Source organism: Psychrobacter sp. Ps4 (assembly GCF_022129285.1).
In the GTDB taxonomy this organism is placed as follows: domain Bacteria; phylum Pseudomonadota; class Gammaproteobacteria; order Pseudomonadales; family Moraxellaceae; genus Psychrobacter; species Psychrobacter immobilis_A.
Genome location: NZ_JADQAK010000004.1, coordinates 1 through 57,671, shown reverse-complemented (window position 1 = coordinate 57,671; position 57,671 = coordinate 1). Strand labels below are relative to the sequence as shown.

The 57,671-nt window shown below is 43.0% G+C and carries 45 protein-coding genes (1 of these 45 running past the window's edge); 22 read left to right on the top strand and 23 right to left on the bottom strand.

All coding sequences use genetic code 11. The annotated features are described in order from the left end of the window. The 6 genes from I3252_RS03710 to gspK form a co-directional block, all read left to right on the top strand. Nucleotides 1-14: the 3' end of a TatD family hydrolase gene (locus I3252_RS03710; protein WP_238034260.1), read on the top strand. Its footprint begins 775 nt before the window's first position; only the last 14 of its 789 coding nucleotides appear in the window; the start codon falls outside the window, past its left edge; it ends in the stop codon at nt 12-14. A gap of 233 nt (nt 15-247) precedes the next feature. Next, nucleotides 248-931, top strand: a complete 684-nt coding sequence (locus tag I3252_RS03705) for a TetR/AcrR family transcriptional regulator (RefSeq protein ID WP_045446854.1) — start codon at nt 248-250, stop codon at nt 929-931. A gap of 175 nt (nt 932-1,106) precedes the next feature. Beyond that, the gene (locus I3252_RS03700) at nt 1,107-1,934 is read left to right on the top strand and encodes a prepilin-type N-terminal cleavage/methylation domain-containing protein (RefSeq protein WP_238034259.1); all 828 of its coding nucleotides are present in this window, start codon (nt 1,107-1,109) and stop codon (nt 1,932-1,934) included. 3 nt (nt 1,935-1,937) lie between these two features. After that, nucleotides 1,938-2,432, top strand: a complete 495-nt coding sequence (gspI, locus tag I3252_RS03695) for a type II secretion system minor pseudopilin GspI (protein WP_193009368.1) — start codon at nt 1,938-1,940, stop codon at nt 2,430-2,432. Continuing rightward, nucleotides 2,429-3,283, top strand: a complete 855-nt coding sequence (gene gspJ / locus I3252_RS03690) for a type II secretion system minor pseudopilin GspJ (protein ID WP_238034258.1) — start codon at nt 2,429-2,431, stop codon at nt 3,281-3,283. The genes gspI and gspJ overlap by 4 nt, the downstream gene beginning before the upstream one ends. A 39-nt stretch (nt 3,284-3,322) precedes the next feature. After that, the gene (gene gspK, locus I3252_RS03685; RefSeq protein ID WP_193009366.1) at nt 3,323-4,390 is read left to right on the top strand and encodes a type II secretion system minor pseudopilin GspK; all 1,068 of its coding nucleotides are present in this window, start codon (nt 3,323-3,325) and stop codon (nt 4,388-4,390) included. A 57-nt stretch (nt 4,391-4,447) separates the two neighbouring features. On the opposite strand, the gene I3252_RS03680 is transcribed toward gspK, so the two are convergent. From I3252_RS03680 to ychF, 4 genes are all read right to left on the bottom strand, one after another. After that, nucleotides 4,448-5,128 carry a TetR family transcriptional regulator gene (locus I3252_RS03680; RefSeq protein ID WP_045446867.1) on the bottom strand — a complete coding sequence of 227 codons (681 nt, stop codon included), beginning with the start codon at nt 5,126-5,128 and terminating at the stop codon, nt 4,448-4,450. Between the two features lie 104 nt (nt 5,129-5,232). Further along, nucleotides 5,233-6,642 carry a deoxyguanosinetriphosphate triphosphohydrolase gene (locus tag I3252_RS03675; RefSeq protein WP_238034257.1) on the bottom strand — a complete coding sequence of 470 codons (1,410 nt, stop codon included), beginning with the start codon at nt 6,640-6,642 and terminating at the stop codon, nt 5,233-5,235. Between the two features lie 80 nt (nt 6,643-6,722). Then, the gene (locus tag I3252_RS03670; protein WP_238034256.1) at nt 6,723-7,223 is read right to left on the bottom strand and encodes a hypothetical protein; all 501 of its coding nucleotides are present in this window, start codon (nt 7,221-7,223) and stop codon (nt 6,723-6,725) included. Nucleotides 7,224-7,408: 185 nt separating this feature from the next. After that, entirely contained in the window at nt 7,409-8,500 is a 1,092-nt protein-coding gene (ychF, locus tag I3252_RS03665; RefSeq protein WP_238034255.1) for a redox-regulated ATPase YchF, read from the bottom strand. A gap of 378 nt (nt 8,501-8,878) precedes the next feature. Here ychF and I3252_RS03660 point away from each other — a divergent pair, with 378 nt between their 5' ends. Continuing rightward, nucleotides 8,879-11,071 carry an ATP-dependent helicase gene (locus I3252_RS03660; protein ID WP_238034254.1) on the top strand — a complete coding sequence of 731 codons (2,193 nt, stop codon included), beginning with the start codon at nt 8,879-8,881 and terminating at the stop codon, nt 11,069-11,071. Between the two features lie 44 nt (nt 11,072-11,115). Next, entirely contained in the window at nt 11,116-12,072 is a 957-nt protein-coding gene (locus I3252_RS03655; RefSeq protein ID WP_193009362.1) for a WG repeat-containing protein, read from the top strand. 221 nt (nt 12,073-12,293) lie between these two features. Here I3252_RS03655 and I3252_RS03650 read toward each other — a convergent pair whose 3' ends face one another. Next, on the bottom strand, nt 12,294-16,931 hold the full coding sequence (locus tag I3252_RS03650; RefSeq protein ID WP_238034253.1) for an AAA domain-containing protein: 4,638 nt from the start codon (nt 16,929-16,931) through the stop codon (nt 12,294-12,296). 391 nt (nt 16,932-17,322) lie between these two features. Here I3252_RS03650 and I3252_RS03645 point away from each other — a divergent pair, with 391 nt between their 5' ends. Continuing rightward, complete coding sequence (locus I3252_RS03645; protein WP_109590201.1) at nt 17,323-18,570, top strand: FAD-binding oxidoreductase; 1,248 nt, start codon at nt 17,323-17,325, stop codon at nt 18,568-18,570. 59 nt (nt 18,571-18,629) lie between these two features. Beyond that, nucleotides 18,630-18,968 (top strand): RidA family protein, encoded by a 339-nt coding sequence (locus tag I3252_RS03640; protein ID WP_045452271.1) that lies wholly within the window; start codon nt 18,630-18,632, stop codon nt 18,966-18,968. A gap of 616 nt (nt 18,969-19,584) precedes the next feature. On the opposite strand, the gene I3252_RS03635 is transcribed toward I3252_RS03640, so the two are convergent. Beyond that, nucleotides 19,585-20,397 carry an enoyl-CoA hydratase gene (locus tag I3252_RS03635; protein WP_226950200.1) on the bottom strand — a complete coding sequence of 271 codons (813 nt, stop codon included), beginning with the start codon at nt 20,395-20,397 and terminating at the stop codon, nt 19,585-19,587. A gap of 191 nt (nt 20,398-20,588) precedes the next feature. Beyond that, nucleotides 20,589-21,089, bottom strand: coding sequence for a lactoylglutathione lyase family protein (locus I3252_RS03630; protein ID WP_193009360.1), 501 nt, complete (start codon nt 21,087-21,089; stop codon nt 20,589-20,591). A 107-nt stretch (nt 21,090-21,196) separates the two neighbouring features. On the opposite strand from I3252_RS03630, the gene I3252_RS03625 reads away from it, so the two are divergent. Both I3252_RS03625 and I3252_RS03620 read left to right on the top strand, forming a co-directional pair. Beyond that, nucleotides 21,197-22,066: a LysR family transcriptional regulator gene (locus I3252_RS03625; protein ID WP_193009359.1), complete on the top strand. Its 870-nt coding sequence runs from the start codon at nt 21,197-21,199 to the stop codon at nt 22,064-22,066. 188 nt (nt 22,067-22,254) lie between these two features. Continuing rightward, nucleotides 22,255-23,151: a tetratricopeptide repeat protein gene (locus I3252_RS03620; RefSeq protein ID WP_193009358.1), complete on the top strand. Its 897-nt coding sequence runs from the start codon at nt 22,255-22,257 to the stop codon at nt 23,149-23,151. 39 nt (nt 23,152-23,190) lie between these two features. On the opposite strand, the gene I3252_RS03615 is transcribed toward I3252_RS03620, so the two are convergent. Beyond that, nucleotides 23,191-24,327 (bottom strand): glycerate kinase, encoded by a 1,137-nt coding sequence (locus I3252_RS03615; RefSeq protein WP_193009357.1) that lies wholly within the window; start codon nt 24,325-24,327, stop codon nt 23,191-23,193. Nucleotides 24,328-24,347: 20 nt separating this feature from the next. Then, nucleotides 24,348-25,706 (bottom strand): GntP family permease, encoded by a 1,359-nt coding sequence (locus tag I3252_RS03610; protein ID WP_193009356.1) that lies wholly within the window; start codon nt 25,704-25,706, stop codon nt 24,348-24,350. A gap of 226 nt (nt 25,707-25,932) precedes the next feature. Between I3252_RS03610 and cobT the strand changes: the two genes are divergently transcribed. From cobT to I3252_RS03595, 3 genes are read left to right on the top strand one after another with little or no spacing between them, the layout of a single operon-like run. Next, nucleotides 25,933-26,985, top strand: coding sequence for a nicotinate-nucleotide--dimethylbenzimidazole phosphoribosyltransferase (gene cobT, locus I3252_RS03605; RefSeq protein ID WP_193009355.1), 1,053 nt, complete (start codon nt 25,933-25,935; stop codon nt 26,983-26,985). Next, a complete protein-coding gene (gene cobS, locus I3252_RS03600) occupies nt 26,985-27,833 on the top strand; it encodes an adenosylcobinamide-GDP ribazoletransferase (RefSeq protein WP_193009354.1) in 849 nt (282 codons plus the stop codon). Before cobT ends, cobS begins: the two co-directional genes overlap by 1 nt. Before the next feature lie 31 nt (nt 27,834-27,864). Further along, a complete protein-coding gene (locus I3252_RS03595) occupies nt 27,865-28,416 on the top strand; it encodes a histidine phosphatase family protein (protein WP_238034252.1) in 552 nt (183 codons plus the stop codon). A 77-nt stretch (nt 28,417-28,493) separates the two neighbouring features. On the opposite strand, the gene I3252_RS03590 is transcribed toward I3252_RS03595, so the two are convergent. From I3252_RS03590 to ppsA, 6 genes are all read right to left on the bottom strand, one after another. Further along, a complete protein-coding gene (locus I3252_RS03590) occupies nt 28,494-28,742 on the bottom strand; it encodes a hypothetical protein (protein ID WP_055124252.1) in 249 nt (82 codons plus the stop codon). 270 nt (nt 28,743-29,012) lie between these two features. Further along, the gene (gene rplI / locus I3252_RS03585) at nt 29,013-29,522 is read right to left on the bottom strand and encodes a 50S ribosomal protein L9 (RefSeq protein WP_045446903.1); all 510 of its coding nucleotides are present in this window, start codon (nt 29,520-29,522) and stop codon (nt 29,013-29,015) included. 26 nt (nt 29,523-29,548) lie between these two features. Beyond that, on the bottom strand, nt 29,549-29,779 hold the full coding sequence (rpsR, locus tag I3252_RS03580) for a 30S ribosomal protein S18 (protein WP_010198808.1): 231 nt from the start codon (nt 29,777-29,779) through the stop codon (nt 29,549-29,551). A gap of 16 nt (nt 29,780-29,795) precedes the next feature. Continuing rightward, a complete protein-coding gene (gene rpsF, locus I3252_RS03575; RefSeq protein ID WP_045446907.1) occupies nt 29,796-30,200 on the bottom strand; it encodes a 30S ribosomal protein S6 in 405 nt (134 codons plus the stop codon). A 281-nt stretch (nt 30,201-30,481) separates the two neighbouring features. After that, complete coding sequence (locus I3252_RS03570) at nt 30,482-31,477, bottom strand: RDD family protein (protein ID WP_238034251.1); 996 nt, start codon at nt 31,475-31,477, stop codon at nt 30,482-30,484. Between the two features lie 129 nt (nt 31,478-31,606). Further along, nucleotides 31,607-33,991: a phosphoenolpyruvate synthase gene (gene ppsA / locus I3252_RS03565; protein ID WP_045452104.1), complete on the bottom strand. Its 2,385-nt coding sequence runs from the start codon at nt 33,989-33,991 to the stop codon at nt 31,607-31,609. A gap of 594 nt (nt 33,992-34,585) precedes the next feature. Here ppsA and I3252_RS03560 point away from each other — a divergent pair. The 3 genes from I3252_RS03560 to sthA all read left to right on the top strand — a co-directional run bounded on the left by I3252_RS03560 (nt 34,586) and on the right by sthA (nt 37,771). After that, nucleotides 34,586-35,482: a pyruvate, water dikinase regulatory protein gene (locus I3252_RS03560; protein ID WP_045446910.1), complete on the top strand. Its 897-nt coding sequence runs from the start codon at nt 34,586-34,588 to the stop codon at nt 35,480-35,482. A 153-nt stretch (nt 35,483-35,635) separates the two neighbouring features. Further along, nucleotides 35,636-36,040 (top strand): DUF4377 domain-containing protein, encoded by a 405-nt coding sequence (locus I3252_RS03555; RefSeq protein WP_238034250.1) that lies wholly within the window; start codon nt 35,636-35,638, stop codon nt 36,038-36,040. 81 nt (nt 36,041-36,121) lie between these two features. Further along, nucleotides 36,122-37,771, top strand: a complete 1,650-nt coding sequence (gene sthA, locus I3252_RS03550) for a Si-specific NAD(P)(+) transhydrogenase (protein ID WP_045452107.1) — start codon at nt 36,122-36,124, stop codon at nt 37,769-37,771. A 128-nt stretch (nt 37,772-37,899) separates the two neighbouring features. On the opposite strand, the gene I3252_RS03545 is transcribed toward sthA, so the two are convergent. The 5 genes from I3252_RS03545 to I3252_RS03525 form a co-directional block, all read right to left on the bottom strand. After that, nucleotides 37,900-39,102, bottom strand: coding sequence for an ABC transporter permease (locus tag I3252_RS03545; RefSeq protein WP_238034249.1), 1,203 nt, complete (start codon nt 39,100-39,102; stop codon nt 37,900-37,902). Then, nucleotides 39,102-40,439 (bottom strand): ABC transporter permease, encoded by a 1,338-nt coding sequence (locus I3252_RS03540; RefSeq protein ID WP_238034248.1) that lies wholly within the window; start codon nt 40,437-40,439, stop codon nt 39,102-39,104. Before I3252_RS03540 ends, I3252_RS03545 begins: the two co-directional genes overlap by 1 nt. Before the next feature lie 3 nt (nt 40,440-40,442). Then, on the bottom strand, nt 40,443-41,627 hold the full coding sequence (locus I3252_RS03535; protein ID WP_193009347.1) for an efflux RND transporter periplasmic adaptor subunit: 1,185 nt from the start codon (nt 41,625-41,627) through the stop codon (nt 40,443-40,445). A gap of 48 nt (nt 41,628-41,675) precedes the next feature. Next, nucleotides 41,676-42,542, bottom strand: coding sequence for a YihY/virulence factor BrkB family protein (locus tag I3252_RS03530; RefSeq protein ID WP_238034247.1), 867 nt, complete (start codon nt 42,540-42,542; stop codon nt 41,676-41,678). A 210-nt stretch (nt 42,543-42,752) separates the two neighbouring features. Beyond that, a complete protein-coding gene (locus I3252_RS03525) occupies nt 42,753-44,426 on the bottom strand; it encodes a TolC family protein (RefSeq protein WP_238034246.1) in 1,674 nt (557 codons plus the stop codon). A gap of 621 nt (nt 44,427-45,047) precedes the next feature. Between I3252_RS03525 and glpK the strand changes: the two genes are divergently transcribed. The 4 genes from glpK to I3252_RS03505 all read left to right on the top strand — a co-directional run bounded on the left by glpK (nt 45,048) and on the right by I3252_RS03505 (nt 49,628). Then, nucleotides 45,048-46,640 carry a glycerol kinase GlpK gene (gene glpK, locus I3252_RS03520; RefSeq protein WP_238034245.1) on the top strand — a complete coding sequence of 531 codons (1,593 nt, stop codon included), beginning with the start codon at nt 45,048-45,050 and terminating at the stop codon, nt 46,638-46,640. Nucleotides 46,641-46,907: 267 nt separating this feature from the next. After that, nucleotides 46,908-47,420, top strand: coding sequence for a hypothetical protein (locus tag I3252_RS03515; RefSeq protein ID WP_045446919.1), 513 nt, complete (start codon nt 46,908-46,910; stop codon nt 47,418-47,420). A gap of 248 nt (nt 47,421-47,668) precedes the next feature. Continuing rightward, nucleotides 47,669-48,697: an endonuclease/exonuclease/phosphatase family protein gene (locus I3252_RS03510; protein ID WP_238034244.1), complete on the top strand. Its 1,029-nt coding sequence runs from the start codon at nt 47,669-47,671 to the stop codon at nt 48,695-48,697. A 238-nt stretch (nt 48,698-48,935) separates the two neighbouring features. Continuing rightward, the gene (locus tag I3252_RS03505; RefSeq protein ID WP_055124242.1) at nt 48,936-49,628 is read left to right on the top strand and encodes a TetR/AcrR family transcriptional regulator; all 693 of its coding nucleotides are present in this window, start codon (nt 48,936-48,938) and stop codon (nt 49,626-49,628) included. A 141-nt stretch (nt 49,629-49,769) separates the two neighbouring features. On the opposite strand, the gene I3252_RS03500 is transcribed toward I3252_RS03505, so the two are convergent. From I3252_RS03500 to I3252_RS03490, 3 genes are all read right to left on the bottom strand, one after another. Beyond that, entirely contained in the window at nt 49,770-50,543 is a 774-nt protein-coding gene (locus I3252_RS03500) for a hypothetical protein (RefSeq protein ID WP_238034243.1), read from the bottom strand. A 166-nt stretch (nt 50,544-50,709) separates the two neighbouring features. Beyond that, entirely contained in the window at nt 50,710-56,043 is a 5,334-nt protein-coding gene (locus I3252_RS03495) for an SdrD B-like domain-containing protein (protein ID WP_238034242.1), read from the bottom strand. A gap of 153 nt (nt 56,044-56,196) precedes the next feature. Then, the gene (locus tag I3252_RS03490) at nt 56,197-57,450 is read right to left on the bottom strand and encodes a hypothetical protein (protein WP_238034241.1); all 1,254 of its coding nucleotides are present in this window, start codon (nt 57,448-57,450) and stop codon (nt 56,197-56,199) included. Nucleotides 57,451-57,671: the final 221 nt, after the last annotated feature.

Genomic DNA, 57,671 nt, shown 5'->3' with positions numbered 1-57,671 from the left:
CACAGTATCACTAAAATGGTTATGCTATGACCACTCAGTCATTTATGATACAGTCCTGTTGCTCTACGTTATTTGCACTTATGATGTGGAGCGTAAGCCTATGATTATCAATGACTATTTAGCAAACATAAGCATATCTCCTTTGGTGGTTTTCGAGCAGACTTTGTATGACGTTATACGCTTGTCGCCGATGCATTCATCCATAGGATGGTCATATGCTTAATCTTGTCAGGTTTTAGGAGAGATTATGAGTCGTCAGCATCAGTTCAAGGCACGAGAAGAGAATATCTTAGCGATGGCAGAGCAATTGCTACTTGAGTCGGGCGATGGTGATATTACTTTAGACAGTTTGGCAGACCAGCTGGATCTGGCTAAAGGTACACTGTATAAGCATTTCTCCAGTAAAGATGAACTCTATTTGCGTATTATTATCCGCTATGAAGAACAACTGTTTGAGATTAATCGTATTGATGATTGTCCATCAGCAGGCGTTGCTCGTATGATCTTTCAGCAGTTATTTAACCCACAAAAAGCTATGTTGCTCAATCAAATCGAAGAGCGTTTGGCTGCATCAGTGACGGGTCTTAATCGATTGTTTGGTGAGCTATATGATATTCGCCGTCAGCGTATGAAACGCTTGATTGACATTATCAGTGCGTATTTACAAGAGCAGCATAGTAGTTTGAGCACGCGCGACTATTTGTCCTCGATTTGGGCGATGGGTCAGGGCGGTGCTGGACTATTAAATTCAAGCTTTTACCAGCGATATTTGGGTCGCCGTGATACCCTACGTTATGCTTTCGTTCAGCAAATGCTGGAGTTGCCGAGCCATTATCCTGCAGCTGATGATGAGGTGATGGATGAAGATATGCAGGAGTTGGTCGAGCAAATCGATACTGAGTCAGAAGAGCACCGTAATACCAGTTATTAATATCTTTGTTTAACTTATGGTCTTTTAACCCAAATTTTTTAAATTCGTGTTGCTATATTCGTTATCGCAGCACGGTGTATCCATGCTAAAAATGGATACATGGTTATCAGCTTTAGCGCCCAATCATAGTTTTATTCTTCATACCACAATCTACTTATAGGTTTATAGGTGCAATATGCCGGTCACTGCCAAGACTCCGTCCAGCTCAGCGGTCACTTGCTATTCACACTTAAGTCATCAATATTTGCAATATAAAAACACGGATAGATATCTCTTACCTCTGGTTTATCAGCATAAATCCTTTCCAGTACAAAATGCTCACGTTTCCCCTTATAAATCCTCAAGCCTTGCTCAGGCACAACAGGGCTTCACCCTTGTCGAAATTGTAGTGGTGGTCGTTATTCTGTCTATCTTTGCCGGCATGATGAGCTTGTCGGTGGGCAGTAGTGAATCGCGTAAAAACCGTGCTTTTTATGAGCATTTAACGGATTCACTGAGCTATGTACGGTTGTTGTCTGCTGAGCGTATGCAGCCGATGGGTTTGAGTTTGCAAGCAGATAAACAAGGTCAAGTAGCTCCTGTGATTGTTACTTTATCAAATCCTTATATTGCCTATCAAACCAATGATACCCCGTCAAATAGCATGGACAGCACGCCTAAAAATTCGATGGAATTGTCTGCTGACCTGACAAGTATGTCGGGGGCGATGGGAAATCAACAGCCAGTACCTAGCTGGGAGATTGAGCCAGAAGTCAGTTTGCCTGAGTTACCTGCTGGGGTTAGTTTAAGGGTGCAAAGCTTGGAGGCTGGCAATCTATCAATGCCTGAACAGGGGCAAACATTGCAGCCTTGGTTTGCCGATCAAGCAGTCCCACAGATATTATGGTTTGGTACAGGGCAAGCAACGCCTGTCACCATTGAGGTGCTGCACAATTCGCGTCTGGTGGGCGAGGTCATTACTATTATGCCTGATGGTAGTATGACGATCGGACAAGGACTGTAACTGATGATAGATAAGGATGGCATTATATCTGCTGATATAAACAAAAAGCCAATGCTATCAAAGCATGAAAGCGGCTTTACTCTGATTGAGGTAATGGTAGCGTTAGCAATTTTAGCAGTTGTTGCGGTGGCTGCTAGCCGTGCCAGTAGTGCCTATCTCAGCTCAGTGGATGTCTTACGCACACGTACATTGGCACATTTTGTCGCACAGAACGCGGCCGCTGATTTGCGTATCCAAGAGACATGGCTGACGGCCAATCGCACACAAACAATCAATGCTCAAGGGCGTGATTGGCAAGTAGTGATGACGGTCAATGATGCCATTACGCCTGCTTTAAAAGAGGTGAATATCGCTGTCGCACCCATTATAGATGGACAGACGCGCACAGCCGTGACGGATATCAACGTAATATTGAGCAATGCGGAGCAAGACATTGGTAGTTTGGACTTAAGCAGTTTGGGCGCTGATATTGCAGGGCAGTCTGGAGGCAATCCGTGAAGTCGCAGCGTGGATTTACGCTACTTGAATTGATGGTTGCCATGGCAATATTTGCGATGTTGGCGGTGGCTGGCAGGCAGGTGTTTGATAGCGTCAACCGCGCCCGAGAACGTGCACAATTTCATGCTGATAACTTAGCTGTTTTGCAATATGCTTATTTGCAGCTACAGCAAGATATGGGTCAAATTATCCCTTATCAAATACCAAATACTCAAAATATCAGTGTGACAAGTAACAGTACAAATGCCAGTGATAGCACAAACAATAGCGCCCAAGCCAATGAAACAGTACCTGGGCCTTTTATGAGCTTGGATGGTGAGCATGTCAGCTTTGTTCGTTTTGCCGACCCCGATCCACGTTATCAAAGTAGCATGAGTGTCCAGCATATTGAATACATTTTTGCCGATGAGCGTTTAATTCGCCGCCAATATACCAGCATCGATGGTGGGCGCGATAGCATCAGCCTAGACAGTGTATTGCTAGAAGGCGTTACCGCAGGGCGTTGGCAAGCATATTTACCTGAACTGAGCACCAAATTCCCAGATGCAGACAGCAGTAATAACGGCAATAGCAGTACAAAGACAACCTCTGGGCAAACGGCCAATGCCGTAAACGCCAAGCCAGCAGTGGTTTTATTGCCCAAAGGCATTACTGTCAATTTTACTTATCAGGATATGCCCGTCACTTGGCAGTGGGCGCTTGCGCCCCAACCAATATCAATTAACAATACCAATAAAAGCAATAACAATGCTGCTAATAATGGCAATGGTAGCAATAACGATAGTAGTGATAAGACTAATAATGACGACCCGAATAGCAATGTAAATAACAATGCAGGAAGTAATATTTAACATGTACCATTGGGTCAATAATAAAGGCGGTTTAATTTAATGACAGCGCACTCTCAGCGCGGAGTAGCGCTGCTCACTATCTTACTATTGGTGGTCAGTATTACCGTGGTGGCGGGGGCGATGCTTGCCAGTCAAAAGATTGCTATTAGGCGTAGCGGCTTATTGTTTGATCAAAATCAGCTGTCACAAGATATCAATGCTGGTCAGCAATTAGCCATCACGATGATTCGTGCTGACGATAAGCTGAATGACACAGATAGTGAGCAAGACATTTGGGCGCAGCCATTACCGCCTTATCTTTTAGCCAATCATAGCATCAGTATCGAATTGCGTGATGAAGCCAGTCGTTTTAATATTAATAACTTATATCAGAATGGCGTGGTTGATAGCGCCGCCTTAGCCATATTTCAAAGACTGTTGACACAATTAAATCTAGAACCTGATATTGCCATTGCTGTTCTTGATTATCAAGATACGGATAGCGACGTTTACCAAGACGGTGGTGATGAGAGTGTGGTTTATGCTCAGCAATCAAGTGGCTCAGCGAGTAAGACTTTGCCCAATCAAGCATTGGTCAGTGTCGATCAATTGCAAGAGATTCGAGGGGTAAATGCTGAAGTACTAGCGGCACTACGTCCTTATATTACGGCGGTTCCTTATCATGTGCCTATTAATGTCAATACTGCCAGTCCAGTTTTGCTGGCTGCACTGATAGATGGCGCAACCAGCCAACAGATGCAGGGGTTGGTCGATATGCGGGCAAAGCAGGCGTTAGCCTCTATCGATGATGTGTGGAAATTGCCGATGTTGAGCAGCTTGAATGATGATCAGCGAAAGGCGTTAAAACCACTGCTCGCAGTCGATAGCCAAGCCTTTTTGGCGCTTATTACCGCAACGGATAGTGCAAGTCTTGGTCAACAAAGACAACGGTTTGCAACCGTACTGATTAGTAAAATTGCGACTGATGCTAGCGCGGCAGCAGGGAGTAATGCGAATAACAGCACGCCTAACAATAATAATGGCAATAATGAGAGTGGCAATAATAAACAAGCCAAAGAAATTAAAGTGGTGACACAGCGTTTATGGGCATTTAGACCCAGTTTCTAACGTTGAGCCACCTAAAAAGAGTCTCAATCAGTGCCGCGGTAGAATATCTGATGTCACCTAATCTCCTAAGTGCGTCTCTTCCGTAGATTTCCAGTTATAAGCACCATAAAACAACATCTGTGCTTGGCGAGTGCAATTATGGAGCATCAGCTGTTTATTTTCTTCAATCTCATTCAGATCGATTTCATCATCATGGTCTTCAGTATAAGTCAGCTCCAACCAATCGATAATCCAAGAAAAGAACATATTTACCCCAGCTTCAGCCAGTAGGCGACGGTCATAGGCGTTGATATGAGTAAAAGCAGGCTGTAGCGCTAAATCATCAGCCAAGCTTTGAGCATGTTTTTTGACAAGTTCGTTAATGGCTTTGCGTACAGCTTCTGAGCCACCGTAGCGCTCACTGACTAAAAATTGCCAGTAATAAGGCTGATCACTGACCATATACAAGAACAGCTGAATGCTCTTAGCAATTTGGCGATCAAAGCTACGTTTACGCCCAATTTGCAAGCTATCGCTTAGGATCGCCAGCGTACCGCCTAGCTCTTCTACCACCAATGCTCGACCAAGCGATTCCATGTCATCGAAATGCCGATAAAATGCGGTCGGCACCACGCCAACCTCACGCGTTACTTGCCGGAGGCTGATTGAGCTAAAAGACTGCCCTGTCATACATAAATCAAGGACGGCGTTAAAAAAGGCGTGCCGAGTTTGAAGTTTCTTTTGTTCGCGACTGCTCATAATATTTCAAAATTGTCCAATAAGGGTTTATCATACTCATTTCAGCGTAAAAATACGACTGAAATACGCAACTTGTGTTAATTTACTAGACCTGCACGGGTCTTTTAAACCATCGTACCCCAATGGCCTTGTAACTCTTGTGCCAATCGATACGCCTCATGATCATTCATCCCAGTGATAAAGTCCAATATATTTAAGATATTGTGATAGACATTATCTGATAATATCCGCCGATGCTCATCAAGATGTGGCTGTAACAACATGAGTAGGCGCTGCTGCTCAAAGGAGATAGGGGTAGCTTTTGCGTTTGTCCAAGCCAGTGGTATAAAGGCGTCTAATAATCGGTGCAAGCATTGATTGGCCATCAATTCCATACGTACTTTGCTTGGGTGATTGAATATTTTCTCACGTGCCAATTGCTTGGCCTGCAAGATGCCATTTTGCACATTTGCATCACAATGGGTAAATAGACTGCCTTGTAGTGTACCAGCCAGCAATGCATCACTGTTGGCAACAAAAGCATCGGTCACGGTATTGACCAAGCGCATCATCGCACGGGCTCGCAATGACGCTAAGCTCTGCCTGACAGACATGTGTACGGGCAGATTGATACTGTTAGGGCGCTCACCAATCAGCTCATAAAATATGGCGGCAACCTCACTATAGGTCAGCATATTGAGATTGATACCATCTTCTAAATCGATCAAGGCATAGCAAATATCGTCTGCCGCTTCTAGTAAATAAGCCAGCGGATGACGCGCAAAACCGTCGTGTTGCTCTGAGCGCGGCAAATTTAAGCAAGCTGCCAGCTCTTCTAATTGTGCTGACTCACTATAAAAGCAGCCAAATTTTTGTACATTTTGATGGTGGTGTTTATCATTGACATCGTTGCTGTGAGAGGCAAGCCACGGATACTTCATAAAAGCGCCTAGCGTTGCACAAGTGAGACGCATACCACCTTTATCAGGGTGGTGCTCATTACGCGCCAACAGTCGAAACCCTTGTGCATTACCTTCGTAGGCCAGCAAGTCCAAGCGCTCGTTGCTAATTAACTTTTGTAATATCGCTTGAGGGTCAGGCTGCCTAAACCAATCTCGAATGGCGTATTCTCCTGCATGACCAAAAGGCGGGTTGCCAATATCGTGAGCGAGGCAGGCGGCTTGTACAATGACACCGACATCGGCTGGCGATACGCCTGCTGGTAGACCGCTGGCCAATTTATCATGGAGCTTTTCTGCTGCCATCATTGCTAAAGAGCGTCCAATAGAGGAGACCTCAAGCGAATGAGTCAGACGTGTATGGATACCGAGCTGATTGGTTAATGGATGGACTTGGGTTTTTTGATTCAACTGCCGAAAGGAGTGCGAAAATACCAGTCTGTCGTAGTCTTTGTGAAACTGAGAGCGAGTACTCGTATTGGCGTTAAACTTTTTGGCACCACCAAGACGCTGCGAGTTGAGGAGATGAGACCATTGCGTAGTAGGAAACGGCAAAGAGGTTGGAGTAGTTAGCATATTGAAACATCCGAAACCAAGGGAGCCTCTAGCATAGCAAAATAGCGCCTTTGGTACAGATATATAGTCAGAGAACTACATTAAGATTTCTGGCAGTTGAAAAGCACTTCTTCCTCTTCGGTAGCCACATTACTGCCCAATGTTTTATTTCGCAACGTTGCTTTGTCACCATTTACTTGCCATATGATGCCATGGGTGTTATCCAATCCGATATCACTAGTATAGATGGTTTTTTCAGTACTGGCGTCGCTATCAGAGGTAGCGGTCAAATCGTATTCGATACCATCGATCAGTAGGTGCACTGTCTGTGGTGTAGTATCATCATGGTAGGACACGCCGATAGTAGCAGTAGGCTCACAAGAGAATGGTGTGCTGTTGCCGGCATGTTCTGCATGATCGTGGCCTGCGTGCGCGCTTTCTTCGTGGCTATGACTTTCATGATTGTGTCCTTCATGACCTTGTTCCATAGCTTCGTGCTCTTCATGAGCATGTTCAGCGTGATCGTCTACGGGTGTTACTTCTTCGGATACTACAGTATCACTTTCTGCATTAGGCTGACAGCCCAATAGAGAGCCTGTCATGATACTTCCTACAAGCGCAACACTGGCAAATCTAGAAAAAGAGAAATAGTCAGTCACAGTATAAGTCCTCAAATAATAAAGTAAAGATATGTTATAATATAACAATATTAAGATAAAATAAAGCCGATGATGGAGAGTTTCCAACATCGGCTTATTAACTATCAGACAGGATGTACTGCTTAAAACTACACGTTAAATCTAAAGTGCATGATATCGCCATCTTGTACGATATAGGTTTTGCCTTCTAAACGTGATTTGCCAGCGGCAGCTGCGCCTTTTTCACCGTTGTATTCGATAAAGTCGTCATACGCAATGACTTCAGCACGAATGAAACCGCGCTCAAAATCGGTATGAATCACGCCAGCAGCTTGCGGAGCCGTTGCGCCAACTGCAACCGTCCAAGCACGCACTTCTTTAACACCAGCAGTAAAGTAAGTCTGCATATCTAGCAAGTCATAACCACCGCGAATCACTTGATCAAGACCGGCCTCGAGCATATCCATCTCAGCTAGGAAGTCTTTTTTGTCGTCTTCATCAAGCTGAGCGATTTCAGATTCGATTTGGTTGCATAGAGCGATAACGATAGAATCTTCGCCAGTCGCATAGTTGCGTACTGCATCAAGGTAAGGGTTGTTTTCAAAGCCATCTTCACTGACGTTGGCAATATACATGGTTGGTTTTAGGGTGATTAAACCATAACTTCTGATGAGCTTTTTCTCATCAGCATCTAGGTTCGCTGCGCGTGCCGCTTTACCTTCTGCTAATAAAGGCTCAACTTTTTTGAAGATATCAAGCAATGCTTGCGCGTCTTTGTCGCCACCTTTAGCCTTCTTGGTTTGGTTGTGGATGGCACGCTCAACGGCTTCTAAATCTGCCAATGCCAATTCAGTATTAATGGTTTCGATATCATCAATAGGGCTGACGCGACCATCAACGTGGACGACGTTGTCATCATCAAAACAGCGTACGACGTGCGCAATCGCATCAGTCTCACGAATGTTGGCTAGGAACTGGTTGCCCATGCCTTCGCCTTTTGATGCGCCTGCGACTAGACCTGCGATATCCACAAACTCCATCGTCGTTGGCAATACGCGTTCAGGATTAACGATATCAGCCAGTTTCTTTAGGCGTGGGTCAGGTACTGGTACGATACCCGTGTTGGGATCTTTGGTGCAAAATGGAAAGTTTTCAGCGGCGATACCCGCTTTGGTCAACGCATTAAACAAAGTGGATTTACCCACGTTTGGTAGGCCGACGATGCCGCAATTAAAACCCATAACATTCTCTCAATATAATAATAAAATCAGTTGGTATAAAGATTGGTTAAATGATAAATCAAAATTGGGCATATTGTAGCAAATTTACCTGAATAGGGGTGAGGTTGTTGTATTGTATACTGAGATTTTGAGTTTGGTCATTACTGGCAATTTTGCTGTTTTATCGATTATGGTAAGCTGTGCTATAAAACGATAGTTTGGCTTGTAGGCGTATGACAGGTAAGCGCCTACGACTCGCTACACTGTACGAGCAGTCCTCATTATGAACACTAAATGTATGAATGTGCTAATTGACGACACGCCCTAGGTATAAATGATAAATGCGCCGTATCGATAAAGGCTGCTAAAATAAAATAAAATGAAAGGCAAAATCCTATAATGACTACCACGATTTTTGACACGCGCAGCTATAACTATCCCCAGAATTTCATGGAAATTAAGCCTAAGCTGGCACGACTTGAGCAGGCGATTAAAAAGCTAGAGGCAAATTTAATCGATGCTAATAATGCTGCAAATATTGAGCTGTTAAATGAAAGGCTGAATGGTGAATTAGGATTAAAAGTAGACTACGCTCGTGAATTAAATCCTGACCAATTATTAGCAGCCACAACTATCGACGGCAAGGTGCTAGTCATTGCTGGTGCAGGCTCTGGCAAGACCAAAACGCTCACGTACCGTACCAGTTATTTGTTAGAGAACGGGGTCACGCCCAAAAGCATCTTGCTACTGACCTTTACGCGTAAAGCCGCCAATGAAATCAAAAGCCGCGCCACAACTTTACTTGCGAATACCTTATTTGATAAACAGTCTGATGAAGACTTGGTAAAGGATAAGCTGCCAACGGATAAACGGCTCAACGGTATTACCAGTGGTACTTTTCACTCATTCTGCAACATGCTGCTGCGTCAGTATTCAGGTTTATTGGGCATCAATCCGCGATTTACGATTTTAGACACGGGCGATAGCGAAGATGCCATCGACTTAATTCACAAAGAAAAAAAGTATCCCGCGCAAAATAAGAGCCAAGCATTCCCGCGCAAAAAGACACTGCAAAATATTATTTCTAGCTCTCGGAATAGACGTATTCATATCCGTGATTTAATCGAAAGCAGTTATCCTGATATCGCCGTGCATATTCCTATTATCGAACAATTGGCGGTCGATTTTCATGAGTATAAGCGTGCCAATCATCTCTACGATTTTGACGATATTATCAGTCAGGTCGTGCGCCATTTGAAGACGAATGATACCTTTCGCCAAATGCTACAAAACCAATATCGCTACATCATGGTTGATGAATATCAAGACACCAACATTCCGCAAAAGCAGCTGATAGATTTGATTGGTGCATCTGAGTCGGTCTCGCTGATGGTAGTCGGTGATGACAATCAAAGTATTTATGCTTTCCGCGGTGCCAATTACGAAAACATTCTGTTATTCGGTGAGACCTATCCCGATGCCAAGCTGATTAAGCTCGAGCAAAACTATCGCAGTACGCCTGCTGTTTTGGATTATATCAATGCTCTGTCAGCGCAGATCACGCTAGGCTATCAAAAAAAATTGTACTCTGGCGCATCAATAATTGGGCAAAAACCAGTATTTAGCCGTTTAAGTGACGAGACAAAAGAAGCCAAGTATATCGCCGAAAAAATCATCGAGCTAAAGTCGGATTATGATTACAATGATTTTGCGGTACTGTGCCGCACGTCGTTTCAATCTAACTATGTGCAACTAGAGTTTATGGAGCGTCATATTCCATTCATTGTGGTGGGCGGTATTAAGTTTATTGAAAGGCGACATATCAAAGACGTTTTGGCTTTTGTTAAAGTACTCTACAACCCGAATGATACGATTGCTTGGCACCGTATTTTGACCTTGTTCCAAGGCGTGGGGACGGTCACCGCGACGCGTTTGACCCAAGCGATTAATGCCGATGACAACTCCTTTGAGCCACTACTCACGCCAAAGTTTGCTAAAAAAAGTGCACAGCTTGAGCCTTTATATAATACGCTGACTAAGGCAAATCAGGCTGAATCCGTCGAGACAGTCATCGAGCATGTTTTAGCGTTTTATGTTCCCATCCTAAAAACGATTGAGGAAAATTGGCGAGAGCGCAACGAGGACTTTCGTGTGCTCAAAAATTTGGCAATAGAACACAGTAGCCTTGATAACTTCTTAGAAAATTTGGCACTCGATCCGCCTAATGATTCGGTCGCAGCCATGGATAAACCAGAGGATAATGACACAGATAAAGTGACTATTTCGACCATTCACAGTGCCAAAGGGCTGGAGTGGCCAGTGGTGTTTGTTAACTCATTGGTCGATGGTATCACGCCGCACTATCGCTCTTTGGATGATTTTGAGGAGCTAGAAGAAGAACGAAAATTATTCTACGTTGCTTGTAGTCGCGCCAAGAGCAGACTGTATCTAACGGCACCTGATTACTTTGCCAGTTATTCAGGGTATTTTGACAAGCCATCGCGGTTTATCGCTGAGCTGTCTGCTGATGAGGTGACGGTAGAAACTTCTAAACAAGTGAGAGAAGAGAGTGATGATCCAGTGTGGTGGTAGTGTTTTATCGAATTCACAGTAATAATATTTCGAGGTATTAGGTTTTGTATAAGCAAATAGCTAAAGCTTTATTAGTCCCAATTATTGCTTCAATAAGTAGTTTTCCTGCTTTAGCTGTTGAGGACTGTATGCCGCCGACGAGTCACTATAGAAATATTCAATGTACTGATAATAAGCATCTATTTGTTGCTTATGATGACGATTATCGTCCACAAGCGTTACTCAATATAAAAGGTAAAGTAACAGCTAGTCTCAAAGATTTTGATAAAGTTGAGGCGTGGTTGTACAGCGATGGATTTTTTCCTGTTTTAAAAAACGATCAAGTCGGCTATATCAACGAACAAGGTAAACTGGTCGTACCTACTATTTACGACAACTTAATAGATCCTAATAATAAATATAATGAGGTTTGGGCAAACCCTGTTTATCAAGGTAAAATTGTCGTTGTAAAAGATGGTGCATATGGTGTCATCGATACTAACAATAAAGTTATTCTCAGTTTTGAAAATAACTACGCCATGATGGATTTTTTTAGCAATGACAGGGCTCCTGTTTATGACTTTAATACGGAGTTATGGGGTCTTATAGACACTAACGGTAAAGAAGTTGTTGCCCCGCAATACGACGGTCTGGATGGTCATTTGGGTGGACACTATGGTTTTCATGAAGGTCTGCTCGGTGTAATTAAAGATGATAAATGGGGGTTTGTTACCAAGACGGGAGCTGTTGCTGTCCCTTTCATTTATGATGAAATAAGACCTTTTAGTGAGCAGCTCGCTGGCGTGCGTAAAGGTAATCGTTGGGGCTTCATAGATGGTGCCAATAGAACTGTCATTCCTTTCAAGTTCTCGGACGATAAAGTACAGAGGATGAGCGTTACTTCTTTTGGTGCAACGTATTTCAATTTTAATAATGGTACAGCGCAGATAGAAGAGAAAAGTGATGGTACGTCTGTCTGCATTAACAAGCTAGGTAAAATAGTGGCTTGTAGTGAATGGTGATTCTTTAAGTTTAAGTATAGTCAAGTTCATATAAATCAGCTACATCGTCAGCCTCGATAACCATACTAATGTATAGCTTGCACTCGGCTTCCTCGTATCGGAATTATTTAAATTCAAATATAGTTAAGAACAGAAAAATCCGTGCTTTGATAAAAGACGGATTTTTCTTAAGATAATTATGATAGTCGCTATGAACTGAGTATCTAGCAGGCTATAAATGTCTAGGTCTCAGCTTCAATATCGAGTATGGGTTCTTCAACCGTAGTGACGACTCTAGACTCAACGTATGAGCTGCGATAGGAAGTGTCTCTAGTTATTGGATAAATCTCTAAACCTTCCAATTCTAATAATAAATCTTGAATGACTTCATCTTTACGGGTGACAAAAGTGGAGGCAAAGCAGCGCCAAAATTTCCAGCCAGCACGCTCAAGAATACGCTGACGCTGCATGTCGCTGTCCCATTTATCAGGTCCATGATATCTGTCACCATCACACTCGATAGCTAGGCTATTATCATTTTCACCTTCTACTACCATATCGATTCGGTATGCACCTGCTTTCACCTGTGGGGTGACTCGATAACCTCTCTCTACAAGAATATCAAAGACTTCCTGTTCAAAGGGTGACTCACATTTATCACGCAAGTCAGCTACTTGCTCTTCGTCTTGCATAAATGGCGCTTGAAAGTGTTTGATGAGTTCAGCGCGATAATGGTCAGCTTGGCTTAGTTCATCCAGTTCAATACTGCGTACCAAATACATTCTATCGCGCGCTCTTGAAGCAGCGACATTCATCCGCTGTGCGAAGGTATCTCTCGTTTGTGCATGGGCCGCTCCGGGTACCACTACCAATGACAAAAACATGATATCGCGCTCTTTACCTTGAAAGGTTCTAGCATCACCGCAAGCGATATCAAAAGTAGTCATGAGAGCCTCATCCAGTTCTTTGTTGAGTGCTTCCATAATGCTATGCGCTTGCTTATTACCTAGCAATGAAACCACACCGATACTTTTACCTTTATAAGCTGGGTCAGAAACGATTGTTTTGATTTCATCGACGATAAATCTCACTTCTGAAGGATTGATATCCGAGTAATTAATTCGATAGCCATCAGTAACGTATACGTCAATTAATGGAGGGTCCAAGCGTTCTGAAGGTTTGGCTTTGCGTAGTGGTATGAGCTCATGATTGTAAAACTCACGTTTTGAGAACTCAATAATAGGCGAAACACTACGAAAGTGCTCTTTTAGCATCACACTGCTATCTGCAAAAACGACTTTAAATAAATCATAGATTGAACGGTCAGGCGACATCTGTGAGCGATAAACAGGGACTTGATTGCTCAGATACTGTGCCATCAGATTGCGAATTTTTTCGATATCGAGACCTACGCCTTCTGGTGACACTTGCTTATCGTCACCAACGATTAACACTTTCTTGGCTCTCATGATGGCTGGCAATGCTGTTAAATCAGATTGAGAGGCTTCATCGATGATAACTAAGTCAAAACTGCCGAATTCTGCTGGCAAGGACTCAGAAATACGATAATGCGGCATAATCCAACACGGAATAGCAGCACTTGCTCCCGCAGAAGCTTCGCGCGCTTCACGGCGATAATAATGCGCGCCTTTGCCTGTTCCCTTACCGATACGCATAATGGCAGAGCGGTATTTTTCTAAAGAGGCTCTCACGTTTGGCGTCGCATTTTCTGCAACTTTTAGCCATGCTCTTTTAGTGATGGCTTCTTGATAGAGTCTGACTAAGTTTACTTCTAAATTGCCACGAGTTTTGGCCAGTTGCACCAATTCCTTGCGACCATCGATGCTGTCTATAAAGCTAGTCAATCTAGCAATTCGCCAAATCTGCTGCCAGTTATCTGATGCCAAGGTGTCTTGAGAATTATTATGAGGTTCATAACGCAATTTCTTTGCCCAAAGCGGTGCACCGTTATCTTCAATGAGTTGGGTAACGTCAGCGACTGTCTGTAAGTCTGTTGCAAGATTATTTACTCGTTGCAGCTCATTAAGCAGTTCTTGATAGTCTGCTTGTAATTCATCATCAGATAAACTCGGGTCACCAATATTTTGAGTGACAAAAGCCGTCATTTTTTCACTGATAGTGCCTTTGCAGTCAGCAAGGTTATTGAGTGAGGTCTCTTTTAACGTGAGACTTTCAGCCAGATTATGTCTCTTTAAATGTTGTTTAAGAACACTTTCAATCTCAGTCAAAATATCTTTGTTATAAGGTGCTGTAGAGATAACACCCCAATCTATAAATATAGTGCTTAACGCCTGCTTGATACTGTGCTGCAAGTTGTGACTAGCAACGATTTCATCGTATAGATGAACGGCTGAATGTAACGCAGACAGATTATTGGGCGATACTTCAAATATCGGTAAGGACAGCTCATTTGATAAAGCATTCCAGCGAAGGATAAGCGCTTGAGATTTTTTTCTAAACGTTATAAAGCTGGATATATACTGCCAGTCTGCCGTACTTGATGGCGCTGACGAGACTATTGTAATAGACTCAAGGCTTTTCTTCTCAGCAGATTTACCAAAAATGCCAGCGAGACCAAATGGCTTTTTGCCTTCAGATAAGTTTTTAACCGCGTCAACGAGCTCTGGATTTTTATCAAAATCATCAGTCATCGCAATAGGTTTGGTTAAATAAATCGTTCTCTCATCAAAAATGGCTTTGATTTCATCGTTTAGTATAGTGAGGTGGCCGATGATGTCTTGCTTAGTTTTATTAGCTAAATGCTGCTGAATATCCGTCGTCCAATTCTGGCCAGCCGTTACAATCTTTTGTAGCAGGTCAGTCAAACGAGATGTACTGGCAGTGATTTCCTGAGCAATATTTATCGTACTAGTACTGTCATTTATTAAGCTTGGTAGTTCTCCTTGCTGCTCAGCTGTTTGCGACTCATTGAGATAGCTCAAATCCTTATGAAGTTGCTTGATAGCGTTGGTAGGCGGCATGTCTGCAACCGCAGGAATTTTTTTATTAAGATAACCCAAATCATTGCGGAGATTTACTCTTGCATCTTTTAGCGCTGTGATATCAGCATGAGTAAATCGAGGTTTAAAGGTCTCTTCGATACCCAACTTATCGGGAAAGCTTTCGGTAAGCTGTCTGTTTTGAGCAACCTCAGTCGCAGCATCTATGGGCTTGATCGTTTCATTGTCGATAGTGATATCATCAAGGTTTAACCGTGCCCAAGCCGTAATTTTATGATCAGTGCTGGCTAACTGTGCATGGATGGTATCAATTTGAGTGTCAAACATGACAATGTCTTTTTTGTAGGCCTCGCGATTGATACTAGACACTTCGCTCGATATTTTTTTGATGGTATGTTCAAACTGCTTTAACCCTTCGTTTTCACTGGTCAGTAGGCTAACGGCGAGAGGGCGAATAGATTCAGGCAGTTGTCCTTGCAGTACTTTTAGAGCAGGGTCTTTCATCGACGTGACCAGTACCCGCTTGCCAAGTGCTAAGTAATGACAAATGACATTGGCAATAGTATGGGTTTTGCCTGTACCGGGTGGGCCTTGAACGACGACTCCATCGTGGACATCCAACTGCTGTATGATTTGTACTTGTTCATCGTTGAATGCTTTGGGGAAGTATAGCTCGGCTGGCGTACCGATATAGCTATCGCTGCCACTCACCATAGACAAACCACGATAAGCAGGCAGTATATATTCTTTGTTTTCTGTAGCAGGCTCTGTCAGCATTGCCTTAAGGGCGCTCGGCAAATCGATATCAGTGACCGATTCTAGCTGAATGGATAAGTTGTTTAAGTCTTGCAAAAAAATATTGTTACTTCTAGGACGCGCCATAATGACCCATGTGTTAGTAACAATCAGGTTGTTTTGCGCTTTAGGGATTTTTCGATCATCTGCAATAGTATGATCTGGCTGATAAGCGCCAGAGGAGTCAAGCAAAGTGACGGCTGATTTTAGTATAGGCTCATAGCTACTTGGCAAAAAAGGACTTAATGACACATCTTCTGAATCATAAAAGTCTTTGCTGTTTTTTAATAGTTTGGCCAAACCTTGATTTTCTTCTATAGAAAACGGTTCCGTTTCAAGCGTGGGAGCAGATAAGGTAGGCTTGATAAGTAATGCCATCGTTTTTTGATCTAAGGTAATTTCAACAGATTGTGTCAATAGGGGGTACTTTATCTGCTTGCTATTTTTCTCGTCGTCCGTGCTTTTTCGTAGGGCAACCCCTACACCCCATACCAGCTCTAGCTGCGCATCGGCGAGATTGCCCTGAAGCTGTTGATTCAGCATGAATAGGCTAGAATACAAAGCAATGCTTTGGCGAACGAGTTTCTCTTGCTCTAGCCAAGGTTGCCAAATGCTTTTGAGGTAATCGTTAAATTCATCTTGTAGAGATGCTCTGTCAGGAAAGTCTTTTAAGTAAACCTCTGCCTGTAATGGCTCATCTACTTCTAACGATTCATTTTTATGATTATTTTCAACTTCAAACGGAGTGAATACCTCTGTAGCGCCCGAGGACAAAAGACCATCATCGATGAATGATTGCACAGATGTTTTTTCTTTTAATGAAGGCTGCTCGCTAAACTTAGCTGGAAACTTTAACCAATGTGCTAACAGTGCGCTGTTGGGTTTAGGTGCTGAGTTTTCACGCAATCGCTCTAAACGAAGCCAAACGTCCTCTGAGGTATCGTCGGTGATGTTAAGGTTGATACCCGGCAAGCTTAATAATTGCTCCTCAGTACAAGTGAAATCACTGTGTTTAGCAAAATCTTGAGTAGGCGCTTTTTTCATCAAAGCACACTGCTTGATGAACTCAATTTGAGAGGCCAGTCTTTGTGCGTAAATACTCATTTGTTAAACCTTCTAAATCATCAAAATATTAGCCCTGACCTCACTGGCACATCATAAATACTGTTTATCAAATTTTATAATTAAAATGCTTAGGCGGCTGATCATTTCTAAATTGAAAAAAGACCAAACTATAGCACAGAAATTGATAGCACTAAGTCGCATCTAGTATTTTTAAAAATGATGGCTAATCATTACTATTTTATCAACCAAACTCTCATTATTCCTATCAAAAATACTTTCTTTAAAACCCTATAACCAAAAGTATTTAATAGCAAAAATATTTATGAGATTGGGGTTTAATATTCAGCTCAATGCGTTACTATTACCACCTTATTCCGTTAGACCCTCATATTTGATACTTTGTATTAACACCATAAGAAAAGGATAGGTTATGCGCTATGAAGTGATCGTTATCGGTGCAGGTATGGTTGGCACGTCAGTCGCGTGGCATTTACAAAAAAATAATTCAAAAGTACTGATGTTAGACAAGAAGTTGCCAGGGTCAGAGACCTCGTATGGCAATGCAGGATTGATTCAGCGCGAAGCCATTCATACCCATCCTTTTCCTCGTCAACTGACTGAGATGATCCGAGTATTGCCGAACCAAGGTACTGATATTCGCTATCGTATCCCAGCAATTTTGCGTTACCATCAAGCGCTGCTACAGTACTGGAAATACTCTACGCCCGCTTCGGTCAAAAAAATAGAATCAGAATGGCAGACACTGATCGCGCATTGTACCAGTGAGCATCAGACAATGATTTCAGCATCTGGTGCTGACGAACTAATCACTCGTGACGGCTGGTTGCAATTGCATCGTTCTGAAGAGACGTTTAAAGAAGCACAAGCATCAGCCATTGATGCGCGCAATCAAGGCGTTGAGCATAACGTACTAAACCTTGAAGCGCTAAAAGCCATGGAGCCTAGCGCTAATTTTGAAGGTTTCGTTGGTGCGATTCATTGGAAAAACTCTTGGCAAGTATCGAACCCAAGCTCGCTAGTAAAAGCCTATGCGAAAAACTTCCAAGAGATGGGCGGTACAATTAAAGAGAGCGATGTAAAAGAAATCGTACAAGACGGTGAAGGTTGGAAAATCATTACTGATAATGACACTTATTATAGTGACAAATTGGTCATCGCAGCAGGTCCATGGTCGAACGATTTGATCAAGCCACTTGGCTATAATCTGCCATTGTTCCCAATGCGTGGCTATCATCAGCATTTCAAAGTAACAGAAAAAAATACCATCAATCACAGTATGTTTGATATGGACAAAGGCTTTGTGATGGGCCCAATGCAGCAGGGTATCCGTATCACGACCGGTGCTGAGATGACCACGATGGATGCACCAAAGAACTTTGGTCAATTAAAAACGGTTCTGAAGCTGGCTCGCAAAATCTTACCATTAGAAGATGCGGTTGAGAGCGAAGCATGGGCAGGATCGCGTCCTTGTATGCCTGATATGAAGCCAGTTATTGGTCCTGCAGACAAGCATGAAAAACTATGGTTTGCCTTTGGTCACAGTCATCAAGGCTTTACTTTAGGGCCTATGACAGGGCGTCTGGTTGAAGAGATGATTCATGACAAGCCATTATTAGTAGATGTTGCGCCATTCAGTGCCCAGCGTTTTTCTAATTAACAGCGTATTTGCCAGATTTAGCACAGACTTAAATTAATAAATTGAAGGTATATAACATGATAAAGAAGCTGCATAGCAATCAACGTATGAGCAAAACTGTAATTCATAACCAGACTATCTATTTATGTGGTCAGGTAGGTAATGCAGAAGACGATATCAAAGCGCAAACATTGACTTGTTTGGAAAAAATCCAAACGTTGTTAGAAGAAGTGGGTAGTGATAAATCAAAACTACTATCAGTAACGGTTTGGATCAAAGATATGGCAGACTTTGCTGCTATGAATGAAGTCTATGACAATTTTTTTGAAGGCATTCAGCCACCAGCACGTGCTTGTGGCGAGTCAGCCCTAGCACGCCCTGAGCTATTGGTTGAGATGATAGCTATCGCTGCTGAGTAATAGATTGCCCGTAGTATCCGTATTAAATAAAAAAGGCCATGATAGCGATATCATGGCCTTTTTTATCGTCTTATGATTTGGTTGTGAATCTATTTTTATAAATTACCAAAGCGAACTAGACTATATTTATTCAACTTATGTCTTATAAAATTATGAATTTTTTGTGTTACCTGTTATTATACGCCAGCAACAGTTCTGAGATAATAAACAGTCTCTCAAAACCATCATTTTTTTAGCATTAATGGCTAAGCGAACTGCTGGTAGTTATATTTTCGATGTCTTTTTAAATTAATAATAGTTTGTTTCTTATTGAACATTTTGAGGAAATTCACGTGGAATTCATAGGCGTTATTTTACTTGTCATCGCAAGCATCATGTGCATTATTTATAGTATTAAGTTAATTATTATAGCCTTCCAAGAGTCGGTACTGTGGGGGCTGTTATATCTATTTCTTCCATTTGCCAATTTATACTTTATTATCACTCGCTGGGCAGAGTGCAGTTCACCATTTTTGAGATCACTCATAGCCGTTGCATTTATGATTGTGGGCGCTTTGATGGCTTCATAATAATAGCAACGTCATCTTTCTTTAGTCAGAGTATTTTCGTCAAACCGTTAGCATCCTTTCCATACCGCTTGGCGCTTCTCAATAAAAGCGTCAATACCTTCACTCACATCGTCTGCCATCATATTACAAGTCATTACTTCACTGGCATAGTCGTAAGCATCTTCGACGCTCATATTCAATTGCTTATAAAACATATCTTTGCCAGTTCTTACCGCTACTGGAGATTTGGCGGTGATAGCTGTGATTAAAGACTGCAAAACTTGCTCTAATTGTCCCGCTGGCGCTACTCGATTAATCAATCCATATTGCAAGGCAGTATGTGCATCGATAAACTCACCAGTAATGAGCATCTCAAACGCTTGCTTACGAGGTAGGTTGCGACTGACAGCAACGGCAGGCGTGGAGCAGAACAGTCCAACGTTTATCCCTGAAGTGGCAAATTTGGCTTCATTAGAGGCAACGACTAAATCACAGGCGGCGACCAGTTGGCACCCTGCTGCTGTCGCGATACCTTGCACTTTTGCAATCACGACTTGTGGCATACGGTTAATAGTGAGCATCATGTGACTGCATTGTTGGAATAGGGCGCGCTGAAAGGCTTCATCTGAATGTGCGCGCATCTCTTTTAGATTGTGACCAGCACAAAACGCTTTACCATTTGCTGCAATGACGACTACACGGATATTGTCATCTTGCGCGATATTATCCAGTTCCACTTGTAGCGCAGAGAGTAGCTCAACGGATAAGGCATTGAATTGCTTTGGTCGGTTTAAGGTGAGAGTGACCACGCCACTTTTTCTATCGTCTTTTCTAATAACGAGAAAGTCGTCCATGTCTAAGGCAACGTCAGAGTTTGTCATTTATCATCCTTGATAATGGGTTGTTTCGTTTGGTAGATGCTATGTATAGCTACCTAAATAGTAGCATGGCTTACCTCTTATATAATAGGTTGCTCATGTAGAAAGCAGACAAATAAAAATAGCGATCTCATATTCTGAGGTCGCTATTTGTTTATCAGTCAGATACACGCCAAGGCTGTATTAAGCTGTATTTAGTATGCGCCTTCGCTATAAATAAGCTCGTAGCTGTGGCTGTATATCTCGACGATATTGCCAAACGGGTCTTCCATATAGATCATGCGGTAAGGTTTTTTACCAGGGTAATAATAGCGTGGTTTTTCCATACGCTTTTTACCGCCTGCTGCAACGATGCGCTCAGCCAACTCTTCAACATTTGGATCTTGAACACAGAAGTGAAAGATACCTGTTTTCCAATATTCAAAGTTATTTTCAGGGTTTTCTTGATTTTTAAATTCAAAAATCTCAACACCGATACGGTCACCAGTAGATAGGTGAGCAATACGGAAGCTGCCCCAACCTGAACCGAATACTTCAGTACACATCTCACCAATCGGGCTATTATCTTCAACAATCTCTGTTGGCTCCATGATGGTGTACCAACCCATTACTTCAGTATAAAATTTTACGGCGGCTTCTAGGTCGGGAACTGAAAGGCCGATGTGCGAAAAACTCCTTGGATAAACGTTGTTCATAGCTTTTGCTCCTGTTAGTTGTACTCTTATTTAACATGAGGCCAGTATACAAACATACGATTATTATGTAAAATTATCAAATATTATATAAATAATTATGTATCGTAATGATAAATATCACATGGTTGCGCACTTTTTGTGCGCTTGCCGAGTTCGGGCACTTTACTCGTACGGCTGAACGCTTACACATGACCCAATCTGGCGTGAGTCAGCACATACGCAAGCTAGAAGATCAGTTGGATACAGACTTACTGATTCGTCAAGGAAAGCAGTTTTCACTGACCAATGCAGGTGAGCAGCTCTGTAAAGAAGCAGGCGAGATATTGCAGCGCTTATCACATCTGGAGCAGCGCATCGGTGAAGATCCTCCTTATGAAGGATTGGTGCGTTTGATGTCGCCTGGTAGTGTGGGACTCAAGCTATATCCGCAGCTTTTGACATTACAGCAGCAGTATCCAAAACTAGTGATTGATTACCGTTTTGCACCCAATTCTGATATAGAGAAGGCACTGGCAAGTCATGAGATTGACATTGGTTTTATGACGGATGTCTCAGATGAGGAGACAGTCAGTTGTAAGTCTATGGCTCAAGAAGCGCTAATATTAGTGACACCTGCAACTACGGTAGAGCCGAGCTGGGAGCATCTCACCGAGCTTGGCTTTATTGATCATCCAGATGGTGCCCATCATGCAGGTATGCTGCTAAGCGCTAATTATCCTGAATTCCAGCACATCAATGATTTTGAGAAAAAAGGCTTTTCTAATCAGATAGGATTAATCTTAGAGCCAGTGAGTAGGGGTATAGGCTTTACCGTGCTACCTGCACATGCAGTGGCTGCTTATCCAAAGCCTGAGCTCATTAAAAGCCATCATCTGCCTGTTGCCGTTAGCGAGACGCTATATCTTGCGGTAAGACGACGGCATGCACTCTCTAATAGACTGCATACTGTCATTGATGAAGTAACGAAATGGTTATAGCATTAATGCATGAATAATTAGCCTTACATTTTGTTTGTCATACAGTTTGGCTAGCAACAGTATCTATATATGAACGTGAAACACGCCATAATTTATTTAGATGTATTTTCGATTTATGCTACATCTATGGACTAATAATGAATATACAGCTATTAAAAAAGACATACTTTAATATTGTAATGACTTATATGATAGCTGGACTACCAATACCTGCTATTGCCGAAGATTCAGTGTTGATAAGTGATTTGGCTACTATTGAGTCGCTAGCACGGCAAGGAAATGCTATTGCTCAGTATAATTTGGGTGTTATGTATGCAGCAGGTTCAGATGTCGAGCAAGATAATGTCAAAGCTTTTGAGTGGTTGAATAAATCTGCCAGTCAAGGATTAGCTGAAGCGCAATATAATATCGGTGTTATGTACGATCAAGGTATAGCTGTACCACAAAGTCATGAAAAAGCCTTTACCTACTATAGCCATTCTGCTAAACAAGGCTATAGCAGAGCCCAATATAATCTTGGTAATCTTTACTCTAAAGGTGAAGGTGTCGTTCAAAACGATATCAGCGCCCTTGAACATTGGCAACAGGCAGCTGAGCAAAATAACAAGTTAGCACAGTTTAATTTAGGCATTGCTTATGCCGATGCGAAAGGTGTCCCTAAAGATAATATAACAGCGTTTAAATGGTACAAAAAATCTGCTGAACAAGGCGTTGCTGGTGCTCAATTTAATTTAGGTGTTCTGTATCAGCAGGGTCAAGGGGTTTCTAAAAATAACGTAAAAGCGGCTGAATGGTTCGAAAAAGCAGCTAAGCAAGGCATGGCAGAAGCTCAGTTTAACCTTGGTTTTATGTATTATAAAGGGGAGGGTGTAAAATTAGACTATAGCAAAGCAGCGCATTGGTTTGAAAGCTATAATCAGCTAGGATATCAAGACGTGCAAAACGAATTAGCAAAAATTTATATTCTAAGTGATGGTGTCTATGGCGATAGAGTAGGTGGGTTAGCAGGGTTAAAGCGTATCTGTGACACTGGCATCCAGAAATATTGTGATATGTATACAGAATGGAGCCAAAAAACAGATTAAATGGTTTGGCTCTGTTCTGCTTTGAAATGATAAAAACATCTATCTCATATTAATACCTAAGCGCATAGCAGCAGCAATATTTACAGCCGTGGTTTCAATATTGTCATAAGCCTGACTCAGTACGTTTTCGATGGTATCTACTTTTTGAATACTGGGCATGATGACCTCGAACTGGCTAGTTTGCGCAGGTTTGAGTCCGTCAACACTACCACAAATAGCAATGACTGGCGTATGGCTGGCTTTGGCAAGCTGACTGATGCCACCTGCCACTTTACCCATGGCTGTTTGCGCATCGAGCTTACCTTCGCCAGTGATAACGAGATCAGCCTCTGCGATATGCTGCGATAAATGAGCCACCTCAGCAACTGTGTCAAAGCCTGATTTTAGCTGAGCTTGAAAGAACGTCATCATCGCGTAGCCAAGACCGCCAGCTGCTCCAGCGCCTTCGACATGTTGGCAGTCCTCATAACCGTGATGACCACACATGGTGGCAAAGTGACTAAGTGCTTTATCTAAGGCTTTGACTTGCTCTGGACAAGCGCCTTTTTGTGGACCAAATACTGCGCTCGCACCAAAAAGACCACATAAAGGATTGGTCACATCACAAGCGACTTCAAATACTGTGTCTAATACCTTTACATGAAGATTTATATTATCAAGCCTATGTAGGCTGGCAAGTGCGCCACCACCATGAGTGAGTAGAGTGCCATCGATATCGTGAAATGTGATGCCTAATGCCATTAGCATGCCAAGACCTGCATCATTGGTTGCGCTACCACCTAGACCAATCACGATACGTTTAGCCCCTTCTTCTAACGCATCAGCAATCAGCTCGCCGACACCGTAACTGCTAGCAATGACAGGATTGCGTTCATCGCTTGTCAGTAGATGTAATCCGCACGCTTGAGCAACTTCGATGACAGCCGTAGCGTCGGGCAATAACAAATACTTTGCCGTTATCGGTCTCATCAGTGGATCATTGACCACCACTTCTTTCCAGCGTCCACCCAATACATAAGACAGTACCGCAGACGTGCCTTCGCCGCCATCAGCCATCGGCAGTAGCTTATAATCAGCCTCTGGAAACACTTGGCTGAAGCCAGATTGAATGGCGCGGCAAACATCCAGTGCGTCTAAGCTTTCTTTAAATGAGTCGGGAGCAATTAAAATTTTCATGAATGTCTCTTTGAATCTCTTTAAATAAATACCAAGGTTAATAGCCAGATAAAGACGATGCTGGTCACGCCTTGAATACCCGTTGCCATAGAATGGGCTTTGTAAGCCTGCGCCACACTCATACGACTAAACTGACTGACAATCCAAAAAAAGCTGTCATTGGCGTGCGAGATAGTCATGGCACCTGCACCAATGGCCATCACACAAAATACGCGACCAAGCTCACTGTCGAGACCAATTTGATCCAATAACGGCGCGATCATCGCAGAGGTGGTGACCAAGGCGACTGTGGTCGAACCTTGTGCCGTTTTTAATGCAGCAGAGACAATGAATGGCATAAAAATACCAAGCCCTAACGCAGATAACGTTGTGCCCAAATAGTCACCAATAGGTGTTACTTTTAGCATGGCACCAAATGCACCACCTGCGCCAGTAATCAATAGGATAGGCGCTGCCACAACCAAACCTTGAGAGATGCTGTCGCTAATTTGCTGCGTTTTTTGTTCAGTGTTAATTAGCAAGAAAGACAAGAATAAACCAATCAGTAATGCCGTGAGTGGATTGCCGATAAACACTAAAATATCTGTCAACGTGCCACTGCCAAATGGTGCACTTGGGAAGTTCGCAACAGACGATAAGCAAATCAATACGATAGGGACAATGATAGGCAAAAACGCCATTGTTGCGGATGGCATGCTGCTATAGTCGTCGCGTGACTTCATATTTTCAGGCAAAGTCGCTGCTGGCGCGTCCAGTGCGTCGATATTGTCGGGAGCGACATTCAAGAAGCGATTAGACCACCACCAGCCAGCCAGTACAGCAACCGCTGTCACCACCACACCGACCATGATGACCAAACCTAAATTCGACTCTAGTCCTAAGTTACCTGCTGCGGCAATTGGACCTGGGGTTGGCGGTACAAAGGTATGAGTTGCGTATAAGCCTGTCGCTAAGGCTATGCTCATCGCCACACTGGATACATGTAAACGCTCGGCCAATGTTTCTTTCAATGAGTTTAAAATAATATAGCCAGAGTCACAGAATACTGGTACTGAAACTACAGCACCAACGATAGACATGGTCAAAGTAGGGAAGCGGGGCCCCAAAACTTTGATGACCGTTTCTGCCATTACAATGGCGGCACCTGTTTTTTCAAGGATTAGCCCGATGATAGTACCGAAGACAATAACCAGACCGATGTAACCTAAAATACCGCCAAAGCCATCCGAGATGGTTTTAGCAACAGTATTAAGCGGCACTTGGTAAAATAGCGCTACTAAAAAGGCTGATAATATCAATACTAAAAAAGGATGCCACTTTAACTTTGCTGTGGCAAAAATAATAAAAAGAATGGTCAGCACAAGCCAAAATACGATCATTACTGTCTCTACATGTAGGGTTGATAGCGATAATTGTGGATGCTGTTATTTAGCTATTATTTCATTAATAGCAGCATCAATAGGTATATGGATTTTTAAAGGGGCATATTCTATAGTAAATCCAAGCTGCTAGGGAATCTATTCGGCTCATATTTGATTTTATTCATGGTAAAGCTTAGATACTCTGCTAGTATGTGCTTTTTGCTTCACACGTACCATTATCAGGATGCCTACCTTGACCATATTTACCGCGCCTACTATAGCCAATATAGAAAATGATGAATTACGTCTGCAGCTACAGCAGATTATAGACCTAAAAACCAAGCCGCTGGGCGCGCTTGGGCGAATAGAGGCACTCGCTGTGCAGTTGGGCATGATTCAAGGAACGATCACACCGCATATTGAGCAAGCGCAAATACGAGTGTTTGCGGCAGACCATGGTTTAACTAAGCATGGTACATCAGCGTTTCCTAGTGCTGTCACTGCGCAAATGGTTCATAACTTTTTGCAAGGCGGTGCCGCCATCAACGTACTGGCACGCCAGCATAATATTGAGTTAAAGGTTGTTGATGCTGGGGTGGATGCCGACTTTGCTCCTCATCCAAAATTGCTGGATTACAAGGTTCGTCATGGTAGTCGTGATGCGTTAACAGAGCCTGCAATGACAGAAACAGAGTGTTTAATAGCGCTAGAAAACGGCATGAAAGTCGTCAAGAATCTAGCGGGTAATCTGTTGATTGTTGGGGAGATGGGTATTGGTAATACTTCGGCGGCGAGTCTCTTGCTGGCGAGATTGGGCAATTTTCCCATTGCTGATTGTATTGGTCGCGGCACAGGGCTTGACGATGCAGGATTAGAGCATAAGACGGATATTTTGACGCAAGTATTAGAGCGTCATCAACAGGCACAAGCACCGTTTGATGTACTCGCTGCATTGGGCGGGCTTGAAATTGCCATGATGGCGGGTGCGCTGATTCAAGCTGCTAGTGAACGGCGTATTCTCCTGATTGACGGTTTTATTGCCAGTAGCGCATTATTGGTGGCTGAACGCCTAGCGCCTGGTGTTGCTCAATACGCGGTCTTTGCTCATCACTCTGTTGAGCCGGGGCACGCGCATTTATTGAAATCACTAAATGCTGAGCCTTTACTTAATATGGGCATGCGCTTAGGCGAGGGTAGCGGGGCTGCGCTCGCGTATCCATTGTTGCAATCCGCTTGCGCCATTATCAATGAGATGGCAAGCTTTAGTGACGCCGGTATCAGTGAGCAAACCAACTGATGTCACAATCATCAAATCAGCCATCCTCGCCTAGACGAACCCTTGCTCAATTGATAAAGCATGAATGGATATTGTTACTGGTCGCCGTTCAATTTTTAACGAGATTATCAGTACCACCATTTAAGCATTATGATCCGCAATGGTTGCATCAGAGCAGTCGCCATTTTCCCGCAGTCGGTTTACTGGTTGGCTTACTCTGTGCTGGCGTGTTTTGGCTGGGCAGTCTGTTATTTACGCCCCTAGTTGCTGCAGTGCTGAGCACAGCTTTTGGAATTAAGCTCACTGGCGCTTTTCATGAAGATGGTCTTGCGGATAGCTGTGACGGTCTCGGCGGTGGTCTGACTCGCGAGCGCACACTGACTATTATGAAAGACTCGCGCCTAGGTACTTATGGTGTATTAGGTTTGGTGTCTGCGCTATTACTCAAAATTAGCTTACTTGCCTCGATGCCGATATCAATGGCTGTCATCGCGCTTATCCTAGGACATACCGCATCGCGTTTACTTTGCATTAGCCTGCTGTCTTTACTGCCTTATGGTGGAGAGATAGAACACGCAAAAGCCAAACCGATGGCGCAGCAGTTGACGCCAATACAAGGGCTATATAGCAGTGGCTGGCTAATATTGGCTATTATTTTAGTCGCACTTATATTCCCCAATACGATGCAGCAGATTGGGCTTGCTCAATGGTTGTTAGCCATGATATTGGCGCTGATAGCCACTGATTACATGCGACGTTTATTACGCAGGCGCTTGGATGGTTACACGGGCGATGGGCTCGGCGCGACGCAGCAGCTTAGTGAAATTGCTATTTATATCGGACTGGCTGCTTCTATACCCTTTATTTAAATCAAATCGTCAACAAGGACAATACTCATTCATGATTCTCTATATTTGGCGTCATCCCAAACCGATGAATACTGAAGGAATTTGTATTGGACAAACTGATGTCGGCGTCGATAAACGTAAGTTGAAACGTCTTGCCAATAAAATCGAGCGCTTTGTGCGTTTGCATCAATTGCCAAAAACAATTTGGGTCAGCCCCTTACAACGTTCACTAAAAGTCGGGCAAATATTAGCGCAACGTGGTTTTGAGTGTCGCGTCGTGCCTGAATTGGCTGAGATTCATTTTGGCGAATGGGATGGATGTCGGTGGGCGCAAATCACCAAGCAAGAGATTGATGAGTGGTGTCATAATTTTGCCCATTTTGCGCCCAGTCATGGAGAGAGCTTGCAGCAGCTATTTGAGCGTGTTGAAGGTTGGTTGGTTAAGGTTTCAACTGAACAAAAAGATAGCCCAGTATTAGTCATCGGTCATGCAGGCTGGATAAATGCAGCCAAGATAATAGCTGCTGACCAAGAAGTGCCGAAAACAGCCGCTGAGTGGCCGCGCTCTGTCGCATATCTGTCCTGTAATCGTATTGATATTTAATTAAAAAAACGGCCATTATATTGACCGTTTTTAAATTTTGAATGCTTTTGAGTGCTTTTGAATAATTTAGGAGGCTGTTAGCTTTCAGCTTGTAGCTCATCGATTTTTTCAAAATAGGCTCTCTCGTTTTCTGCTAATCCTAGGTTCGAATCAAAGCTCACATAAATGCCTCTATCATCCAGTGTTGCATACCAGTGGTCTGCATCATTATCGGTTAGGATTTGAAAGTATTTATTATTAACGATTCTACCCACCTTATAAATTTCACCTTCGCTATAAAAATGATTGCCTTGGGTACAGCGTAATTTGTCGTCAGTATTTATCATGTCATTGCAGCCTATCGTTATCTAAATAAAATCTATCAATCAAATACAACGAGCATATCAACTCAGGTGACAATAATAAAGATGACTTTATAGGTAGTATCTTATTGTTAAGTATAGGCTTTCCAAGCTATTTATTACAAATAGTTGCTAGAATATATCACTGTTCAAAATACCTGATAAAATCATCAATTAAGCGCGATAGCAAAACGCAAAAAAGCCAGCAACATGACGTTACTGGCTTTTTTAGACTAGATCTAGATATTCAAAAAATTACTCTTCTGAATAATCTTCGTTCTCGTCTTCAACTTCTGTTGCTGACTCTTCGTTGTCGCCATCTTCAGAAAGAATGGTAACTAGAATAGTAGCGGTAACGTCATGATGTAGCTGAATATCAACATTGTATTCGCCAACTTGACGTAAAGTGCCTTCAGGAAGCTTGATTTCAGCACGGTCTACTTCTAGACCTGAGTTAGTCAATGCCTCAGCAATATCACGAGTACCGATAGAGCCGAATAGCTTGCCTTCGTCGCCTGATTTAGCACGCATGATGACATTAACGTCAGTTAGCGCATCAGCACGTTCTTGAGCAACAGCTACTTCTTTCGCTTCTTCAGCTTCAAGCTCGGCACGACGTGCTTCGAACTTTTCAATGTTAGCTGCAGTAGCAGGTAGTGCTTTACCCAAAGGGATAAGAAAGTTACGTCCGTAACCTGGTTTCACATCGACAGTTTCACCGAGTTTACCAAGGTTGACGATACGCTGTAACAAAATAATTTGCATGAGTCATTCCTAGTTAAAATTAACGGTTAACCCTGATGGTTATCAGTGTATGGAAGTAGCGATAAATAACGAGCTTGCTTGATAGCAGTAGCTAGTTGACGCTGATATTTAGTAGATGTACCGGTAATGCGGCTTGGTACGATTTTACCATTATCACTGATGTACTGTTTTAGCAATTCAACATCTTTATAATCGATGTGAGTGATGCCTTCAGCAGTGAAACGGCAGAATTTGCGACGGCGATAGAAACGTGCCATGAGTATTCTCCTTTAATTAGTCTTCACTGTTGTCGTTGTCGTCATTATCGTTTTCACGACTGTCTGGACGACGAGTAGTTGCTTTGCGTGCGCGTTTTTCATCGGCATTCTTGGCTAACTGCGACTCTTCAGTGACAGCGTCGTCACGGCGCATAACTAGACTACGAATGATCGCGTCGTTATAACGGAATAATTCTTCAAGTTCAGCTAAAGTTTCACCGTCAGTTTCAATGTTGAAAAGAACGTAGTGAGCTTTGTGAATCTTGTTGATTGGATATGCCAATTGACGGCGGCCCCAATCTTCTAAACGATGGATAACACCGTTGTTGTCTTGAACTAACTTGATGTAGCGCTCAACCATTCCGACCACTTGGTCGCTTTGGTCTGGGTGTACAAGTAACACCAGTTCGTAATGTCGCATTATGACTCCTTACGGATTAGTAGCTATTAACCCTATGTTAATAGCAAGGAGATTTATAAGGTAAGCCCGATTTCTAGCTATTATTATGAATAAATAATAAGAAATAAGCTTAGTTTATAAAGCGCCGTATTATAACAGTAGTCAGACATTAACACAAAGGTTAATCGCTGAGATACTGCCAATAAACTACAAAAGCAATGAATTATCTTCTCACAATAAAAAAGCAACGATAACACGCTGCTTTTTTATCAAAACAATAAGATGGATTGTTAATAAACAAGCTATTTTATCTTTGGTTCTTTCACTAACTGACTACTATCTGCTTTTACCACTAAGGTTTTGGCCAATTTGTCATGCCAGCCGATATTTTCAGGGCTTTTCGATGCCATGTAATAGTGAATAGCAATAATCACGAACCCTAAAAAGCTAGTAAACGAAAACAATAAGTTATAAATAATAAATAATAACAAAGTACGCACACCAATAAGCTTGGTAAAAGAGGGCAACCGATGGGTGGTTTGATCCACCACGCGAATACCCGTAATCAGCTTACCGAGTGACTGACCACGCAGTGTGATAAATACCAATTGCAGCGCAAATAAGCCAAATACCATCACTTGCGACATCATCAATGTGCTACTAGGAAGACTCTCCATCAGTGTCATTGAATACTGATAAGCCGCATCCATGTCTTGGATATTTTGGAATTTGGTATAATCCACATCCATTTTGGTCAATGCCATCACTAGCGGAAAAATAGCCAGTAGATAGAGTAGTCCATTGATGGCTGTTGCTAATACTCGCGACATAATCGGTGCAAGTACCACATTGCCGACGACTTTGTCTTTGCTAGACGCAGCCTTATTGCTATTAGACTTGTTTAGTGACACATTATTGTGCGGTGTTTGCTGACGATTGGTGGTCATGTCAGCTTTCATATTTTTATCCGTGTCTTTTGGACGTTCAGGCTTGCCATACAATCTATCTAATGAAACTGATTTGCTATCCGAGCTATTGCTAGCGTTGTCTTCAGGAAAAACAGTTACATTATTGATAATAGAGTCATTAACATCATGACTGCCAACGTTTGTAGGTCGATAAACCGTTTGATTATTAGTCAAGTTACCGACACGCTGCCATTGGTCTAAGCCTTCATGCCACATCAAATCATCCAGCAGTACTTCACCAGATGCCAACATGATATTCAGCTGCTCCAAATTGTAGGGACCAGCTTGTACGTTATTTCGAGCAAGGAAAATCTGCATAATTGCCTGCATAGTTAGTCATATCTTAAGTCACTATATATGATACATAATATTAGGGTCTATTTAACATTTTTCAAATAGACCCTAATCATTGTTCCTTTAATGACTGTGTGAATTACTGCCGTGACTGAACGTTAGGGCTTACTTCGCTTCTTCACCAGCTAAGAAGAACCAAGTATCTAGTACAGAATCAGGGTTCAACGACACTGAGCTGATACCTTGTTCCATGAGCCAGAACGCGAGATCTGGATGGTCTGATGGACCCTGACCACAGATGCCGACATATTTGTTTGCTTTACGGCACGCATCAATCGCCATGGTCAATAGCTTCTTAACCGCAGGATCACGCTCATCAAATAGATGTGAGACGATACCTGAGTCACGGTCAAGACCAAGTGTCAACTGAGTCAAGTCGTTAGAGCCGATTGAGAAACCATCGAAGTGCTCTAGGAATTCATCTGCCAATAGGGCGTTGGTTGGTAGCTCACACATCATGATAACGCGTAAACCGTTTTCGCCACGTTTTAGACCGTTTTTCTCAAGTAATTCGATGACTTCTTTGGCTTCGCCAACGGTACGAACGAATGGAATCATAATCTCGACGTTGGTCAAGCCCATCTCATCACGTACGCGTTTTAGTGCTTTACACTCAAGCTCAAAGCAGTCACGGAAATTATCAGACACATAACGACTGGCACCGCGGAAACCAAGCATTGGGTTTTCTTCTGATGGCTCGTATAATTTACCACCAAGCAGGTTAGCATATTCGTTTGATTTAAAATCTGACATACGAACGATAACTGGCTGATCCATAAAGGCAACGGCTAGCGTTGAGATACCTTCGACCAACTTATCCACGTAGAAATCTACCGGTGAGGCATAACCAGCGATACGCTCTTGGATGGCTTGTGCAATTTCGCGTGGCAAGCTGTTCATATTTAGCAAGGCTTTTGGATGCACACCAATCATACGGTTGATGATGAATTCTAAACGCGCAAGACCAATACCTTCGTTTGGCATTTGCGTGAATGAGAAGGCACGATCTGGATTACCAACGTTCATCATTACTTTGAAGGCAAGCTCTGGCATAGACTCAACAGAGTTGGTCTGCACTTCAAAATCAATTTGGCTTTCATAAATGAAGCCAGTATCACCTTCGGCACAAGAAGCAGTTACGTCTTGACCATCAACCAATAGCTCAGTCGCATTACCACAACCAACGATGGCTGGAACACCTAGCTCACGAGCAATAATCGCTGCGTGACAGGTTCGGCCACCACGGTTAGTGATGATAGCAGAAGCACGCTTCATGACTGGTTCCCAATCCGGATCGGTCATGTCTGATACGAGTACATCACCTTCTTGTACTTTATCCATCTCATTTAAGTTGCTAACGATACGGACTTTGCCTGAACCGATACGCTGACCGATTGAACGACCTTCACACAATACTTTAGCGTTAGTCGTGTCGATGATATAACGTTCCATAACATTGCTGTCTTGGCGGCTCTTAACCGTTTCAGGACGCGCCTGAACGATAAAGATTTCATTGGTATCGCCGTCTTTTGCCCATTCGATGTCCATTGCTTGGCCATAATGCTTTTCGATTGTTACGGCTTGTTTAGCAAGAGAGGTTAGCTCTTCAGTTGATAATGAGAACTGCATACGATCTTGTTTTTCAACATCGACAGTTTTCACTGATTTAGTGGTGCTACCTTCATCACCGTAAATCATTTTCTTATGCTTGCTGCCTAGGTTACGGCGAATCACCGATGGTTTGCCATTGGCTAGCAATTGCTTAGAAATATAGAATTCATCTGGGTTAACCGCGCCCTGTACAACCATTTCACCTAGACCATAGCTTGACGTGATGAATACCACTTGATCAAAACCGCTTTCGGTATCTAGCGTGAACATCACACCCGCCGCGCCAGTTTCTGAGCGAACCATACGCTGTACAGCAGCAGATAAGGCAACGCCTTCATGCTCAAAACCTTTATGGACACGATAAGAGATGGCACGGTCATTATATAGTGATGCAAATACTTCTTTAATTGCAATTAGGACGTTATCAATGCCGCGAATGTTCAAGAAAGTCTCTTGCTGACCCGCAAATGATGCATCTGGCAAATCTTCGGCAGTCGCAGAAGAACGTACAGCAACCGCGATGTCTTCGCCGCCGCTCATCGTTTCAAACGATTGACGTACTTCTTGCTCAAGATCACTTGGCAGCTCTTGCTCAATAATCCAAGTACGAATCTTTTTACCCGTTTCTGCAAGTTTTTTGACATCATCAACATCTAGCGTTTTTAGTTCGCTGTTGATTTTGTCAAGCAGGCCAGTTTCATTCAAAAAGCGGTTAAATGCATTTGATGTGGTGGCAAAGCCGCCTGGTACACTAACACCCAAATCAGACAAATGGCTGATCATTTCACCTAATGAGGCGTTCTTGCCGCCGACCATTTCAATGTCGTCTTTTCCTAGCTGATCAAGATTGATTACAAGTGCTGTAGATTGCGCTGCCATGATAACTCCAGAAAATAAGGTTATTTAGTAAAGATTATAACGGTGAATTATACCGCTATATTTGGAGAATTTCGAGGGGTTGAACCAATATTTTTGTCAAAAAGATACAAATTGTGGGCTTTGCTACATAATTAATAGAAGGTTATTCATTTTTTTATTTTTGAGATGACGTAAAAATGCGAGTAAAGACCACTCTAATTATCAAGATATGTTTATAAATCGGCTGATAAATAGAGGGTTTAAAATAAATAACAGAAGAGCTTTAGGATATTCTTATAATATTTGCCTTTATATATAGCAGATAATGCTGCGCTAGTATGAGTAACCAGTCAGCACAATAATGGTTATTAATCGGCATGATAAGATTAAAGGCACTGTGGCTTTCTAAGTGTACGCCTGTAACATTGATTTCTATTAGGTCGCTATTATGCGTATAATGTAGAGCATAAATAGTAGCGGTTTATCCTGATATAAATGTGCAATATTAGCGCTTATACAAAACGAAAATTACGTCTGAAAATCAAGTCTAAAGCCGATCAAAAATAAAAGCCAAATGAAGATTACCATTGTGTTTTCAATCGAGGTGCCAACGTTATGTACTCAAGTAATCCAGCTGAACAACTGAATCCCACTATTCAAAATCGCAACGCGTTAAACTTAGACAGCTCTCAAGCCGTTCGAACCGCTTTTTTTATCTCAGATGGCACAGCGATTACGGCGGAGACGCTTGGCCGCGCTATCTTGAGTCAGTTTGCTTCAGTACCTTTTGAAACACGAGTGTTGCCATATGTCGATAGCTTAGAGCGTGCAGAAGACGCTGTTGAGCAAATCAACATGGCGTATCAACGAGATGGTTTGTTGCCATTAGTCTTTGATACGATTGTTAACCCTGATATTCGTGAAAAGATCAATTCTGCCCAAAGCTGTAACTTGGATATGTATGAGGGTTTGATAGGTCGCGTCGCTGAAGAAACGGGTGTGGAGCCTGACGGACATTCGGGTCATGCACACGACGATGTGGATTCTGAGACTTATAAAGAACGTATCGACGCGGTGCATTTCGCTTTAGACAATGATGATGGTGCGCGTACGCGTCATTACGATGCGGCCGATATTATTTTGGTGGGCGTATCACGTTCAGGTAAAACACCGACTTCTTTATACTTAGCCTTACAGTTCGGTATTCGAGCAGCAAATTATCCTTTGACCGAAGATGACTTGTACGATAATCAATTGCCAAAAGCATTGCGCGAGCACAAAGACAAGCTGTTTGGTCTATTGATCGATACCGATCGCTTGGTGAAAATCCGTCAAGAGCGCCGTGCGGGCAGTCGTTATTCGAGCTATCAGCAATGTCAGCAGGAGCAGCGGGCGATACAGGGGATTTATATCACGCATGGTATTCCAAGCCTTGATGTCTCTGAGATGTCCGTTGAAGAAATCGCTACGCGCATCTTGCAGATGACGGGTCTCAAACGCCGTATCGGCTAATAAAATATAAGCTATCAATGAATGGCTTGAATCAATTAATTGTTTAGTAATAACGATTTAGCAATAACGATTGCTCAAAAAAGAACCATTATTTAAAGCATCACTATTAATAACTATCATTTAATACCATCTCATTATCACATAGAGAATATTATGAGTTCATCTTATAAATCTAGCAAGACCCCTTTATTATTGGCCAGCTTGCTGAGTGCGGTCAGTTTACTGAGTGCTTGCCAAACGTCACCTTTTTCACTTGAGCCAGTGCCTGAGCCACGTTATATCCCAACCATTGTATTGGGTGAAGCGCAAACGCTAACAATCATGCCCAATCGTGTGGCCTGCGCCTCGGCATTACCGATGCAGTGTTTACTGGCCAAATCAAGCAAAGATGGCAGCGTGTTTCAGGTACCTTATGATTGGATTGATGACTTTAAACCAAGCCTTGGCACAGAATATGTGATTAGTGCGCGTCCGCAGATTGACGAGGGACAAAAAAGCGCGACTGGGCATTGGACACTGCAAAATATTGTGTCACAACGTATGGTGGGCACGCCTTAGTCGTGTGGTTTTGACTCAAGCAATTATTGATTCATACACAGTCTAAAAATCAAATAAATAAGTAAATGTAAAGAGGACACGATGGGAACTAAAAAACCAAGCGACGCGACCAATGATATTGGTAAAGACATTCATACCGAAGTATCAAATAAAGAAAGCGGTCGCGTGCCGAATCCTGAACATACTGAAGGCAAAAATAAAAAACAAAATATTGAACAAACCCATGAGCAGGTCACTGATGATGTCATGCACCATCCTGATCTTATTAATCCGCTCGATGATACGCGAATCGATATCAAGTCTGGTTATACGAAAGATTCACGTCGCTTAAAAGGCGATAACCACGAGTATGAGTATGATGCGGTCGTTTTAGGAGCAGGTCCTGCTGGCGAAGCGGCAGCTATGAAACTGACTAAATCTGGCAAAAAAGTGGTGGTCATTGATCCACGTGATCAGGTAGGTGGTAACTCTACCCATGTGGGTACGATTCCAAGTAAAGCACTGCGCCAATCGGTATTTAACCTCATTAACTTTCGCCGTGATCCTATGTTTACCAAGGCGATGGAGTACAAGCAAGTTCCTCTAAATAGAGTGCTTGCCAATGCTCGAAAAGTCATTCGCAATCAGGTTAGTACGCACACACGATTCTATGAACGCAATCGCATTGAAGTGATTCAAGGTTGGGCAAGTTTCATTGATGCTCATACTTTGCGTGTTGAAACCGATGACAATGTCTTTGAAACCATTACCTTTAATAAAGCCATCGTAACGGTTGGTAGTCGTCCTTATCGCCCTGAAATTTTAGACTTTAACCATCCGCGCGTTTTTGATTCTGATAAAATTTTGCAAATGGATTATGTGGTCAAAAAAATTATCATCTATGGTGCGGGCGTGATCGGTTGTGAGTATGCCTCTATCTTTACGGGTCTTGGTTATAAGGTTGATTTGATTAATAACCAAAATCAATTGCTCAGTTATCTCGATAGCGAGATTAGCGATGCTATCGCGCATGACTTTAGACAATTTGGCGTATTGATTCGTAGTAATGAAGAGATTGATCATCTTGAAACGCATGACGATTATGTCGTCTTGCATCTAAAGAGTGGTAAGCGCATCAAATCTGATGCCATTCTTTGGTCAAATGGTCGCTCAGGTAATACGGAAGGTTTAAACTTAGAAGCGATTGGTCTAAAAGCAAACAGCCGTGGTCAATTAAAAGTTGATGATACCTATTGTACTGAAATCGAAAATATCTATGCCGCAGGCGATGTGATTGGCTGGCCATCTTTGGCTTCTGCCGCTTATGACCAAGGACGCTGTGCGGCGGCCTTTATGGTTGGTGATAGCGATGCGGAACCAGTGTCAAGCGTGCCAACTGGTATCTATACGATTCCTGAAATTTCTTGTATCGGTAAAACTGAGCAAGAGCTAACCGACGAAAAAGTCCCATACGAAGTGGGTCAAGCATTCTTCAAGCATTTGGCACGTGCACAAATCATTGGTGAACGCTCAGGCGTACTAAAGATTTTGTTCCATCGTGATACGTTAGAGATTTTAGGCATCCATTGCTACGGTAACCATGCATCAGAGATTATCCATATTGGACAAGCCGTGATGAAGTGTAAGAGCAATAATACACTTGAGTACTTTGTGAATACTACTTTTAACTATCCAACGATGGCAGAAGCGTATCGCGTGGCGGCACTAAATGGTCTTAATCGTGTTTTTTAAGTGATAGAATATTAAAACGTTATAAATAAAAAAGCGCCTGCTATTTAGCAGGCGCTTTTTTTGATTCAGGATTATTGATTTGGCTTTTATTGATGGCAGTCGCTAATGACATGCAATCGTCTTTTGCTTTAGGACACTGTTTTAAGTGCTTTATTCGCGTCATGCCAGCGCACCCACATAAGTAGCGCAAAGTAAAACACCCATAAGGCGGCTAGTGCATAAAATCCAGTAGAAACTTGGGAAATACTAGCCCCCATTTGATTAAGCTGGACGGAGGTGTTGATACCCGGTGTCGTGGGTACGAACCAACGTATGATCTGTAAAACTGTGGGCAGCTGATCTGCTGGCCACGGATAACCACTGACAAAAAACATCGGTAGTGAGCTAAAAATTAGGATTTGCATACTACGTTCGCGCTGGCGAAACCAGAGTCCAAGCACACAACCAAGTGTCGCCACGGTTGGACAAAATAACAAAAGGAACAGTAAACTGCCAAGCATGTTTTGCCCACGCGGATAGTGGTGTAGCTCAAATGTCCAACCATAATAAAAGCAGCCAATAATGAAGCTAAACATACTGAGCGCAGCAATTCGCCCAAGCCAACCACGGATACTTGTCGCATGTCGCCGCTGCTCATACCATGTACCAATCAGCATCGCTGTGGCGATTAATAAGGTTTGTTGCAAAATTAGAATAGAGACCGCTGGCACCACATAAGCGCCATAACCTTCTGTTTGATTGTATAAAGGGATAATTACTAATGGTACCGCTTGAGTATTAGCAGCCGCTGTTGCTGAATAAGCACCTTGTGCCACGTTTTTTTTGACTTCAATCCCTGCTGATACCGTACTGACTGCTTTTAAAAAGCCCATCTGTACGTTTTTATTTAACAGAAAGTAGCCGCCATTACCCAATACGCTGACGCTCGCCGCTTTTCCCGATAGTACTTGCTGCTCAAGCCCACTTGGAATGACCATGTACCCAGCGATTTCATCTGACCACATGGCCTCTTTAGCCTGCTGCTCGTTGAGAAAAAGCTGTGTGTCTAACTGTGGACTGGCACTCGCATAGCGAACGATGGTTCGTGATAGATTACTATTGTCGTTATCAATGATACCAACAGGTACATGGTTGACCACTTCTGTCGAATACGGCCAAGGATAAAAAAAACCATAAATAATAGGGGCAATCAGTAAGAGTAATAGCACACCTTTATCAGAAAAGATGTCCTTAATGGTCTGTAAAAAACTACCTAAGAAACTAGGTGTTGAGGACTGCTTGGTTGAATCTGACGTTGTCGAAGATAAATGGTCTTTTGGTGGTAATGACATTAGCGCGCCCCCCAACGTTCAGGATGCGCCAGCGCGCGTTTGGTTAATAAAGTAGTCAGGGTCATCGCAATCGTCGTGGCAATAGCCAGACCATAGACGATCGGCAATGACACAGCAACAGGGGCTTGCATCTGTAATTGTGCAATGTGCAGTTTTAGATAGTGAGTGAGTGGCAGTGCATCTGACCAATGCCGAGCACTGTCACTGATAGCAATATAAGGGAAGGTCACACCAGCAAAGGCATAAGAAGGTGCTGAAATAAAACCAGTAGCAGACAAGCCCATGCGTAATGAAAATGAGCCTAAGGTAAAGATAGCACCCAGCCAAAACGATAGCATTATTAATAATATCAAACCAGCATAAGTTGCAAGCACTGAGCTCATGGCAACGGATTCTTGCGGCGTGGCAAGCCATAGAGCCAACATCGCCCAAATGCTAAAGGCCAATGTCGGCCAAAAGTATTTGCCCAACAGACCAAACAATAAGACTAAAACGTTTGCACTTTCCGTCATATCTTCATTCGCATGACTAGAGACAGAGATTTGATCATTTTTGCTCATGTTATGGTTGTTTTCTACGGCATTTAATATTTGCCCTGATGTTGACTCGTTTTTTGTGATTCGTGTCAAATTGGGATGACCTGTACTGATAAAGCGATACCAGTGGCCGAGTCGTTTATCCCGCAGCTCACGACCAATCGTCGTTGCACCGATCACCATCGCTAAAATATGCAGCAGCGCGGGTATGACCGTTGAAGCCAAAAACTGCTGATAATCGGTGGCTGCATTAAACAGGCTGATACGCTGTATGCCAATCGGTGAGTAAGCAATCGCAGCTTGCGACGGTGCCATGCCTTGTTTGACCAAGCGTTGTATCTCAACGCCTGCCGATAACGTCCCAGCGACCGCTTGAACGCTGGTTTGGATAATGCCCGAATGTGTACCGTACTGAGCATTTACTTGTAAAATTAATGGAGCAGGCTCAGCAGATAAAATATGCCGAGAAAAATCTTCAGGGATAATGACAATAGCGTAAATATCACGCTGCAAAATAGCCGCTTTTGCCTCAGCCTCTGAGTAATAAAGTTGTCTAACCGTTAGAGTAGGGCTGGCTTCCAAATAGCGTACCGCGGTATTGGCAATCGGGCTATTGTCTTGGTCTATCACCCCAATGGGCAAATCCGTAATCTGTGTTTGTGAAAATATCCACCAAATCAGTAGGACGGTTGCCAGTGGTATCCAGACCACCATACTAAAGTCCCACGGATTTTTGGTCAAAAACCGTCGCTCATAGGCAGCACTACGTAAAAAAGCCTTACTTAACTTCATCGGGTGCATGGCTTACTCTTGGCTTGCATTAGTAAGTGCTGGATTGACGCGTACAATAACGCTCATACCTGAGCGAATACGTGCATCGGGAGTCGTCGGACGTGCTTTTACTTCAAAGGTACGTACATCGAATCCATCATCATTATTGGTCGGCCGCCAAGTGGCAAAGTCAGACAATGTTGACGTAGCATAAACGGTAAACTGTTTGGTATAAGGCTTATTTGCTGATGACAGCGCAGGAATCGTACCAGTAAATTGCTGACCAATCGCAAACTGGTTTAAGTAGGATTCGGTGACATTAAGTACGACCCACTGCTCATCGGTATTGACCAACGTCAAGATAGGCACGCCTTGTCCGATGACTTCACCCGCGCTGACAATGACATTGTCCACAATGCCTGCAATAGGGCTTTTTAAATTGGCTTCTTCTTTTGCCACCAGTGCTTCTTCTAGTTGCGCATCGACTTGCGCTACTTGCGCTGTCGCCGCTGATTTATCTTCACTGCGTGCGCCTTCTTTTGCCAAATCGTATTGCAAGCGCGCCGCTTCAGTTTGATCTTGAGTGGCCAGATATTGCGCATACGCCTCATCGCGTTTTTGCCGTGCCATAAGGCCTTCTTCATAAAGGCGGTTGACACGCTGGTAAGTGTTCTCTGCCAAATCAGAAGCAGCTTTGTTGGCTTGCCAAGCCGCTTTTGCTTGAGCGATCTCTTGTGGACGGGCGCCATTTTCGGCTTTATCTAACTGACTTTGTGCCATTTGCTTGCCAGCCAGCGCCTGATTGATCTTTGCGTTAATCTCAGGCGAGTCCATTTCAATCAGCTGTTGCCCGACCGTCACCGCATCACCTTCTGTGACCAGAATTTTGGCAATACGTCCCGGTACTTTTGCAGCGATGGAGGTTTGCTGCATCTGCATCTGCCCTTGCAAAGTCACGACTTCAGGTTCGCTATGCTGATTGCTTTTATATAGACCATAGGCAATAACGCCTAATACAATCAGAACCAATAGCGCCAGAAGTGCCTTTTTTATCATGGCAGATTTATCCGCTTTTTCTGCATGGCGCTTATAAGTAGGCACTGCTTGCTCATTTTCAGCATCAGTTGCTTGATCGTTATGGTTATTGACTGAGTCGGTAGATTGCTCTGAGTCGTTTAACTTGCGCGAGTCGTCTGATTCGTTGGTAGATTCAGTCATGACAGTGAGATTCCTAAAGCAGCAAAATTGAGGATAAAGGGTATGTTATTAGTACATTCGTACAGCATAAGGTTTGGCGCTTTCTAAGGCTTCAGAATTAAAAATCGCACCAAAGGCGACGATAAATGCTGAATAATAAAGCCAAAGCATAATGACCACGGCAGCTGAAAGCGCGCCAAACTCAGCGCTATAGTTATTAAAGTTTTGCACATAAATCGAAAATAGCACAGACAATACAATCCAAAGAATGGTCGCCAGAGTTGCTCCTGGTACCAGTTTTTTTAGCGCAACGGCGTCACGGTTTGGGGCTAGGCGATAGAGACTTAAAAAGCTTAAAAATATGATACCAGCCAATATAGGCCACCTGCTCCAAAGTGCAATCGTTTTAGCTATTTGCGGGAAGGGGAAATAGGCTGCCCCTACAGGAATAATAGCAATAGAAGAGACCGCTATAATCAAGATTACTACCGCGCCAAAGGTTAAGCTGACTGCTAAAATGTTACCTTGTATGAAGTTACGCTCTTGAGTGATATGAAAGGCAAGATTGATAAGAATAATTAAAGATTTAACACCTTTAGAGCCAGCATAAAGGGCGAGTAAGGTCGATAAGACAAGACTGAACGTGAGCGCGGATGTGGTATTAGAGACCAATGCGCTTAGGCGTGAATTGAGGACTTCATACACCGTGTCGGGTATAAAGGGACGCAAAACCGAGATTTGCTCTTGCATCTCAGCTGGTGAAAACGCGAGACCATAAAGCAGTACAAACACCGCCATTACTGGAAAAATTGATAAGAAACCAAAAAATCCCACGCTCGCGCAATGTGCCCAAACATTAGAGTTGTTCGCAATACGCCACGTCTTTAATGAAGGCTGCAGCCAATTACTTATTAATTTAGAAGTCGGGTTTTTCATAAAACAGTATTCGCAATAGAGTTAGCAATAGTATGGTTATTGACAGCTTTATGATAATTAGTATGGTCAGGCCACTGTAATAGTATTGCGGCGTTAACCTCGCTTGAGGTATCAAATATACCTCTTCGCTCAGCTGCCTTGTCATACTTTAAAATAGAATCAACTATATAAACGCTTATCCACACTATCTATCATTTTCAAATTAAATCATTACTCAGTATACAAAGTCGGTAATCGAATATCAGCAGCATTAAGATAGGCGTTAAAGGCAAGAGGCGTACCACAGCTTTGCATGAGTGCGGCCAGCGATTGTACATAGCTGTTCGCCGCTTGCGCTTGTTCAGTACGTGCTTTAAGCGACTGCGTTTGTGCTTGGACTACCTCAATCGGTGTATTTACACCTTCTTGTAGCCCCAACTGGCGCAAACGCAAGACTTCTGCGGCCAGATCTACATTGCTTTGTAATGCCTGGTAACGAGATTGGGCATTATTCACATCGTGCCAGTTTTTTTCGACCAGTAATAATAAATTGTCACTGACTTCGATTTCAGACAGATCCGCTTGGCGTATTTTGGCATTACTCGATGCGAGTGATGCATTTTTATCAAGACCACCCCACAGCTTCCAGCTGGCTGATATACCGGCTACCCAACTGGGGTCTTTTTCAATTTGTCCGTAGCCATAGAGCATGACGGTAGGCTTGTGACCAGTATCTGATAGCGCATGTAGCTGCTCAGCTTGTGCGCGTTTGGCGGCAACTTTTTGTAGACCTGGGTGATTGGTGAGTGATAAATTCTGAAAATAGTTTACATCGGGTAAAGGACGGCTAGAGACGAATAACGGTGTCGTGGGTTTGATACGATAGTCGGTACGCAATAGCCGCTGTAAAGCCATCATCGCAAGACGAGCATCGTTATTGGCATTGACGGACTCACTTTTTGCATCGGCAAGCGCAGATTGTGCTTCTAAGCGATCAACACGTGAGATAAAACCTTCTTCAAAAAGCCGCTGCGCCATATGGTCAGTCTGCTGCAAGGTATCATAAGCATCTTCACGTAAATAAGCGGCAATGATGGCCAACTGTGCCTTAAAGTAACGCTCAATCAGGGTGTTATAAAGCTCGTTTTTATCCAATAGACTGTCTGCGACGGCTTCTTGGGTACGGGCATTTGAAGCACCTGTCAAAGCGTTGGTACGTCCAGCAGTATAGATGGGCCAAACCACGCCCAGACCTGCACCAGCCGTTGAGCCTGAGCGTTTTAACTCATAAGAATCTGGGATACGCTCACCGACCAATTCACCAAAATTCGGCAAATCTGGTAGCGGTGGAATAGGCGGAATCACATTATCGACACCATTGTTAACGTCATTAACAATACCGTTTTTCAATGATGATAAGTCAAGATCCGCGTCTAAGTTGTAAGCATTGGCTGATAATTGGGCAAACACCAATGGATTGTCTAAAGTTTTGAGCGCATCCGTTTGATATTCACTAGCAGCAATCGCCGCTTGATTGGCGGCCAGTTTCGGTGACACTTGCAATAAAATATTTTGAGCTTGCTCAAGGCTTAACAGGCTAGATACTGCTAATGGATAACTATTATCAATACTTTTATGGGTAATGGGATCGATAAGCGTTGTTAAGCCAGTTTTTTGCTCGGCTTGACTCATCTCTGTATCTGTCGTTGACTTTCTATTTTGAATCTCATTTTTTTGAGTACTGTTTTGAGTATCAGCATCGATAATTTGCGTCACTGCAACGGCTGTGACCTCATTCGGTGACTCGATATTATGATCAGTAGCGCTTGCCAAAGCAGGCGCCGCTAAACCCATGAACGTAATTGTCATCACCGCAGTAGACAGAGTCGATAAAGCAAATTTCATAAGTCACATAAGCCATTAATTAGAATGCAAAGTATTTTAGAGTCAGGCAAAAAGTATCAAAAATATCAACTGTTGTGGTCAAACCCTGTCCAAACAGTTCAATATGGTCAACCATTAACAGAAGCCAGTATTTTGTTATGGATAACAAGCGCTACACTGTAGTGGCACAATGGTGACGGGTCAATGCTCAGTATTTGCTTACTGTGCGTTGAATAAGCCATGATTTTATGTTAGAGGTCGGATGTTAAGACAAATAATAACATCATTTGTTAATTAATAATAAAAGGTTTATCAAGTCATTAGCACTTAAATCGATTTTAGATCACTTTTAAAAGCTTTCAGCGAAAATGATGGTTAGTGATGATTGTTGTACTACAAAGCAGCTTATAAACTATACATAACAGTGGTGTGTGCTATATTTCAGCACCTTATAGCATTGAGCAAGATTAAAATGAACGGCATTTATTTTAACTGTCGGCAGTTGCTCATTAGCGCAGTGCTAATGTAAATAAAACTGGCTATTGCGATAGGCGTTACTCGCAAAAAGTACGTGCTATCAATCAAAACTCGACTATAAAATATAAATGTAAAAAATGAATGCGACAAAATAGGATGTGAGTAATGGCAGGATATATTTTGGCTTTGGATCAAGGGACGACATCGAGTCGAGCGATATTGTACGATGATCGTGCGCGTCCGATAAAAATGGCACAGCAGCCCACCACTTTACAAACCCCAAAAGCGGGCTTTGTCGAGCAAGACGCGCAACAAATTTGGCAAACGCAGATTAGCTGTGCCCATGATGTGATTAATCAAGCAGGGCTACTTGCTACCGACGTCACCAGTATCGCGATCACCAATCAGCGTGAATCTATTGTCATGTGGGATAAGCAAACGGGTAAACCTTTAGCCCCTGCCATCATTTGGCAAGATCGCCGTACGGCGAGCTACTGTAAAACACTCGCAGCTGAGAGTGCCAGCGGCATGATGAATGACAGCCATGATGATGTGGCAAGCGAAGTGCAACGCATTACAGGGCTACGGTTAGATCCATATTTTAGCGCCAGTAAGATCGCTTGGCTATTAGAGCACAATCCGAAATTGAGCGTACGAGCCAGCAGAGGAGAAATAGCGGTTGGTACTATAGACAGTTGGCTCATATATAAGCTAACTGGTGGCGAGCATGTCATTGATGTGACCAACGCTTCCCGTACTTTATTATATGATATCCACAAGCTTGAGTGGTCAGAAGAGCTGTGCGCCCGTTTTGCGATACCTATGAATATTTTACCTAAAGTCCTAGCATCTGATGGTGACTTTGGTAAAACCAAAAAAGGACTGTTTGCCAAACAAATTCCTATTCAAGCGGTATTGGGCGATCAGCAAGCGGCACTTTTTGGACAAGGCTGCCTCGATGCTGGCATGGCTAAAAACACTTATGGTACTGGGTGTTTTATGCTGATGAATATTGGTCAAAAACCCAAACTTAGCGAGCATAAACTACTAACGACAATCGCTTGGCAACGAAAGTCTACACCGACTCGTCCAGACAATTTATCTTTCGATCAAATTGTACAGTCAGGCAAACGCATGCTGCAGCCACCCAGAAAGGAAGTCACTTATGCCTTGGAGGGTAGTGTGTTTATGGCAGGTGCTATTGTCCAATGGTTACGAGACAATCTGGGTATGATTCAACACAGCAGTGAAGTCGAAGATTTAGCCCGCCAAGTTGATAGTAGTGAAGAAGTGGTGTTACTGCCTGCATTCACAGGGCTAGGAGCACCCTATTGGCGCTCCGATATCAGCGCGAGTATTACTGGTATGAGCCGCGGCACGACGAAAGCCCATATTGCTCGTGCTGCGTTAGAGGCAGTTGCCTATCAAACTTATGATGTGCTCATTGCCATGCAAAAAGACAGCCCTCATCCATTAACTGAGCTAAGAGTAGATGGCGGCGCGGCTAATAATGATTTATTGATGCAGTTTCAAGCTGATTTACTCGATGTGCCTGTCCTGCGTCCGAGAGATACAGAAATCACTGCCAAAGGTGCAGCATTACTCGCAGGTTTAAAAACGGGGCTATATGATGAAGGGACGATGCAAGCATCATGGCAAGTCGATCGGATTTTTGAACCCCAAATGTCCAGTGATATCCGTGAACGACATCTGAATAAGTGGCAACGAGCCATCGATAGAGCACTGACATCCTTATAAGTATTGAATAAACACGTTAAAATATTGTAACAACTCAATGAAAAATTACTTAAAACAGCTTCACTGTCCTACAAAATCATTATAAAGATACAGGCTGTAACGCAAGGCAATCGCAATCTGGACACAATTTACACAACCTATCTATCTGTTGTTATCCATAAATTTCTATACTTTAGGCGACTCAAGTAACACATGATTCGAGTAAGACTGCTAATTTTTAGCACTTAATAAATCTAAAATATAACAAATTAATTTAAGGATAAAATTATGAGTAACTATGACGGTATTGATCGCAGTGAAGTAAAGCATATGTCAAAAGAAGCTAAGCAGGATCTGAATGCTGATATCATTACAGGTGAGCCAGGTTCGCATCCAGTAGGCACAGCTATTGGTGGTCTTGGCGGCGCAGCAGCGGGTGCAGCAATCGGTACAATGGCAGGACCACTTGGCACACTTATTGGTGGTGCGATTGGTGCTATCGTTGGTGGCGGTGCAGGACATGCAGCAGCAGAAGCAATTGATCCAACACGTGAAGAAGCTTACTGGCGTGCAGAATATGCAAATGTTGATTATTACAAAGAAGGTTATGACTTCGACCGTGATCTACATCCAGCTTATGCAGTAGGGTACGCCAACCGTGCTCGTTATCCTGCGGATGCACGTTTTGAAGACCATGAAGCTGAATTAGAGCGCTCATGGCATGAAGTAAAAGGTGAATCACGCATGGAGTGGGAAGAGGCACGCAAAGCATCGTATGACGCATGGAATCGTGTATCTTAATAAGCGAAACTAACAGCACATTTGATTTAAGTAAGTAGACAGTATATAAGCTTACTACCTTATCACTGGGCTTAGTCTGATTGTAGACTTGGGTCTGCTGATAGACTAAATACTTTCAATTTATGCTATTTTAAAGTCTTCAAAGATTTCTTTGGAGGCTTTTTTGCTGTATATTACTAAGTATGAATATATTAAACAGCCAATCATCTTTGGAAGCAATATTCTAGAATAAAAATGATAGGTAATCTATGAACAATAATGCGGAAGCTAAAAGCGCCAGACAATTCTATATCGCCACTGCCAACTTGCTCAATTTTGCCAACCCTAACCGAATTTATTATGACAATGCGCCAGCTTACAGTAACGATGAATACGAGCACAAGCTAAGCGGCATCACCGATTTATTAGCAAAAGCACATGCTGATATTATTGCGGTACAAGAAGTCTGGGATAGTAATGCGCTTGAAGCATTGGCGGTGTCGTTGGGATTTAAGCCCGAGCATGTTGTTGTTCCGTTGGCAAGTAACGACCGTTCAAGCCCTTATACCCATGGCAAAGGGGCACAAAATACTCCTGCCGTTGGTATCATTAGTCGCTTTGAGCAATTAGAAAGCCGCTTGCTTGAAGAGATTGCACTAAAAGCGGTGATTGATATCCCTGATATTGGTCCTTACCAGCGCTTTAATCGTCCACCATTAGTAGTACGGGTCGATGCCTTTGGTCAACCGATAACGATTATTACGGCGCATCTAAAAAGTAAACGGGCATTTTTCTTGCGTGATGAAAGTGGCAATTTGTTAGAAGACATGGACGATCCAAATATTCGAGTCCGTGCCAAGCTCCGTAGCTTATGTATGCGCGCCGCAGAAGCAGCCTCTATTCGCATATCTATTATAGAGCGCTTACGTCATACTCGTGAGCCATTGATTTTGTTAGGTGATATGAACGATGTCACTGGTAGCGTCACTACCCAATTGATGGCTGAGACTGGTGAAGTTAATTACGATAAAGGCATGCGCGATGTTGCATTATTCGATGCTGCGCGTATCCAAGCACGCTATGGTTGGATGAAAGATGTGGCATATACCCATATATATCAAGGTATGCCAGAAGTGATTGATCAATTATTTGTTTCAGAAGAGTTTCTTCCTGATAGCAAGTTTTCACTAGGTCAGGTTGAAAGAGTAGACTATTTCAATGACCATTTAAAGTGGGACTATGCAGATAGAGTCATCGATCATGGTATTATAAGAGCGAAAATTAAACTCAATGATTAAATTTTTTACATTACGTGGTTAACGCTATTAAATGGTTGACCTATACATTAATTTTTAACCCATTTATCTCCCTTGCTTGATAGTGTACAAGCGTTTATGATGCCTCTCCATTAGACATAGTAGCGCTAATATCAGTGCTGCATTATTAGCTAATAGGATGTAATTCTTCAATTTAGGGCGAATACTATCTATTGAAGATTATATTTATAAAATAGGGTGTAACATTAAGAGACTTATGATGAGCGAAAATAAAGACGAAAAGATTGAAGATGTGTTGGTAGATTCGGAACTGGCAAAAAAACTGGTACCGAATAAGTTCAAGTTTACCAGCCAACAAGGCCGTGCGCGCCGTCAAAAACTTTTGGCTGGTGCTAAGAAGTTAAGTGAAACACAACCTATCAATGACATTACTTTGGCGGCTGTATGTGAAGAAGCAGGCATTCCAAGAGCTTCTGCTTATCACTTTTTTCCTAACATCGAAGCGATATTTTTAGCATTGCGTTTTTTGAATGCTATCGAAATATTAGAAATAGTAGAAACAGTCGATATTGGTAATTATGACAGATGGCAGGGCTATTTGACGGCGCTTATTGATAATTGTGTAACGATATTCCATAACGACGAAACCAAAGCCAAGCTCATTTATGACACGAACACGCCTGATTTTGAAGGTGATAGTTTTGGTGAAGATATCGATCATCAAATCGTCGATTTGGTTTATAAGCGTTTATCAGAGCGCTATGAGATGCCGAGTTTCCACGATATTCAAGACACGCTATTGATTGCTTATAGCATTATTAATGCGATATTCACATTGTCTTATCGTCGTCATCAAAGCATTACCAATGAATATATCCAAGAAGCAAACACTGCGTTTATCGCTTATTTGCGTTGCTATCTACCAGAAAAGCTACCGCGTAAGAATCGCTAGTTTTTTCGCTATTTAGGTGATGTATAGACATTAGAGTGTGATTAACATGCTCTAATGTCTGCTAAGTCAATACAAAAAAGCCGACATCATATGTCGGCTTTTTTGTATTGACTGCCTTGATGAGCAGTGGTAGTAATGGACTTAACGGATAGGCGTCAATACTTGCCCACGGCAACTATCAGTGCTCGCATCTAATGTCTCATATTGCTTATAATAGCTGACGATCAGCTCTTCCAAAGCGACGTTGGTCTGTGAATCATGAGTATTGACGTAAGCTTCGCGGGCTTGTTCAAGCCAACGATCTGCCATGCGAAAATGGATGCCTGATTCCCGCCAGCCGCGCTCGCATTGGTTCGTAGCGGCCCAAATTAAAGCGACCTCGCTGAAAGCTATCTCTCGTGGTGCTGACTCGATACCACCGCTATCTTTTAGCGCGCTTAAGGTTGCCCATAGATCGGGGCGCATGAGAGCAGAGTTTGATGGTATGTCTTGAATAAGGTTGAGATCTTGTTCCTTGCCATTTTTTAAGGTAGTCAAAATCGTCTCTGCTGCCTGTGCTGCTTGCTGTCCAGCAGGTGAACGACTATTCATGCTGTCTTGATGGAGGGCATAGTTGAGCCAAGCATGAGCTTTATAGGCAAAGTATTGTTGACGTGCGCTCATGTTTTCTTGTTGATACGCTTGTAACTCTGTCAACATACAGTTCATAGCACGTTGGCGCGTACTTTGGTATTTTGGGTGGTGAGACTGAGTTTGAACATCATTGGCACAGTGAGTAGCGTCATGGGTTACTGCCACTTTAGGCGTATGATGACTCGCCGATGCAACCGAGGTCATTGTCAGGAAGAAAACGGTTGATAACAAAGCCTTTATAGGCTGTTTATAATGGGCTGCTTTGTTGGCATGATTAGGCATGATGCAAAACCTCATATTAAGCGGATCAGTATCAATATTGGTATTGGTACTTGCGGTTTTTGGCGCTGCTCTCATCGCTTATTAAAATATATCTGTCATATAATATGATGAACAGCGCGATAACGCCCGCATTGTCGTCAGATGATAACACGACAATGGGGATAAATTACAATGTAGAGTGAGTCGTCAAACGCTGGTTCTTACGTGGATCATCACGTTTGAATAGGTCTTCGTCAAACTTGAAACGTAATCTAAAGTAAGCGCCTTCCATAGTGCTATCGTCATAAGCGATGTCTTCATCCTCAAAGCCCATGAAGTTATAACCTAGTGACAACCAAAGATTGGTCATCGGGCTATAGCCCACTTCCGCACCGAGCATATAAGACATATCATCTGCTTGTTTGTTCCAGTAAGTGCCTGCTTGCAAGCCCATATCCCAGCGCTCACTGATGTCATATAGACCACGAGCATAAAGCGCATGGGCTGTATTGTCGCTACTGATATTATCAGCATCAAACTGAGTATATTTACCCGCGTAACGGCCTGATAACGTCAACGGACGTGTTGGATGATAGTTACCACTCAATGACCAAATAACGGCGTCTTTTTGATAGGCGTCATCGCCCGTACTGTTATCATCTAAGCGATACTCAAGCTTGGCTAACATGTCTAACTGATTGCTATCATAATCACGATAGGCAGCTCCTAGCTGGAAGCGATTAATCGTGCGATTGCCATCGTCATAATCGACGCGTGAGTAGATGTCTTTGGCCAACAGAGTCACATCATCGGTATAGCGATAAGCAATACCAGCGCTACCTAGCAATGTGTCACTAGTCTCACCCCAACGCTTCTCAAAACGCGCTGAGGCTTTGTAATCTTCTTTCGCAAGATACTCAGCGCCGATACCTGCCGCCGTTGCCGTGTTATCTTCTTCACCTTCAAGAGATTCAACGCGCTCAAATAAGGTATTTAAAGTCAGACCTTCTTGAACATACCACTTGTTTTTTAGACCGATAGCAGCTTCCGCTTCGCGGGCACTGATAGCATCGCGCATGCGGTATTCGCTATAGACTTTGCCGTCTTTCATGTAATTGGCGTCAAAACCAAATACGGTACGCTGGCGTTCTTCAGTATCATCAAGACCATAGCTACCAGATAGACTGTTGATCAAGTCATGACGGGCGTATAGGCGACCTAAACCACCTAGCGGCGTCTCGCCTCCGATGGAGGTGGCATTACGATTACTGTTATCAATATCTTGCTCATATTCTGCAAACACTAAAGAGTCATTGAGCTTTGGTAACCGTGCCGTGATACGAGCGCGGGCGGTAGTACCTTCAATATCTTTTTCAGAATCACTGACATTATTTAGCGCCGATTGATTGATAATATCGTCATTAAAGATAGTGTTGTCAGTCACATCTACGACGTCTGTTACCGCTTGGATATTGCGTGAAGCTGCCGTTGCATCTTGCTTATAATAACGTAAGCCAATCTCGCCAACGATGTTGGTGCTCAAACGCTGTTCAATACTGGCTAAGACACCTTGGCGGCTAGCATCAGTGGTATGATCTTTAGTGCGCACGCCTTCTAGTTTTAGCGCGGTCTTTTTGTCATTAATTAAATGAGTGACTTCGACGCCCGATTCAGCGCGCCCAGCAGTCTGCGGCGAGGCACCAGTCACGAAACCTTCGTCAGTATCGTTATAATAAGCTTTGGCACGAGTGTTTTTCTTGTTATCAAAGTCAAGCTCGATACGCAAGGCATTACCTTCTGCGTCCTGACCGTCTAATTCTGTCGCATTGATTTGATTGCTTGGCTGAAAATTTGGATTCTCAGCTTTATTCATCGCGTATTCAGCGACCAGTTTTAGCTTATCGTTAAACTTGATAACGCTGTTGACGCTAGCCAGCTCTTCTTTGTTAAGAGGGTCATCACTGTTGACATAGCTACCACCGATGGCGACTTTGTCAGTCAACTGCTGCTTGGCAGCAATGCCACCGACCAAGTATTTTTCGCCACCTTCATCTACTTCTACAGTGACTCGTAGATAAATAGGGTTGCCATCGATGTCTTGGCTAGCGATAGGGGCTTTTAAAAATAAGCTGCGACTGATAGGGTCAATTTCATAATCAGCAAAGCGGGTAAGGGTCTCACGGCTAATGATCAAGCCTGGATTGTTGGCGTCACGAGTGATCACTTCGACAGTTTCTGAGTTTTCTAATACGGCATCAAAGTTTTCAGCCAATGGATAAGGGCCTGAGATACCAAGACCACGAGTCTCATTGACGCGCTGGCTGGTACTCGTCTCCGCGACAAAGGCAGTAATGCGAGTATTGCTATCTTCATACTGGGCTTTTAGGCCAGTCAACGTACGGTTATATTGACCTAATTTAATACCTTCATCGTTATCGATTTGAGTTTTTAAGTCGCCATACATAGCAAATGAGCGGCCCTTGTCCAAGCGCACATAGAGTTTGCTGGTAGATTGCGCATCAAAGCCTTTGGCTGATGAATCACCATAGACAGGATAGTATTCACCAGGCTCGATATCACGGAACAGACGCTCGCCTTTTTTGTCGCTATCATAAGCCAAAGTGAGCAAATAATCGCCACGTACTTTGCCTTTAAGGAACATCGCGGCGCGACCAGAAGCGGTATAGTCATCGTTACCAGCGAAATCATTGAGCTCTTGCTCAAAAGCGCCTTGGGCGTCAGTAATGCTGCTGCCATCAAAGTCTTTAAGTGAGATCGCGCCTTCGACGATGCCGACGGCAATGAGAGGACGTAATTGCGCGGTAAATTGTAACGGGATAATCTGTTTACTGCTACCAGTGTCGATGACCAACTCACCTTTACCCGGTACACTTGGTGCAGTCACGGGTATGAGTAGCTCGCCACCTGAGACAATAACTTGCGTACCAGCTTGATCTTTACTGCTGTCATTAAGATTGATACGGCCGATATTGGTATCGATAGTGATAGGTGTTGAGGCGATATAAGGACGGCCATCACGGTCTTTTAGGCTAATAACGACTTGATAATCGCTAACACCATCTGCCGGTACTAGCTGCGCTTGAGTGCGATAGTCAATGGCTTGTAAACTGTTCGGCGTTGATACTTTAATGGTTTGCTCAGAGATAATTTTGCCATTCACGTCAGTAGCGACACCGCGCAAGATATTGTTGCCGCGTTTTAAGTCGACCGCATAGTAATCAAAGGCAGTCACATTCTGTTTTTCTTGCTCAGCAGTTTTGCCGATTTGTTGTTCTGATACTGCTTTTCCATTGGCATATAGTGTAAATATTGAACCCAGTGGCGCTTGCACCTGTACCATTTGTTTATAAGTGCTGAGCTGTTGACCTTCGTTTAAATTGATAAAAGCCACGTCATTGTTAGCCACTTCTTTGAGATATTCTTCCAGCTCTTTTTCTACTGGCGGTGCTACCGTAGTTACGGTCATATCAACACGATTGGCGGCTGGATTGATTATCTCATTGACGATAGCAGAGTCACAGTTGCTACCCAGATCTAAGTCGCCATTGATGTTGCAGCCACTGGCGTCTACATTATCATCGTAGTCACGATTGTAGTCAGGATCTAGGGTTAGCTCGGTTTTTACTGCTTGCTCAAGGCTATCATTCTTAGCGCTTACTGATTTGCTACGAGCGACAAGCTCCGTATTCAAACGCTCAGTGCTATCGCCCATACCGACCACGATACCGAAATCGGCACGATGTAATTCGCCATATTTTAAGTCAACGAAACGGCTGCCAGCATCACCAGCATTGCGATTACTTTGGGTGACCATCTCGGTTGAGTGAGGGATGGTGGTGCGGTCAACTTTTAAGACGTGAGTTTTGGCACTGACACCATAGAAGTTATACTTACCTTCAGGATCAGTCACGACAAAGTTACCGTTTTCCATGTAGATACGCACGCCTGCAACGCCAAGTTCGCCATCTTCTTTTTGTTGAATGCCATCACGGTTGATATCGTGGTAGACCTTACCGATGATGATGCCATCAGTATTCATGACGCCGCGCTCTACTTCAATCTTCCACTGTGCTTCTCTTGAAACTAAGCTTTTACCTTGTTCATTGCTAGCAACGGCAGTCGCGCGGTTGATGCCATCACCGCCTAATGATGAAGCACCGATTAAGACACGATAAGTGATTTTTTTACTTTCGCCATTTGCCATATTACCTAAATTTAGCACCTGATATTTACCATCAGCTTTAAACTCAGTGGTTTGCGCTTGGTCGATATTGATATCAGTAGTTTGGTTGACACGTACACTACCATCTACATAAGCAAAACCACGTGGTAGGGCGTCTTTTAGTTGCACATCGTAAGCGGTAGAGTTGCCACTATTGGTGATATTAATGGTGTAGCTAACATAATCACCAAATTCAGCGCTTTTAACGTCGCTTTCTTTGGTGACGACTAAGCTTGGGCTATCATCGACGATATTGATTTGTGTATCTAAGTCATCGATACGTACGGTGAAGTCACCTTCGCTTGGTAGCTGCTCAGCGCCAGTGCCGACAGAAGGCGCGATACAGGTGTCTAGACTTGCAGTCAACGTATCATTTGCTAGAGTCTGAATAAATTTGTCATTGACAGCGTTGGCATTGTTTTGTGTTGGTGCTGATAGCTGATATTTACCAGTACTATTGCCCGTCTCAATCGCTTTCAATGCGTATTTGTCACCCGTCAACAAAGAGGTAATCGTGACCCATACTTGATCTGGCTTATCTAGTTGAACGTTACACTGCGCATAGCTGGCATCGATATAGACATTTTCATCGATTTGCGAGGTGGTTTTGTTTTCGTCAAACTTAGGCGTTGTAAATTTGATTTCAGGCTCAACGATGATCAGTCTATCAATCGCGTTGACACTCGATACGGATGGGTCTTCTAGAACGACAGCGCCAATTTTAATATCTGCAGTATCGCCACTTTTGCCATTAACATCTGATAAAGCTTGCACGATAAACTGGATACTTTCACTGTGTCCAAGTTTGATTTGTGCGCTTAAATTATCGAAAATAACTTCAGTATCACCATTATCAACGACGCCGTTTTTATTTAGATCTTGATAGACTTTTAAGTTTGAGAGCGTTGGAGATACAGCTAATGTTAGCTCAACAGTCTGGTTGCTATAGCTGGTATTGCTTAGGACGTTTACCCAGTTGACCAAGGCGTTAGGCATAACGGTAAGTAACGGCTGTTGAGTAAGTTCAATACCGTATTCAGGAAGGTCTGAGGCTTTGACTTGTACTTGGTTTGAGGTGCTAGATATTGTGACGTCAGTCTGGTTATTGACGTTATAGCTAGCATTTGCAATATTGTTGATAATTTGCAGCTTAGGGTTTGCTGCATCAGCTGCAATCGCGATATTTGATTGCATAAGCAACATTGCCAATGACAGCGCAGAGATCTTCGCTGAACACAATGCAGTACGATTAGACGGTGTCATGGTAGATAGAGTCATATGTCGCTTATCCAATAAAATATCAGTGAGGGTAAGGGTAGAGATTCTCTAGCTTGGCTAATATAAAAGAATTAGGTCAAGCTAGAGGGGATCTATAAGCAACTTTTGCTGCTTATAGAAATTTACGCCAGATATATGGTGTAAATATTGAAGTTATTCAGCCGCACCAGTTTCAAGGACTTTAGTTGAGAAATAAACCGTACCTGTTTCTGAAGGCTTTAGACTATTAAATGTACCAGTGAGCATTGGTGATGCATAATTACCATTAGCAACAGCTGAGCCATTATCTGTTACAGACGAAAAGCTAGTGGTGTTGTACGCGACTTTTTTGGTATCAAAGATATCGGTCACAACAACGGTATTTAGCGTTTTATTAGTCTCAGTAAAAGTATTTTTAGCAATGATTTTATAGTAGATACATTGTCCAGGCTTACCACTAAGCTCAGTGCTTACATAGGTAAGTGAATTTGCCGTAACGCCTGTGCAAGCAGCAATAACTTGAGACTTAAGTAGGTTTAGGCCTCTTAATGTCGTAGTAGAGGTAGTGTTTTTATTAGAAGGGGCTGCTGTTCCGTCTACAGTGGTTTGTGGTAATACAGTGATAGTCATCACTTCAGAAGTATCAATGTTAGTAGTCGCGCCATTAACATTACTACTTACACCGTTACTGCTAACTTCTACACTAATGATAACTTCTGCATTAGGTGCTAGCCCAACAATCACTGCCTTGTTCAGATCATATTGATTTCCGTTAGATACTGTAGGATCTAATAAAATATCATCGTCTACATTGTATACACCGTCTTTGGTGCCGCTCTTGCCACCATCTACGAATACTCGAACGATATCGACTGCAGCAATAGGGGTGGTTGGGTTAACTGAAAATAGTACTTCACCAAGGGCATCTGCTTCTGTAACATCAGTACCTTCGTTTTTAATGGTGTATTGATATATATTACCAGTACTAACTAACGCTACTTCTTTTTTAAGATCATCAGAAATGGTGATATTACGTACTTGGTTACGGGTAGAAACAGTAGCGTCAGTGTTATCATCCTTACCATCTTTATCTACAGGTAACTTCGTATCTTCGTAATTATTTTCAGTACCTTTGTCATCTGATCTATCTACTAAATCAGCATTAGTTATCCCAGTATCGTTAAGAGTGTCGTCATTTACTTGAGCGTAATTGACTAAATCTGCACCACTAGCTGTTGTAACACTAGAATCTTTGATAGCACGGAAAGTAATTGTGATCGTCTCACCTTGCTTCAAGTTTTGACCGATAACATTAACTATCTTGTTGTTATTGCTGCCGGTGAAAGTAGGCGTAACAGCAGTAGAGGCAGTACCAGAAGTAGAGCCAGTGACAACGGAAGTAGGTGCAGTTGTAGTAAGGACTATCAATCCAGTAGGTAACGCGTCTACGATATTAAAGGCTTTGGCATCAGCATTACCTTCGTTTTTGACAATAATGGTATAGTCGATATAAGCGCTTGTATTGGCAGTATCGAAGATATTATTGTCGAGATTAGTATTTGCAGACTTAGTAATGGCGTAGATAGGTGTCTTGGTGTAGTGGCATAATAAAATTGGACAGCTGCTAAGAGGTTATACTAACCTAAAGA

Coding starts and splice junctions, on each gene's coding strand:
- I3252_RS03705 (WP_045446854.1), top strand. CDS start 248: ATGAGTCGTCAGCATCAGTTCAAGGCACGAGAAGAGAATATCTTAGCG.
- I3252_RS03700 (WP_238034259.1), top strand. CDS start 1,107: ATGCCGGTCACTGCCAAGACTCCGTCCAGCTCAGCGGTCACTTGCTAT.
- gspI (WP_193009368.1), top strand. CDS start 1,938: ATGATAGATAAGGATGGCATTATATCTGCTGATATAAACAAAAAGCCA.
- gspK (WP_193009366.1), top strand. CDS start 3,323: ATGACAGCGCACTCTCAGCGCGGAGTAGCGCTGCTCACTATCTTACTA.
- I3252_RS03680 (WP_045446867.1), bottom strand. CDS start 5,128: ATGAGCAGTCGCGAACAAAAGAAACTTCAAACTCGGCACGCCTTTTTT.
- I3252_RS03675 (WP_238034257.1), bottom strand. CDS start 6,642: ATGCTAACTACTCCAACCTCTTTGCCGTTTCCTACTACGCAATGGTCT.
- I3252_RS03670 (WP_238034256.1), bottom strand. CDS start 7,223: ATGACAGGCTCTCTATTGGGCTGTCAGCCTAATGCAGAAAGTGATACT.
- ychF (WP_238034255.1), bottom strand. CDS start 8,500: ATGGGTTTTAATTGCGGCATCGTCGGCCTACCAAACGTGGGTAAATCC.
- I3252_RS03660 (WP_238034254.1), top strand. CDS start 8,879: ATGACTACCACGATTTTTGACACGCGCAGCTATAACTATCCCCAGAAT.
- I3252_RS03650 (WP_238034253.1), bottom strand. CDS start 16,931: ATGAGTATTTACGCACAAAGACTGGCCTCTCAAATTGAGTTCATCAAG.
- I3252_RS03645 (WP_109590201.1), top strand. CDS start 17,323: ATGCGCTATGAAGTGATCGTTATCGGTGCAGGTATGGTTGGCACGTCA.
- I3252_RS03635 (WP_226950200.1), bottom strand. CDS start 20,397: ATGACAAACTCTGACGTTGCCTTAGACATGGACGACTTTCTCGTTATT.
- I3252_RS03630 (WP_193009360.1), bottom strand. CDS start 21,089: ATGAACAACGTTTATCCAAGGAGTTTTTCGCACATCGGCCTTTCAGTT.
- I3252_RS03625 (WP_193009359.1), top strand. CDS start 21,197: ATGATAAATATCACATGGTTGCGCACTTTTTGTGCGCTTGCCGAGTTC.
- I3252_RS03620 (WP_193009358.1), top strand. CDS start 22,255: ATGATAGCTGGACTACCAATACCTGCTATTGCCGAAGATTCAGTGTTG.
- I3252_RS03615 (WP_193009357.1), bottom strand. CDS start 24,327: ATGAAAATTTTAATTGCTCCCGACTCATTTAAAGAAAGCTTAGACGCA.
- I3252_RS03610 (WP_193009356.1), bottom strand. CDS start 25,706: ATGATCGTATTTTGGCTTGTGCTGACCATTCTTTTTATTATTTTTGCC.
- cobT (WP_193009355.1), top strand. CDS start 25,933: ATGCCTACCTTGACCATATTTACCGCGCCTACTATAGCCAATATAGAA.
- cobS (WP_193009354.1), top strand. CDS start 26,985: ATGTCACAATCATCAAATCAGCCATCCTCGCCTAGACGAACCCTTGCT.
- I3252_RS03595 (WP_238034252.1), top strand. CDS start 27,865: ATGATTCTCTATATTTGGCGTCATCCCAAACCGATGAATACTGAAGGA.
- I3252_RS03590 (WP_055124252.1), bottom strand. CDS start 28,742: ATGATAAATACTGACGACAAATTACGCTGTACCCAAGGCAATCATTTT.
- rplI (WP_045446903.1), bottom strand. CDS start 29,522: ATGCAAATTATTTTGTTACAGCGTATCGTCAACCTTGGTAAACTCGGT.
- rpsR (WP_010198808.1), bottom strand. CDS start 29,779: ATGGCACGTTTCTATCGCCGTCGCAAATTCTGCCGTTTCACTGCTGAA.
- rpsF (WP_045446907.1), bottom strand. CDS start 30,200: ATGCGACATTACGAACTGGTGTTACTTGTACACCCAGACCAAAGCGAC.
- I3252_RS03570 (WP_238034251.1), bottom strand. CDS start 31,477: ATGCAGGCAATTATGCAGATTTTCCTTGCTCGAAATAACGTACAAGCT.
- ppsA (WP_045452104.1), bottom strand. CDS start 33,991: ATGGCAGCGCAATCTACAGCACTTGTAATCAATCTTGATCAGCTAGGA.
- I3252_RS03560 (WP_045446910.1), top strand. CDS start 34,586: ATGTACTCAAGTAATCCAGCTGAACAACTGAATCCCACTATTCAAAAT.
- I3252_RS03555 (WP_238034250.1), top strand. CDS start 35,636: ATGAGTTCATCTTATAAATCTAGCAAGACCCCTTTATTATTGGCCAGC.
- sthA (WP_045452107.1), top strand. CDS start 36,122: ATGGGAACTAAAAAACCAAGCGACGCGACCAATGATATTGGTAAAGAC.
- I3252_RS03545 (WP_238034249.1), bottom strand. CDS start 39,102: ATGTCATTACCACCAAAAGACCATTTATCTTCGACAACGTCAGATTCA.
- I3252_RS03540 (WP_238034248.1), bottom strand. CDS start 40,439: ATGCACCCGATGAAGTTAAGTAAGGCTTTTTTACGTAGTGCTGCCTAT.
- I3252_RS03535 (WP_193009347.1), bottom strand. CDS start 41,627: ATGACTGAATCTACCAACGAATCAGACGACTCGCGCAAGTTAAACGAC.
- I3252_RS03530 (WP_238034247.1), bottom strand. CDS start 42,542: ATGAAAAACCCGACTTCTAAATTAATAAGTAATTGGCTGCAGCCTTCA.
- I3252_RS03525 (WP_238034246.1), bottom strand. CDS start 44,426: ATGAAATTTGCTTTATCGACTCTGTCTACTGCGGTGATGACAATTACG.
- glpK (WP_238034245.1), top strand. CDS start 45,048: ATGGCAGGATATATTTTGGCTTTGGATCAAGGGACGACATCGAGTCGA.
- I3252_RS03515 (WP_045446919.1), top strand. CDS start 46,908: ATGAGTAACTATGACGGTATTGATCGCAGTGAAGTAAAGCATATGTCA.
- I3252_RS03510 (WP_238034244.1), top strand. CDS start 47,669: ATGAACAATAATGCGGAAGCTAAAAGCGCCAGACAATTCTATATCGCC.
- I3252_RS03505 (WP_055124242.1), top strand. CDS start 48,936: ATGAGCGAAAATAAAGACGAAAAGATTGAAGATGTGTTGGTAGATTCG.
- I3252_RS03500 (WP_238034243.1), bottom strand. CDS start 50,543: ATGCCTAATCATGCCAACAAAGCAGCCCATTATAAACAGCCTATAAAG.
- I3252_RS03495 (WP_238034242.1), bottom strand. CDS start 56,043: ATGACTCTATCTACCATGACACCGTCTAATCGTACTGCATTGTGTTCA.